The sequence below is a fragment of the Ketobacter sp. genome (assembly GCF_003671495.1).
Lineage (GTDB): Bacteria > Pseudomonadota > Gammaproteobacteria > Pseudomonadales > Ketobacteraceae > Ketobacter.
Window position 1 is genome coordinate 115344 of sequence record NZ_RCHN01000023.1, and the last position, 57671, is coordinate 173014.

Annotated in this window: 45 protein-coding genes and 1 pseudogene (2 of these 46 cut by a window edge); 23 read left to right on the forward strand and 23 right to left on the reverse strand. The window is 60.0% G+C overall.

What is annotated here, in order from left to right; all coding sequences use genetic code 11:
- The 3 genes from D9N14_RS12440 to D9N14_RS12450 all read left to right on the forward strand — a co-directional run.
- Nucleotides 1–1130 carry the 3' portion of a heavy metal translocating P-type ATPase gene (locus tag D9N14_RS12440; protein WP_290580106.1) on the forward strand. It extends 1162 nt beyond the left edge of the window, so the window shows 1130 of its 2292 coding nt (coding positions 1163–2292); its start codon lies off the left edge, out of view; the stop codon is at nucleotides 1128–1130.
- A 100-nt stretch (nucleotides 1131–1230) separates the two neighbouring features.
- Nucleotides 1231–2112 (forward strand): TIGR01777 family oxidoreductase, encoded by an 882-nt coding sequence (locus D9N14_RS12445; protein ID WP_290580108.1) that lies wholly within the window; start codon nucleotides 1231–1233, stop codon nucleotides 2110–2112.
- Nucleotides 2113–2261: 149 nt separating this feature from the next.
- A complete protein-coding gene (locus D9N14_RS12450; protein WP_290580110.1) occupies nucleotides 2262–3566 on the forward strand; it encodes a cytochrome c in 1305 nt (434 codons plus the stop codon).
- A 13-nt stretch (nucleotides 3567–3579) separates the two neighbouring features.
- Here D9N14_RS12450 and D9N14_RS12455 read toward each other — a convergent pair.
- Both D9N14_RS12455 and D9N14_RS12460 read right to left on the reverse strand, forming a co-directional pair.
- Nucleotides 3580–4080 (reverse strand): annotated as a pseudogene (locus D9N14_RS12455) (GNAT family N-acetyltransferase); the annotation flags it as partial.
- A gap of 65 nt (nucleotides 4081–4145) precedes the next feature.
- Nucleotides 4146–5060 carry a helix-turn-helix transcriptional regulator gene (locus D9N14_RS12460; protein ID WP_290580114.1) on the reverse strand — a complete coding sequence of 305 codons (915 nt, stop codon included), beginning with the start codon at nucleotides 5058–5060 and terminating at the stop codon, nucleotides 4146–4148.
- 153 nt (nucleotides 5061–5213) lie between these two features.
- On the opposite strand from D9N14_RS12460, the gene D9N14_RS12465 reads away from it, so the two are divergent.
- The 4 genes from D9N14_RS12465 to D9N14_RS12480 all read left to right on the forward strand — a co-directional run bounded on the left by D9N14_RS12465 (nucleotide 5214) and on the right by D9N14_RS12480 (nucleotide 10325).
- The gene (locus tag D9N14_RS12465; protein WP_290580116.1) at nucleotides 5214–7310 is read left to right on the forward strand and encodes a TonB-dependent receptor domain-containing protein; all 2097 of its coding nucleotides are present in this window, start codon (nucleotides 5214–5216) and stop codon (nucleotides 7308–7310) included.
- Between the two features lie 68 nt (nucleotides 7311–7378).
- Complete coding sequence (locus D9N14_RS12470; protein ID WP_290580118.1) at nucleotides 7379–8512, forward strand: ABC transporter substrate-binding protein; 1134 nt, start codon at nucleotides 7379–7381, stop codon at nucleotides 8510–8512.
- A complete protein-coding gene (locus D9N14_RS12475) occupies nucleotides 8512–9540 on the forward strand; it encodes a FecCD family ABC transporter permease (protein ID WP_290580120.1) in 1029 nt (342 codons plus the stop codon). Before D9N14_RS12470 ends, D9N14_RS12475 begins: the two co-directional genes overlap by 1 nt.
- Nucleotides 9537–10325: an ABC transporter ATP-binding protein gene (locus D9N14_RS12480; protein WP_290580122.1), complete on the forward strand. Its 789-nt coding sequence runs from the start codon at nucleotides 9537–9539 to the stop codon at nucleotides 10323–10325. Before D9N14_RS12475 ends, D9N14_RS12480 begins: the two co-directional genes overlap by 4 nt.
- Here D9N14_RS12480 and D9N14_RS12485 read toward each other — a convergent pair.
- The 6 genes from D9N14_RS12485 to D9N14_RS12510 all read right to left on the reverse strand — a co-directional run bounded on the left by D9N14_RS12485 (nucleotide 10309) and on the right by D9N14_RS12510 (nucleotide 19818).
- On the reverse strand, nucleotides 10309–11100 hold the full coding sequence (locus D9N14_RS12485) for a 2,3-dihydro-2,3-dihydroxybenzoate dehydrogenase (RefSeq protein ID WP_290580124.1): 792 nt from the start codon (nucleotides 11098–11100) through the stop codon (nucleotides 10309–10311). The genes D9N14_RS12480 and D9N14_RS12485 overlap by 17 nt on opposite strands.
- Entirely contained in the window at nucleotides 11090–11920 is an 831-nt protein-coding gene (locus D9N14_RS12490; RefSeq protein WP_290580126.1) for a siderophore-interacting protein, read from the reverse strand. The genes D9N14_RS12485 and D9N14_RS12490 overlap by 11 nt, the downstream gene beginning before the upstream one ends.
- Nucleotides 11917–16029 (reverse strand): amino acid adenylation domain-containing protein, encoded by a 4113-nt coding sequence (locus tag D9N14_RS12495; RefSeq protein ID WP_290580128.1) that lies wholly within the window; start codon nucleotides 16027–16029, stop codon nucleotides 11917–11919. Before D9N14_RS12495 ends, D9N14_RS12490 begins: the two co-directional genes overlap by 4 nt.
- Before the next feature lie 2 nt (nucleotides 16030–16031).
- Nucleotides 16032–16907, reverse strand: coding sequence for an isochorismatase family protein (locus tag D9N14_RS12500; RefSeq protein WP_290580130.1), 876 nt, complete (start codon nucleotides 16905–16907; stop codon nucleotides 16032–16034).
- Between the two features lie 62 nt (nucleotides 16908–16969).
- Complete coding sequence (locus D9N14_RS12505) at nucleotides 16970–18610, reverse strand: (2,3-dihydroxybenzoyl)adenylate synthase (RefSeq protein WP_290580523.1); 1641 nt, start codon at nucleotides 18608–18610, stop codon at nucleotides 16970–16972.
- On the reverse strand, nucleotides 18610–19818 hold the full coding sequence (locus D9N14_RS12510) for an isochorismate synthase (RefSeq protein WP_290580132.1): 1209 nt from the start codon (nucleotides 19816–19818) through the stop codon (nucleotides 18610–18612). The genes D9N14_RS12505 and D9N14_RS12510 overlap by 1 nt, the downstream gene beginning before the upstream one ends.
- 237 nt (nucleotides 19819–20055) lie before the next feature.
- Between D9N14_RS12510 and D9N14_RS12515 the strand changes: the two genes are divergently transcribed.
- Nucleotides 20056–21231, forward strand: a complete 1176-nt coding sequence (locus D9N14_RS12515; RefSeq protein ID WP_290580134.1) for an MFS transporter — start codon at nucleotides 20056–20058, stop codon at nucleotides 21229–21231.
- A 4-nt stretch (nucleotides 21232–21235) separates the two neighbouring features.
- Here the strand turns inward: D9N14_RS12515 and D9N14_RS12520 are convergent, their stop codons facing one another.
- Entirely contained in the window at nucleotides 21236–24736 is a 3501-nt protein-coding gene (locus D9N14_RS12520) for a PAS domain-containing hybrid sensor histidine kinase/response regulator (RefSeq protein WP_290580136.1), read from the reverse strand.
- 59 nt (nucleotides 24737–24795) lie between these two features.
- Nucleotides 24796–25395: a hypothetical protein gene (locus tag D9N14_RS12525; RefSeq protein WP_290580138.1), complete on the reverse strand. Its 600-nt coding sequence runs from the start codon at nucleotides 25393–25395 to the stop codon at nucleotides 24796–24798.
- A gap of 193 nt (nucleotides 25396–25588) precedes the next feature.
- Here D9N14_RS12525 and D9N14_RS12530 point away from each other — a divergent pair, with 193 nt between their 5' ends.
- Entirely contained in the window at nucleotides 25589–26416 is an 828-nt protein-coding gene (locus D9N14_RS12530) for a helix-turn-helix domain-containing protein (RefSeq protein WP_290580140.1), read from the forward strand.
- Here the strand turns inward: D9N14_RS12530 and D9N14_RS12535 are convergent.
- Nucleotides 26413–26904 (reverse strand): DUF1456 family protein, encoded by a 492-nt coding sequence (locus D9N14_RS12535; protein WP_290580142.1) that lies wholly within the window; start codon nucleotides 26902–26904, stop codon nucleotides 26413–26415. The genes D9N14_RS12530 and D9N14_RS12535 overlap by 4 nt on opposite strands.
- Nucleotides 26905–27084: 180 nt before the next feature.
- Here D9N14_RS12535 and D9N14_RS12540 point away from each other — a divergent pair, with 180 nt between their 5' ends.
- Complete coding sequence (locus D9N14_RS12540) at nucleotides 27085–28497, forward strand: glycoside hydrolase family 5 protein (protein ID WP_290580144.1); 1413 nt, start codon at nucleotides 27085–27087, stop codon at nucleotides 28495–28497.
- A 110-nt stretch (nucleotides 28498–28607) separates the two neighbouring features.
- A complete protein-coding gene (locus D9N14_RS12545) occupies nucleotides 28608–29234 on the forward strand; it encodes a 2OG-Fe(II) oxygenase (protein WP_290580146.1) in 627 nt (208 codons plus the stop codon).
- 3 nt (nucleotides 29235–29237) lie between these two features.
- Here the strand turns inward: D9N14_RS12545 and D9N14_RS12550 are convergent, their stop codons facing one another.
- Nucleotides 29238–30083 carry an LEA type 2 family protein gene (locus D9N14_RS12550; RefSeq protein WP_290580148.1) on the reverse strand — a complete coding sequence of 282 codons (846 nt, stop codon included), beginning with the start codon at nucleotides 30081–30083 and terminating at the stop codon, nucleotides 29238–29240.
- A 129-nt stretch (nucleotides 30084–30212) separates the two neighbouring features.
- Here D9N14_RS12550 and D9N14_RS12555 point away from each other — a divergent pair, with 129 nt between their 5' ends.
- Entirely contained in the window at nucleotides 30213–30611 is a 399-nt protein-coding gene (locus D9N14_RS12555; RefSeq protein ID WP_317622618.1) for an MmcQ/YjbR family DNA-binding protein, read from the forward strand.
- A 78-nt stretch (nucleotides 30612–30689) separates the two neighbouring features.
- The gene (locus tag D9N14_RS12560; RefSeq protein WP_290580150.1) at nucleotides 30690–33221 is read left to right on the forward strand and encodes an EAL domain-containing protein; all 2532 of its coding nucleotides are present in this window, start codon (nucleotides 30690–30692) and stop codon (nucleotides 33219–33221) included.
- On the opposite strand, the gene D9N14_RS12565 is transcribed toward D9N14_RS12560, so the two are convergent.
- The 3 genes from D9N14_RS12565 to D9N14_RS12575 form a co-directional block, all read right to left on the reverse strand.
- A complete protein-coding gene (locus D9N14_RS12565) occupies nucleotides 33218–33850 on the reverse strand; it encodes an exonuclease domain-containing protein (RefSeq protein ID WP_290580152.1) in 633 nt (210 codons plus the stop codon). The two genes, D9N14_RS12560 and D9N14_RS12565, sit on opposite strands and share 4 nt — an antisense overlap.
- Entirely contained in the window at nucleotides 33847–35700 is a 1854-nt protein-coding gene (locus D9N14_RS12570; protein ID WP_290580154.1) for a putative nucleotidyltransferase substrate binding domain-containing protein, read from the reverse strand. The genes D9N14_RS12565 and D9N14_RS12570 overlap by 4 nt, the downstream gene beginning before the upstream one ends.
- 179 nt (nucleotides 35701–35879) lie before the next feature.
- Nucleotides 35880–36845 (reverse strand): alpha/beta hydrolase, encoded by a 966-nt coding sequence (locus tag D9N14_RS12575; protein WP_290580157.1) that lies wholly within the window; start codon nucleotides 36843–36845, stop codon nucleotides 35880–35882.
- A 231-nt stretch (nucleotides 36846–37076) separates the two neighbouring features.
- Here D9N14_RS12575 and D9N14_RS12580 point away from each other — a divergent pair, with 231 nt between their 5' ends.
- The 4 genes from D9N14_RS12580 (at nucleotide 37077) to D9N14_RS12595 (ending at nucleotide 41615) form a co-directional block, all read left to right on the forward strand.
- Nucleotides 37077–38012, forward strand: a complete 936-nt coding sequence (locus D9N14_RS12580; protein WP_290580159.1) for an oxygenase MpaB family protein — start codon at nucleotides 37077–37079, stop codon at nucleotides 38010–38012.
- 186 nt (nucleotides 38013–38198) lie between these two features.
- Nucleotides 38199–39137 carry an ABC transporter ATP-binding protein gene (locus D9N14_RS12585; RefSeq protein ID WP_290580161.1) on the forward strand — a complete coding sequence of 313 codons (939 nt, stop codon included), beginning with the start codon at nucleotides 38199–38201 and terminating at the stop codon, nucleotides 39135–39137.
- Nucleotides 39134–39895 carry an ABC transporter permease gene (locus tag D9N14_RS12590; RefSeq protein ID WP_290580163.1) on the forward strand — a complete coding sequence of 254 codons (762 nt, stop codon included), beginning with the start codon at nucleotides 39134–39136 and terminating at the stop codon, nucleotides 39893–39895. The genes D9N14_RS12585 and D9N14_RS12590 overlap by 4 nt, the downstream gene beginning before the upstream one ends.
- A 145-nt stretch (nucleotides 39896–40040) precedes the next feature.
- Nucleotides 40041–41615 (forward strand): OmpP1/FadL family transporter, encoded by a 1575-nt coding sequence (locus D9N14_RS12595; RefSeq protein ID WP_290580165.1) that lies wholly within the window; start codon nucleotides 40041–40043, stop codon nucleotides 41613–41615.
- A 344-nt stretch (nucleotides 41616–41959) separates the two neighbouring features.
- On the opposite strand, the gene D9N14_RS12600 is transcribed toward D9N14_RS12595, so the two are convergent.
- The 3 genes from D9N14_RS12600 to D9N14_RS12610 all read right to left on the reverse strand — a co-directional run bounded on the left by D9N14_RS12600 (nucleotide 41960) and on the right by D9N14_RS12610 (nucleotide 44599).
- Nucleotides 41960–42457: a hypothetical protein gene (locus D9N14_RS12600; RefSeq protein WP_290580167.1), complete on the reverse strand. Its 498-nt coding sequence runs from the start codon at nucleotides 42455–42457 to the stop codon at nucleotides 41960–41962.
- Nucleotides 42458–42590: 133 nt separating this feature from the next.
- The gene (locus D9N14_RS12605; RefSeq protein ID WP_290580169.1) at nucleotides 42591–44321 is read right to left on the reverse strand and encodes a sodium:solute symporter family protein; all 1731 of its coding nucleotides are present in this window, start codon (nucleotides 44319–44321) and stop codon (nucleotides 42591–42593) included.
- Between the two features lie 11 nt (nucleotides 44322–44332).
- The gene (locus tag D9N14_RS12610; protein ID WP_290580171.1) at nucleotides 44333–44599 is read right to left on the reverse strand and encodes a DUF4212 domain-containing protein; all 267 of its coding nucleotides are present in this window, start codon (nucleotides 44597–44599) and stop codon (nucleotides 44333–44335) included.
- Between the two features lie 160 nt (nucleotides 44600–44759).
- Between D9N14_RS12610 and D9N14_RS12615 the strand changes: the two genes are divergently transcribed.
- Entirely contained in the window at nucleotides 44760–46376 is a 1617-nt protein-coding gene (locus D9N14_RS12615; RefSeq protein WP_290580173.1) for a methyl-accepting chemotaxis protein, read from the forward strand.
- A gap of 12 nt (nucleotides 46377–46388) precedes the next feature.
- On the opposite strand, the gene D9N14_RS12620 is transcribed toward D9N14_RS12615, so the two are convergent.
- Entirely contained in the window at nucleotides 46389–47129 is a 741-nt protein-coding gene (locus D9N14_RS12620) for a nitroreductase family protein (protein WP_290580175.1), read from the reverse strand.
- Between the two features lie 91 nt (nucleotides 47130–47220).
- On the opposite strand from D9N14_RS12620, the gene tssI reads away from it, so the two are divergent.
- From tssI to D9N14_RS12640, 4 genes are read left to right on the forward strand one after another with little or no spacing between them, the layout of a single operon-like run.
- Complete coding sequence (gene tssI, locus D9N14_RS12625) at nucleotides 47221–49512, forward strand: type VI secretion system Vgr family protein (RefSeq protein ID WP_290580177.1); 2292 nt, start codon at nucleotides 47221–47223, stop codon at nucleotides 49510–49512.
- Between the two features lie 22 nt (nucleotides 49513–49534).
- The gene (locus D9N14_RS12630) at nucleotides 49535–50191 is read left to right on the forward strand and encodes a peptidoglycan-binding protein (RefSeq protein ID WP_290580179.1); all 657 of its coding nucleotides are present in this window, start codon (nucleotides 49535–49537) and stop codon (nucleotides 50189–50191) included.
- A 30-nt stretch (nucleotides 50192–50221) separates the two neighbouring features.
- A complete protein-coding gene (locus tag D9N14_RS12635; RefSeq protein WP_290580181.1) occupies nucleotides 50222–53230 on the forward strand; it encodes a toxin VasX in 3009 nt (1002 codons plus the stop codon).
- Between the two features lie 9 nt (nucleotides 53231–53239).
- Nucleotides 53240–54148, forward strand: a complete 909-nt coding sequence (locus D9N14_RS12640; RefSeq protein WP_290580183.1) for a hypothetical protein — start codon at nucleotides 53240–53242, stop codon at nucleotides 54146–54148.
- Nucleotides 54149–54188: 40 nt separating this feature from the next.
- Here the strand turns inward: D9N14_RS12640 and D9N14_RS12645 are convergent, their stop codons facing one another.
- The 4 genes from D9N14_RS12645 to D9N14_RS12660 are packed head-to-tail and all read right to left on the reverse strand — an operon-like array spanning nucleotide 54189 to nucleotide 56996.
- Nucleotides 54189–54806, reverse strand: a complete 618-nt coding sequence (locus tag D9N14_RS12645; protein ID WP_290580185.1) for a TPM domain-containing protein — start codon at nucleotides 54804–54806, stop codon at nucleotides 54189–54191.
- Nucleotides 54806–55507: a TPM domain-containing protein gene (locus D9N14_RS12650; protein WP_290580187.1), complete on the reverse strand. Its 702-nt coding sequence runs from the start codon at nucleotides 55505–55507 to the stop codon at nucleotides 54806–54808. Before D9N14_RS12650 ends, D9N14_RS12645 begins: the two co-directional genes overlap by 1 nt.
- The gene (locus D9N14_RS12655; RefSeq protein WP_290580189.1) at nucleotides 55507–56112 is read right to left on the reverse strand and encodes a LemA family protein; all 606 of its coding nucleotides are present in this window, start codon (nucleotides 56110–56112) and stop codon (nucleotides 55507–55509) included. Before D9N14_RS12655 ends, D9N14_RS12650 begins: the two co-directional genes overlap by 1 nt.
- A 26-nt stretch (nucleotides 56113–56138) precedes the next feature.
- Nucleotides 56139–56996, reverse strand: coding sequence for an SDR family oxidoreductase (locus tag D9N14_RS12660; protein ID WP_290580191.1), 858 nt, complete (start codon nucleotides 56994–56996; stop codon nucleotides 56139–56141).
- Nucleotides 56997–57116: 120 nt separating this feature from the next.
- Between D9N14_RS12660 and D9N14_RS12665 the strand changes: the two genes are divergently transcribed.
- On the forward strand, nucleotides 57117–57671 hold the 5' portion of the coding sequence (locus D9N14_RS12665; RefSeq protein WP_290580193.1) for a hydrogen peroxide-inducible genes activator. It continues 357 nt past the right edge of the window; 555 of the gene's 912 nt are visible here — the first part of the coding sequence; the start codon lies at nucleotides 57117–57119; the stop codon falls past the right edge of the window.

Genomic DNA, 57671 nt, shown 5'->3' on the forward strand with positions numbered 1-57671 from the left:
CGGCGTTGGCTTTCGCCATGGTGTCTGCCACTACGGTGTTGATCATCGCCTGCCCCTGTGCGCTGGGATTGGCCACCCCCATGTCGGTGATGGTGGGGGTGGGCAAGGCGGCGGAAGCCGGTGTGCTGATCCGCAACGGCGAAGCCTTGCAGACTGCCTCCAAAATCACCGCCATGATTCTGGACAAAACCGGCACCATCACGGAAGGGGCTCCCAAAGTCACCGACATCCTGGTGACCGGTGACTACAGCGAGCGGCAAATACTGCAATGGGCGGCCAGCCTGGAAGCCGGTTCGGAACACCCGCTGGCCCTGGCCATTGTGGACTCCGCCCGCGCGCAGGGTGTGGACACACTGCGCGCGGAAGGCTTCAATGCCATCGCAGGTCAGGGCGTGGAGGCACAGGTGGAAGGCAAGCCATTGTTATTCGGCAATGAAAAGCTGATGCAGCAGCGGGCGGTTGCAATCGGCCCGTCACTGGCACAGGCGCAACAATGGGCCGCAGCGGCCAAGACCCCCATGTACTTTGCCGTGGATGGCAAGCTGGCGGCGATCATCGCCGTGGCGGACCCCATCAAGGCAGATTCCATTGCCGCCATTGAGCGTTTGCAGAATGACGGCATTCGGGTGGTGATGCTCACCGGCGACAATCGGGATACCGCGCAAGCGGTGGCGGAAAAAGCAGGCATCAAGGAGTTTTTTGCAGAGGTGCTGCCAGAGGATAAAGCCAACAAAGTGCGGGAACTGCAGCAGCAGGGTGAAGTGGTGGGCATGACCGGCGACGGTATCAACGATGCCCCGGCCCTGGCCCTGGCGGATGTGGGCTTTGCCATCGGCACCGGCACGGACGTGGCCATAGAAAGTGCGGATATCACCTTGATGCGGGGATCGTTGCACGGCCTGGCGGATGCCATCGCCGTGAGTCGGGCAACCCTGCGCAATATCAAACAGAATCTGTTGGGTGCCTTTATCTACAACGTTGCCGGAGTGCCGGTGGCAGCCGGCGTTTTGTACCCGGTGTTGGGCGTGCTGTTGAGCCCGGTGATTGCCGGTGCCGCCATGGCGTTGTCCTCGGTGACGGTGGTGACCAACGCCAATCGCTTGCGCCTGTTCAAAGCGCAGCAAGAATAAAGAGGTGATCGTATGTGGCTTATCAACTTAGCGGGCCTGGCCCTGATCGTCTTCATCGTGTGGTGGTTCTGGTTATATTGAAAACAGAAGGTGAAGCAACATGAATATTCTGATGACCGGCGGTACCGGGTTGATTGGCAGGGCGTTCATCGAACACCATGGCGATTACGCCTATACGGTGTTGACGCGCTCCCGCCAGCCGGCCCCAACCTCTGCCAACGTCTCCCTGATCCATTCCCTTGAGCATCTGCAGCATCTGGATGAATACGACGCGGTCATTAACCTGGCCGGAGAACCCATCCTGGGCAAGCGTTGGACAGCGCGACAGAAAGAGGTGATCCGCCAGAGCCGTTGGCACACCACGCAACGTCTGGTGGATCTGATTGCACAGAGCCAATCGCCCCCCAGGGTGTTCCTCAGTGGTTCGGCTATCGGTGTCTATGGTAATCGGGGTGACACCCTGTTGGATGAGTCCGCTGCGGTGGGGGGATCCGATTTTGCTTCCTCCTTGTGCGTGCGTTGGGAGGCGCTCGCCCGTGACGCGGAACCCTTTACCCGTGTGGTGTTGCTGCGAACCGGAATTGTATTGGACACCCGCGGCGGGGCGTTGCGTAAAATGCAGTTGCCGTTCAAGTTCGGTATGGGCGGGCGCATCGGTCATGGCCGGCAATACATGTCATGGATTCATTGGTTGGATCAGATCGAAGCCATGAATTTTTTGCTGACCCGGGAGGGATTGTCCGGGCCGGTGAACCTGGTGGCTCCCGGTGCCGTCACCAATGCCGACTACACCCTCGGCCTGGCCAAAGCATTGCATCGACCCGCAGTGTTGCCCATGCCGGAGCCACTGGTGAAAACCCTGTTCGGGGAAGCCGGCAGTCTGCTGCTGGATAGCCAGAGGGTGGTGCCGAAAAAACTGTTGGAGAGTGGCTTTCAGTTTGCGTTTGACCGTTTGCCAGCGGCACTGGAGGATCTGCTATAGCATCAAAAATTCTCTATATTGAACGCCTGCTTGTACTTGTCTGCACAAATTCCAGATAAGTTTTGTACTGCCCGGCACAGGCGTTGTTCGGCAGTTTAATATTCTTTAGACTCTTCTGCCTTTGGCGTTTCGATGGGGGGAGGGCCTTTATGAAATTCTCAGTGGTGCTGTTGGGTGTGTTGCCTGGCATCCTGTCTGTTGTGTTGTCCGGATCTGCCCTGGCGCAAAACGACAACGTGACACGGGGTGAATATCTGGCACGTCTGGGCAACTGTGTGGCCTGTCATACAGTGGAAGGCGGTGCGCCCTTCGCTGGCGGCCTGAAGATGCATGTACCCGGACTTGGCAATATTTACAGCACCAACATCACGCCAGACCCGGACACCGGCATTGGTGGTTACAGCCTGCAGGATTTTGATAACGCCATGCGTCTGGGTGTGGCAAAGGATGGACACCATCTTTATCCGGCCATGCCCTATCCCTCCTACGCCAAAATTACCAGCGACGACATGCAGGCGCTGTACGATTACTTCATGCAGGCCGTTGCACCGGTGCGACAACCCAATCGCGCCAATGAGATTCCCGCTCCGCAAAATGCCCGTTGGCCACTGGCGGTGTGGAATGCGTTGCAGCTGGATGAGGATCGTTTTCAACCCGAACCCACCCGCAGTGAGTCGTGGAACCGCGGTGCGTATCTGGTGCAGGGGTTGGGGCATTGCGGTGCCTGTCATACACCGCGGGGCTGGATGATGCAGGAGCTGGGCACGGATGAGAGCAGCCCGGCGTTTTTGTCCGGTGCGCAACTGGATCACTGGTACGCGTCGTCGTTGAACGGCGATCCCAATTCCGGACTGGGCCGCTGGTCGCAGGCGGACATCGTTGCGTTTTTAAAAACCGGCAAGAACCGGTTTGGTAAAGCCTTCGGCACCATGGTGGAAGTGGTGAACAACAGCACCGCCCACATGACCGACGCAGACCTGAATGCAATGGCGGAATATTTGAAATCCCTGCCGGCGCTGAATGAAATGGGTGTAACGGAATATCAGTACGATCCTGCCAGCACCGAGACATTGCTGCGCTTTGATTTTTCCGCTGCCGGGGCGCAAGAGTATTACCAGAACTGTATGCATTGCCACGGCGCAGATGGGATTGGGCAGGCCGCTTATATCCCACCGCTGGCGGGCAACCCGGTACTGATGGACCCCGATCCGGCCTCGCTGATCAACATCACCTTAAACGGCTCGTTGCGGGTGGTGTTGCACGGTCAGCCTGAGCCCTATGACATGCCGGCCTATCGCCTGTTGCTGGATGATCAGCAGACTGCCGCGGTGGTAACCTACATTCGTACAGCCTGGGGTAATCTTGGCACGCCGGTGACCGCCGCAGCCGTGGCCACCATTCGCGCCGCCACGGATACCGCAGCGGACGATGTGGTGGTATTGCGGATGAAGTGAAACTCCGGTTAGCTCAGTCTTGAGCTTCGAGTGCCCGAGTAAACAACACTCGATGTTGCCCCGGCCCGTCGTAATCCAACGCCGCGATGGGTTGCCCTTCGCCATCATAGGCAGACGCCCGAAACCCCAGCCGCTGGTGAAAGGCGATGGAGGTCAGGTTGGTTGGGGAAGTGACGCACTTCACCCGGCTGACGCCACGCTGTCGACAGTGGCGAAAAAAATGCTCGTACATGCTGCGGGCAATAGTGGAGCGCCGGTAATCGGGGTCCACCCCCACAAAATGCACGTATCCGGTGTCGGGACTGGATTCGGGCAGAAATCCCACCAGAAACCCGACGATGCGCGTTCCGTCCAGGCACACGAAACTGGAATGGTGGAAGTAAGTGAAGAACAGGCGGGGCAGCATATCGGTCATGGCGCGCCCACCCCACCAGGCATTCAGTCGTTGCATCAGGAACGGATAATCCGCTTCCTCAAGCGTGCGGTACTGCCAGTGAAATTCCTTGTTCACCCCTGTTGCCCTGCGCTGATCACGATGGCTTTTATTTCACTGCAGAGGCGGCGAGGCGTCAACCGGAATCAGTGGCTGCTGGCCCCCGGGGTGATACCGAACTCCCGTTTATAGGCGGTCACAAAGTTGGAAGGGTGACGATAGCCTGCCAGAAAGGCAGCCTCCCCAATGCTGATACGCTGTTGCTCCAGGGCGGTGCGGGCGTGGCGCAGCCGTTGTGAACGGATGAAATGCACCACGGTCTGGCCATAGGTGGCTTTGAACTGACGTTGCAGGGTGCTCACGCTCAGGCCCACCTGCCGGGCAATGTCATTCAGGCTCAGGCAGTTCTGCCAGTGCTGTTCAATGTAATGGCGGGCTTTGTCCAGGGGGTGGGTGGTGCCACCACCGGCGGTGGGGCGCTCGGGCTGCTGTGCCTGTGCGGCTGCCTGTAACAACTCCACCGCAAAATATTCCGTTTGCAGTTGCTGCAGATCCGGTGACGCCGCCGCCGGTTCCAGGATGCGTTGTGCCAGGTGGACAATGGTTTCATCTGCATCCCAGTGCCAGGCGCGATTGTCGCAGCCCAGCCAGTCAGAGAGGGTGCGGGTGAGGCTGGCGCAATACCCCCCTTGCTGCTCGATCCAGCCGGGTTCCAGCGACACCTGCACCTTGCGCAGGTTGCGACCCTGGCGCACATGGCGCAATAAGGTGGTGGGCTGCGGGGTGGCAATGACAAACACCCGGCAGCCGTGCCCGGCACCGGCTTGCAGATGATGGTGCGCGCCGGCCAGGCTGAATTCCAGCTCCCCTTCCAGCAATACGCCAATGGTCAGGCAGCGGGCGCGCCGCAGGGGCACATCCCGATCCTCGGTTTCCAGGCTGTCGGTGGTGTGCACGTAGATGCCGGTGCGGTAGCGTTCACAATGCAATCGGCCCCGGCTGATCCGGGTCAGATCCGGCAGCAGTTGGTAGGGATGGGGAAGGCGTCCATTGGCCTGCATTGGATATTCCTCATAACAGATTGACGATTTCGCATAACAGTTTGTGCAGCCGTCGTGGCGATGGTTGAGTATCATAAATGAAAAATACTCTCATTTACAGTTGGTAAGTGATGCTATTTACTTTGTGATGTCAGCCAGAGCGTAGAGGTTGTAATGAAACATTTGACGATTTATGTGGGGGTGGCCACGGCGGCCATGGGAACAATTGCGTTTGCGGATGAAGCGGAAACGCCCACTCTGGAGCCGGTGACGGTGTGGGCCACTGAGGTGCGGGCTTCGTCTGTGGATATGGATGAAGAGGCCATAGCCATCAAGCAGGCGGACCACATCAGTGATCTGCTGCGCCCGATTCCCGGGGTGGATGTGGGGGGCAGTCACTCCCTCAACCAGCGCATCACCATCCGCAGCATGGACGATAAAGACCTGCGGATCTATATCGACGGCGCCAACCAGAATACCTACATGTACCACCACATGGGCAACCTGCAGATCAATGCCAATATCCTGAAATCGGTGGACATCGAGGTGGGTAACAACTCCGTGGTGAACGGTGGCCTGGGGGGTACCGTGCGCTTCGAGACCAAGGAAGCCAAGGAGCTGCTGAAGCCCGGCCAGCAGGTGGGTGCCTTCGGCCAGTACACCTATAACGACAATGCCTCCCAGAGCACGGTGCTGTCGGCGTACGCCCAGTTGAATGACCAGTTCGACGTGTTGGCCTACTACAACCTGATCAACCGCGACAACTTTGAAGTGGGCGGTGGTGAGATCAAGGATGCCGATGGCAACAAGATTCCCGGAACCGACGGCACCGTTCGCGGCCTGGAAGGGGATCTGGACGATGCCCTGTTGAAGTTCGGCTGGGACATCTCCGCCACCCAGCGCCTGTCCCTGAGCTACGAAGCCTATTCCGACGAAGGGGATTACAGCTATCGCCCGGACATGGGTCTGGCTACCGACATCGCCATCGCCGACGGTACCAACACGCCGCTCACCTATCCCACGGAGTTCACCCGGGACACCCTTACCCTGAATCACGAGGTTGAGCTGGGCAATCAAACCTGGGTCAAAACCGCGCTCTATCAGAACACCAGTGAGTTCTGGCGGGATGAGACCGGTTTGAGCCAGGCGCTGCAGCCGTTCCTGCGGGCCGCCGCCGGGATCAAGGAGGCCACGGCAGAAAACACCGGCCTGAATATTCTGGCGGAGACGGTCCTGACTGCCGGCGTGGACCATGAGCTGACGTACGGGATCGACACCATTCGCTACAAGACCGATTATGAAGAGACACTGGTGTCCGGCAGTTCCCTGCAGGCAGGGGAAGAAGCCACCGACGGTGCCCTTTTCCTGCAGGACCGGATCAGTCTGGGTGGCGGTGTGGCGTTGATCCCCGGCATCCGTTATGCCTATTACGACATTGACTCCCATGTGGTGGACGACAGCTATGATGACCTGCTGGGGGCGTTCGCCGCCGAACTGGAACTGGACAATCGCTGGTTGTTCCGGGTCAGTACCACGCAACTGTTCAAGGGCCCGGAGCTGGGTGAGGCTTATATTCGGGCGGGCAGTGGGGACACACCCAATCAAAGCATCAAAGCGGAAACCGGCACTAACAATGAGTTCTCCCTGGCGTTCCAGGACAGACTCCTGAACCTGGATCGTTTCCACGCCGGCTTTACCCTGTTCCAGACCACCATCGACGATTACATCTATGACTACGCGGAAACCGCCACCTTCGAAGGCAAGGATAACGTGGGCACCATGGAGATCGAAGGTTATGAAGCCTACGCCGGCCTGGAAGTGGGTGGCCTGAGTGTGCTGCTGAGCTACGCCAGTGCTGAAAGTGATCTGGATGCCGATGACGAATACGCGGATCTGGATGGCGCCCGTATCGACCGGGAGCAGGGCGATTCTGTGAGCCTGCTGTTCGACTACTTCGTTGCCTCCATTGATCTGAGCCTGCATTGGGATGTGCAGTGGGTGGATGACCTGGACGACGACATCGACCTGGATGGCGCCGGTAACGACCGTTTCAAAGAGGGCTACACCGTGCACAATATCTCCGCCCGCTGGACACCGGCGGCGGTGGATGGGTTGGCCTTGACCGTGGGCGTGGATAACCTGTTTGACGAGTACTATGCGTCCCAGTCTTCCCGCACCGGGGTCACCGGGCATCCCGTGTTCGGCGATCTGTTCCTGCTGGATTACGAGCCCGGTCGTAACGTGAAGGCCACCATCGCCTACCAGTTCTGAGTTCTTTATTTTTGGCTATCCCATACGGGCCCGTTTTCTGGGCCCGTTTTGCGTGAGAGGGGGCAAACATGCGTACGACTATCTGGAGTTTGATGGCCTGGCTGTGGCTGGCGCCGATGTGGGCGGTGGCGGCACCGGTGGAAATCACCGATCTGGCAGGGCGCTCGGTCTCGCTGCCGCAACCGGCCCAGCGTTTTGTGATCAGCGAGGGGCGTTATGTGCTGGCGCTCAGCCTGCTGCGGCCGCAGCAGCCGGTGGCCGGCCTGGTGGGGATGATGCAGCCGGTGAGCTGGACCTATCCGGATCTGGAACAGCAGTTATTCACCCGCTTTCCGGAAGCCCGCGACATTGCCCTCTTCGGTCATCAGGACCGCAGCAGTGTGTCGGTGGAAAAACTCATCGACCTGAAGCCGGAGGTGGCCATTTTCGGACTGCACGACCATGGCCCGGGCACGGAAAACGCCGAACTGCTGCAACAACTGGAAAGCGCCGGCATCACCCCGGTGTTCATCGATTTCCGGCTCGATCCGCTGCACAACACCGTGCCGTCCATGCGCATCCTGGGACAGGTCCTGGGTGCGGAGGCGCAGGCGGAGCAATACATCGCGTTCTACCAACAGCGGCAGCAGGCGATTGCCAGCGGGCTCAAAGATCTGGATTCACGCCCCACCGTGTTCCTGCAGGCCCATGCGGGGCGCTTTGATTGTTGTATCGGTATGGCGGACGGCATGCTGGGGCCCTTTGTGGAGGCCGCCGGCGGCCAGAATATCGCTGACGCCGTGGCACCGGGCCCCACCTCCAAGCACACCCTGGAGTTTTTGCTGGTGGAGAATCCGGACGTGTGGATCGGTACCGCGTCCGGCACGGCAGCGGATCGTGCGGCGGGTAAATCCTGGGTGGCTCTGGGCCCGGGCATGACCGCGACCACCGCCACGGCCAGCCTGCAGGCCTATCTTGCCAGCCCGGAGTTCCAGGCCCTGGATGCGGTACGCACCGGCCGCGCCCACGCCATCTGGCATGACTTCTACAATTCACCCCTCAACATTGTGGCGTTGGAAGCCTTCGCCCAATGGCTTCACCCGGAGCGCTTTCCAACGCTGGACCCGGAACAGACCCAGCGTCTGATCTTTGAAACCTTCACCCCGTTTCACTGGGATGGGGTGGCGACGTCCACGGTGCCTGCAGCCTCCGGAGCCCGCTGATGGAGGCCTCGTTTCGTCAACTGGGCTGGCGTCGGCTGGTGATGCTGGGGGGGCTGCTGCTGGCGTTGCTGGCGTCGTTGTTGCTGGATCTGCAGGCGGGGCCGGCGGATCTGTCGTTAGGCCAGATCCTGGCAGCCCTGTGGGACAGTGAGCAGCTGGATCTGCGGCACCGCATTATTCTGTTCGACGTGCGGCTGCCGGATGCCCTGATTGCCTTGGCGGTGGGGGCGGCACTGGGCCTGTCGGGCCTGGAAACCCAGACCGTACTGAATAATCCCCTGGCCAGTCCCTACACGTTGGGGGTGTCGGCGTTTGCCGCCTTCGGGGCCGGTCTGGCCATCGTCTTCATGCCCACTCTGCCGGGAATCGGCCATACCCTGATGCTGCCGTTGCTGGCTCTGCTGTTTGCCCTGTTGTGCGGTGGCCTGGTGTTATTGTTCTCGCGGCTCACCGGGGGCGCTCGGGAATCCGTGGTGCTGTTCGGCATGGCGCTGTTTTTTCTGGGTACTGCCCTGACCTCGGCCCTGCAATACGTGGGGGATACCGAGGCGGTGGACCAGATTGTGTTCTGGACTATCGGCGATCTGACCAAGGCCGGTTGGCCGGAAGTGATCGCGGTGAGCCTGTGCTTTGCCCTGGTGTTGCCGTTCAGTCTGCGTCACGTCTGGGTCTTAACCCTGCTGCGGGCCGGTGAGGCCCAGGCCCAAAGCCTGGGGCTGGATCTGAATCGGATTCGCCTGTGGGTGTTGCTGCGGGTGTCGGTGCTCTGTGCTTTTGCCGTGTGCTTTGTGGGGGCCATCGGCTTTGTGGGACTGATTGGCCCCCACATCGCCCGTATATTGCTGGGGGAGGATCATCGTTACCTGGTGCCGGGGGCAGCGCTCTGTGGAGCCCTGATTTTGTCCCTGGCGTCGTTCCTGTCCAAGGCGCTGCTGCCGGGGGTCATCATTCCGGTGGGGATCATTACCTCCCTGGTGGGGGTGCCGATTTTTCTGGCATTGATCGTGGGGCAGAAGCGACGGGTATGAGTGTGTTCGAAGTCAACAATATCAACGTCTTCTATGGCCGCACCCAACGGTTGTTCGGGGTGGATCTGCCGCCATTGCAGTCAGGGGATGTGCTGGGTTTATTGGGTGCCAATGCCGCCGGCAAGTCCACCCTGATGCGCACCCTGGCAGGCCAGCAGGATTTTCGCGGTGGCACAATCCGGTTTGCCGGCCAGGAGCTGCAACGCCACCGCGCCCGCCACTGGCTGGCCGGGGTGGGTTTCATGCCACAGACACCGCCCCAGGAATCCGCTCTGCGCCCCTTTGAGCTGTTGTGGAGCGCGGCCCGTGCGTTGGGCGTCACCCTCAGTGATCAGGCGCTCACCCAGCGCATCGAAGCCCTGCTGGCGCGCCTGGGGCTGGCGGAACGGGCCATGGCGCCTTTGTACTCCCTGTCCGGGGGCAAGCGGCAACTGGTGGGCCTGGCGCTGGCGCTGATCCGTGATCCGCAACTGATGCTGCTGGATGAGCCCACTTCGGCGCTGGATCTGCACTGGCGCATGGTGGTTCTGGATCTGGTGCAGGAGCGGGTGCAGGCGCAGCAGGGCATTGCCATTGCCGCGTTACACGATCTGGATCTGGCCGCCCGTTACTGTACCCAGCTGGTGATGCTGGAACAGGGCCGGGTGGTGGCCGCCGGGCCGGTGGCCGAGGTGCTGAACCCCGCCAACATCGCCCGGGTGTTCAAGGTGGAAGCCCAGGTGGAGATCGGCCCCATGGGCTATCCCCGGGTGCAGGTGCTGAATGCCATCAGGCATCCAGGGTAGCACCGCCGTCCACCCTTAGATCATGCAGGGTGATATGGCGGGCCTCGTCGCTGGCCAGAAAGCGCACGGCGTTGGCGATGTCCTCGGGGGACGCGATGCGCTGCAGGGGAATCCCCAGGCGAAACTGCTCCGGGGAACCCTGCAATACCCCGGCGGGCACTTCATCGGAGGTCCACAATTGCCGTTGCATGTCGGTGTCGGTGGAACCCGGTGAGACGATGTTGCAGCGGATTCCGTAGGGTGCCAGCTCCAGGCCCAGGCAGCGGGTGAACTGGTGGCTGGCGGCTTTGGAGGCGGCGTAGGCACCCATCTGGGTCCGGGCCGTGGTGGCGGCGTTGGAGCCGACGGTGATGATGCAGCCCCGGCGCCGGGTCACCAGGCGCCGCGCCACGCTGGTACTGAGGTTGAACACGCCGGTGCTGTTGACCGCCAGGGTGCGGTCCCAGTCCTCGGCGGCCATCTCCAGCAGGGGGACCAGGCGCAGAATACCGGCCACGTTCACCAGGGTATGCAGCTCTCCCAGTTGATCTTCCACCCGGGTGACGGCCTGTTCCACGGCGCTCCGGTCGCTGACGTCCAATATCAAACCGAGGGTCTTCACGGAATAAGTGGCCGCCAGTTCGCGGGCCAGTTCGGTGACGTCCGGCTGGCAGTCCAGCAAGGCCAGGGGATGTCCCAGGGCGGCGAAGGTGCGGGCCACCGCCGCGCCGATGCCGCGGGCGGCACCACTGATCATGACCACCTGAGTTTTCGATTCCACGGAGCTACTGCTCATCCAGTTCATCCATGATGCGGTGGCGTTCGGCGTGATAGCTTTCCTCGTCGTGCTGGTCTTTCCAGTAGGGCACGGCATAGAGCATTTTTTTGGGCAGTTGTTTTTCCTGCAACACGTAGTCGCGAATGGCCACCACCTGGCTGTTTTCCCCGGCCACCATCACCGACGGGGTACCCGGCAGCCAGGGCAGCGATACCACTTTGTCCAGCAGCAAGGTGCTGACACCGGGCAGCTTGGAGCCCCGCATCAACCAGTGTACCGTCACCCCAGGTGGAGCCTGCAGGGGCACAATCTCGTCGGCGCTGGCCACTTCCATCAGGGCATAGCCGCGGGCGTTGTCCGGCAGCGCGCTGAGGGCGGCGGCCAGGGCGGCGTAGGCGCTGGGGTCCGCCACCAGCAGGTACCAGTCGGCGGCGGGTTTGACCCGGTCCGGGCCGCCGGGGCCGGCAACACCAATGGCGTCACCGGGTTGGGCGCGCTGGGCCCAGCTGGAACCGGGGCCGTTATCTCCGTGCAGCACAAAATCCACCTCCAGCTCACCGGCGTCCGCGTGGTAACGGCTGACACTGTAGGTGCGCACAATGGGGCGTTCGTGATCCGGTGGCCACACGGGGCCGCTGGGGCCCAGGGTGGGCAACACCGGATCGGTCTGGTGTGGCTGGGGGAACATCAGTTTGATGTGGGCACCGTCGCTGTCGGATGGAAACCCGGCCAGGGCGTCCCCGGCCAGGGTCACGCGCTTGAGGCCGGGGCTCAGCAGGCGGGTGTGTTTGACCCTGAGCAGGCGCGGTGGCGTGCGGCGGGGTGTGGTGTTACTCATGCTATAGGTTCCGGTTCGCTGTGCAGTTGCAGGCGGCGGGCGATGGTCTGGCCTACGGTGGCCAAAGGGCCCTGCCGATGCATTTGAAAGTGATTACAATCCAGGTTCACCCGCTCGATCCTGCCCTGAATGTAGGCATTCCACAAGATCCAATCCGGCTCATCCGGCCGCCGTTGGCTGGCGCGGAACAGCAATACATCGCCACAGAAGAGGGGGTGCTCCGCCTGGCGGTATTGCAGCATATTCTGTACGGCGGTATCTGCCAGGCGCAGTAACAGATCGGCGTTGTATTGAGCCAGGGGGCTGCCCGGCGCCTGCAGTACGTTGAGCAGGTCGGTTTCGGAGCGGGGCTCACCCTGGGCATCGTTGGCGTCGGTGATGTCGTCCAGCAGCATCAGCAGGCCGTCCCGGCGTTGGGGCGGCTCCGCATTGCGCCAGTGGTCGGCGGGGTAGGCATCCAGCAGAAACAGGTGCTCCACCGTTTCCCCCAGTTGTTGCAGCCGGGCCGCCAAGGTCTGGGCGATGCCACCCCCCATGGACCAGCCCAGCAGGCGATAGGGCCCCTGCCAACGGGACCGGATCAGCGCCAGGTACTGGTCGATCATGTGGTTCCAGGTCGCGGGCTGTTGCTGCAGCATGCCGGGGGACTGAATACCGATCAACGGCACCCCAGGCAGGTGGCGTGCCAGCCCGGCGTAACTCCAGCTCATGCCGTCCGCCGGGTGGATGCAGAAAATCGGTGTGCCGGAACCGGGTTGCAGTTCCAGCTCCATGGCCAGCTCGGGGTATTCCGCGGTCGGCGGTGAGGGCGGCGCTGTGCCTGTGGTGCCTGCCACGGATGCGGCCGGTTGCCCCAGGGCCTGGGCCAGTTCACCCAGTTGTGGGTGGCGGAACAGAATGGCAGCGGCCACCGGCTGTTGCAGGCGCTGGCTGAGGCGGTTGGCCACCTGGATGGCCTGCAGGGATTTGCCCCCCAGGGCAAAGAACTCCGCATTACGGTCACGGGGGGCAATCCCCAGGATGCGTTGCCATACGTCGGCTATGACCGCCTCCATTGCGCTGAACTGGTGCCCTGCCATCGAATTCAACACCGCTTCCTGCACCGGGTTCTGGTCCAGCCATGCCTGGCGCAGGCGGCGGCGGTCGATCTTGTTATTGGCGTTGCGGGGCAGCTCCCTGCGCCAGTGCAGCTGGGTGGGCATGGCGGCAGCCAGCAGTTGCGGCTGCAGCCAGTCCTCGAATCCGGCAATGGGTTGCGCATTGCCATTGGAATTGGCACCGGCGTTGGCATCAGCATTGACGGTGGTCAGGAACGCCACCAGGATCACCCGGGCCGGGGTCTCCACTGCCAACACCGCGCATTCCCGCACCTGCGGGTGGGCACTGATGACGTTTTCAATGGCGGTGGGGGAAATGCGCTGGCCGCTGATCTTCAGTTCGTCGTCCTGGCGCCCCAGGTAAAGCAGGGTGCCATCCGCCTGCTGCAGCACCCGGTCGCCGGTGCGATAGGCCCGGGGGCATTCCGGCAGCCAGTCCAGCTGAATAAAACGCTGGGCGGTAAGGGCGGGATTCTGCCAGTAGCCGTTGGCCAGGGTAGGGCCCAGCACACAGAGCTCGCCGGAATCCCCGGGCAATACCGGCAGTGCGTCGGCGTCCACCACGGCCGTCTGCAGGCCGGGCAGGGGAGTACCGATGCTGATGCTGGAACCCGCGCGATGGGCGCTTGTGAGATGGGCACTGGTGCACACCACCGTGGTTTCAGTGGGGCCGTAGGTGTTGATCAGCTGCACCTGGGGCGAGACCTGTTGCTGCCACAGGGCCAGTTGGGCCGGCAAGGCCGCCTCGCCGCCGATGATGACGATGCGCACGCAGGGGGGCAGGGAAAGCCCGGTGTGGGCGATGGCAAACACCAGCTCGTGCCAGAAGGCGGTGGGCAGATCCAGCACACTGATGGCGTGGGCAGCGCACTGATCCAGAAAGGCTGCCATGGAGTCCAGGCTGTTGTCCGCGCGCAACACCAGGGTGGCCCCCTGGGTGAGGGCCAGGAAAATTTCTTCCACGCTGGCGTCGAAATGCAGGGGTGCGAATTGCAGGAGGGTGTCATCAGCGTGGATGCCGTAGCGCTGGCTGGCGGCCACGCAGAAATGATCCAGGGCCCCACGGCCGATCACCACCCCGTTGGGGGTGCCGGTGGAGCCAGAGGTGTAGAGCAGATACGCGGGCTGGTCGGCGGTTACCGGCACTGGGTTGAGCATTGGCAGTGGCTGTGGCACCTCGCTTCCGGCCTGATCCAGATCCAGGCGCCGGCGCGGTTCCAGCCAGGGCTCTCGGCGCCAATCCTGCGGCAGGCTGGCATCGACCAGGGTCAGGTGTGGGTCGGCGTGCTCAACAATCCGTTGTGCCCGCTGCCGCGGTCCAGCGGGGTCCAGGGGGATGTAGCTTGCCCCCACCCACAGGCAGGCCAGCATGGCCACCAGGGTCTGGCTGCGGCGCGGCAGCAACAGGGCAATGCGGTCGCCGGGCTCTATACCCTGTTCCGCCAGAATACCCGCCAGGGATTGCACCTCCGGCAACAGCTGACCGTAACTCAGCCGTTGGCCGTTGGGGCTGATGATGGCGGTGTGCCGGGGGCGCTGGCGGGCGTGTTGCAACAGGGCTTGTGTGATGCTTTGGCCGCTGGCATCGTTGCTTAACGCCGAAGTTGCCGCAGGCAAAAGGCCATTCAACAGAGTGTGGCCACGATGCTGCTGATGGATGCGTTGGTAAAGGGGCTGGTGGTTTGGCGCTGCCAGGGCATCCAGCAGTGTCAGCAGTTGTTGGCCGTGCTGTTCCAGTTGCGCCAGGGTATAGGCGTCGGCGTTGGCCTCGATGCTGATCACACACTGCTCCCGTTGCGGCAGGATATTCAGCGCCAGGTCTTCCACCGGTCCGGCGGACAGTGGGTGGGAGCTGGCCTGTACCGCACCGAACGGCAGGGGGCGGTCGAAGGGCATCAGGTTCAGCACCGGACCGAACAGACGGCGGCCGCTGCCCAGGGCCAGATCCTGCTTCATGGACTCATAGCGATAGCGCAAGTGGGGGCGACAGGCTTGCCAGTCGCGCTGGATCTGTTGCACCAGCTGGCGCAGGTTGCTGTGAAGGTCCACGGTGATTGGCAGCGGCACGATGTTCATGTGCATGCAGGGTACTTTGAGGGCAGGAGACCCCAGCCGGTTCATGACCGGGACCCCCAGGGTGAGCTGGTTGCGTCCGGTCTGATCGTACAACCACAGGGCCACCCCGGCCGCCAGCCAGCAGAACCAGTCGGCCTGCAGGCGCTGGGCGGATTGCTGCCAGCGCTGCAGACGGGCCGCGGGCAGGGTCAGGCGATGCCGTAATACCTCCCGGCTCACCGGCTGCATGGGGGTCAGGCGGGCTGGTGCCGGCTGGGCCTGCAGCCGATCCCGCCAGAAGGCCTGGTCCCGGTGGTAATCCGGGCTGTCGGGGTAGGCGCATTCGGCATCCAGCACCGGCTGCAGGGGCGCCAAGGGGAGTTCGGAAGCAGCTGGACGCGCAGTGTCACCGGCAGCGTTGTAGAGCGCGGCGATGCGGCGTAGCAGCAGGGCGAAGCCGAAGCCGTCCAGCAGAATATGATGGGCCTGCAACAGCAACAGGTGGTGCCCGGGGGATAACTGCAGCAGGTGACAGTGCCAGAGCGGGCCCTGTTCCAGATCCACCGGGATACGCAATTGGGCCTGCATCCAGGCCTCCGCTGCCGCCCGCCGTTGGGACGGGTCTACGGAATCGAATGCGCGCAGCGTACAGCAGGCTTCCGGCACGGGGCCGGGCTGCTGCCAGACCGTGCCGTCCCGCTCCACGAAACGCATGTGCAAGGCTTCGCATTCCAGCACCGCCGCCCGCACCGCCTGCTGCAGCCGTTCGCAATCCAGCTCAGTGTCCTGTAACTGGGAGTCCTGTAACTGAGAGCCCCGTAACTGAGAGCCCAGCAGTTCCAGATATTCGGCGGTCCAATAGGCGGGGTTTTCCGGGTCCAGTTGTTGGCCTAGCCAGATGCCCATCTGGGCGGGGGTGATCGGCAGAGGCGGTGACCGTAGTGTCGAGCGCAACATGATTATCCCCGCAGGGTCTGCAGCAGATCCCACCATTCCGCCAGGGTGGGGCGTTCCGCCAGGTCGTTGAATTCCAGGGGTAGCCCCAGGTAGCGCCAACCGGCCACCAGGTTCATCAGGCGGATGGAGTCCAGCCCCATCAGCAGCAGGTCATCATCCGCCTGCAGGTCACCCGGTGCCAGGCCCAGCAGTTGGCTGATGGAGTCCAGCAGGGCCTGTTCACTTTCCGGTATCGGCAACGGTGGGCTGATCTGGCGGATCACCTGATTGGTGTCCAGCACCACACCGCAGCGTTGCGCCACCCAATTCAGCGCCATCTGATGCTCGGCCTGGGAAAAATCCGCCAGCGCATCGGCCACGAAAAACGGCTGGATGTCCTGCATGAAGGCGTCCACGGCAGTGGTCATGCAACCGATGTGGGCGTAAATGCCGCCGATGATCAGTTGATCCCGCTGCTGCTCCTGCATGATCTGCCGCAGGGGGGATTGCTGGAACGCGCTGTAGCGCCATTTGGTGAGCACGATGTCCTGTTGCTCCGGCGCCAGGGCTGCCACGATGCCGGCCTGCTCCGGCTTGGCGGTGAGCCCGGGGCCCCACCAGTCCTGCAGCAGGCCCCGTTGCTCTGCCGTCTGCTGCGGCGGCTGGGCGGTGTACACCACTGGCACGCCGGCGCTGGCGCAGAAGTGGCGCAGGGTGATCAGGTTATCCAGCATCTGGGGAATCGGCGCGGCGTTCTGATCATAGAAATCCAGGAAGTAATCCTGCATGTCGTGGATCAGCAGCACCGCGCGGGCGGGATCCGGTTGCCAGTCCACCCGGTTGGGGGTGATCCCCTCCAGTTCAGGCAGGTCATAGGCGGCAATTTTTGGAATACTCATGACAATCTCCGGCAGAAATCATAAAAGCTCAGGCAATACACCAGGCCAACACAACGCAAAGATCAGGACAGCGCCGTAGCCAGTTTTTCTGTGATGCGTTCGCGCAGGGCCCGCTTGTTCACCTTGCCCACACTGGTCTTGGGAAAGGCATCAATCAGTTCGATGCGATCGGGAATCTTGTACTGGGCCACCCCGCGCCGTTGCAGAAAACGCAGCAGCTCAATGGGCCGCAGGCTGGGGTCGCGGCTGATGATGAAGGCGCAGGCTTTCTCCCCCAGGTAGGCATCGGGCATGGCCACCAGGGCGGCGTCGTGCACCGCCGGGTGGGCCAGCAGATAGTTTTCCACCTCTTCCGCCGCGATCTTGTCACCGCCGCGGTTGATCTGGTCCTTGGCCCGGCCTTCCACCATCAGGTGGCCGCTGGGCAGTTGGCGCACGATGTCGCCGGTGCGGTAGAAACCATCGGCGGTGAATGCCCGCAGGTTGTGCTCCCGGGCCCGGTAATAGCCGCGAATGGTGTAGGGCCCCCGGGTCAGCAGGTGGCCGGGTTCACCACAGCGCACCGGCCGGTCTTCATCATCCACCACGCGGATTTCGTCGGCCTCCGACATGGGGCGGCCCTGGGTGTGGTGCAGCAGGTTGTCGTCATCCTCCGGCCGGGTGTAGTTCACCAGGCCTTCCGCCATGCCGAACACCTGCTGCAGGCGGCAGCGCAGAATGGGTTTGACCCGGGCGGCAGCCTCGGCGCTGAAGCGGGCGCCCCCCACCTGCAGCAATTGCAGGCTGGACAGATCCTCCCGCCGTTTGCGGGCGGCATCCAGCCACAGCATGGCCAGGGGCGGCACCAGGGCGGTGAGGGTCACGCCTTCCCGCTCGATGAGGGGAAAACAGTCGTCCGGTGCCGGACGTCGGGCCAGCACCACACAGCCGCCGGCATAGAACGTGCCCAGCGTGCCGGGGGAACTGAGGGGAAAATTGTGGGCCACCGGCAGGGCGCACAGGTACACCGAAGCCGGGGCCAGTTCGCAGATCTCCGCACTGGTGCGCACGCTGTACAGGTAGTCGTCGTGGGTGCGGGGGATCAGCTTGGGCAGCCCGGTGCTGCCGCCGGACAATTGCAGAAAGGCCACTTCGCCGGCTTCCGGTGAGGGGGGCAGCTCAGTGGACCCGGTATCGGCGTTGATGATCCCGTCCCAGGACGTGAACTCCTCCGCCTCACCCACCACGATGACATCCTGCAGCGCCGGCGCCTGGGGCAGCAGGTTTCGCACCATGGCCCGGTAATCGAAGCCGTTGTCGCGATCCACGATGATGCAGGCGATGGCGTCGGTGAGCTGGCAGAAATGGGTCAGTTCCGTGGCGCGGTGGGCTGGCAGTGCAAACACCGGGATCGCCCCCAATCGAAACAGGGCAAAGCTGGCAATGAAAAACTCGGCGATGTTGGGCAGTTGCAACACCACCCGGTCCTGGTGGCCAATACCCCGTTGCTGCAGGCCGGCGGCGGCCGTCAACACCTGCTGGTGCAGTTGCAGATAGGTCAGGCGCCGCTGCCCGCACACCAGGGCGATACGGTCCGGATGCTTGCGCGCGGATGCCGCCAGCATCTGTTCCAGGGTTTCGCCACGCCAATAACCGGCGCGGCGGTATTGTTGAGCCAGATCGTCGGGCCAGGGCACCCAGCCCTGGGCGTGAGTGGAGCGCATCACAGGCTGGCCTCCATCAACGATTCCAGGCCCATGGCCGCCAGCATGGTGCCCATCTTGGCGCTGGTTTCCGTGAGTTCCTTATCCGGTTGGGAGCCTTCCACGATGCCCGCCCCGGCGTACAGGGTGGCGTCGTCGTCCCCCACATCGGCACAGCGGATGGTGACCGCCCATTCGCCGTTACCGTCCTGGCCACACCAGCCCACCAGGCCGGTGAACAGGCTGCGGTCAAAGCCTTCCTGTTGCTGGATGAAGTGATGGGCCGGCTGGCGTGGATGGCCGCACACGGCGGGTGTGGGGTGCAGGGCCAGGGCGAGGGCCAGGGACGAGGTGTCCGCCCCATGCAGTTCACCACTGATGGCGGTGGACAGGTGCAGCATGGTGGGGGTTTCCAGTACCGAGGGTTCCGGTGGCACCGACAACTGTTTGCAGAACGGCGCCAGGGCGGTGGCCACGGCGTCCACCACCAGGGCGTGCTCGTAGCGGTCTTTCTCGGAATGCATCAGCTCGTTGGCCCGGCGCTGGTTTTCTGCCACGCTGTGGCTACGGGGCAGGGAACCGGCCAGGGGATTGGATAGAATGTGCGGGCCGCACTTGGACAGCAGCAGTTCGGGACTGGCGCCCACCAGGGTGCGCTGTTGCCCCTGGTGCTGGCGGTCAAAGGCAAAGGTATAACCGGCCGGGTTGCGCTGGGCCAGGGTGGCCAGCAGGGCCGCCAGGTCGATGCGGGCCTGCACGCTGAGGGAGCGGGACAGAACCACTTTTTCGAATTCCCCCTCCCGGATGCTGCGCACCGCTTTGCTGACCAGATCCTGGTAGGCCTGGGGCGTGGGGGTCATGGCAGTGAGCTGTGCCGGCTGGTCGCGGCGTACGCTGCTCACCGGCGCCGAGGGGATGGCACTGTGATCCAGCTGGGGCATGGCTTCCACGTAGCGCGGAATCACCAGCCGGCTGGGGGCGCTCACATCAAAGCCGATGGCGCTCATCAGCAGGGCCCGGCGCCAGCCCTGTTCCCGGGCCCGGGCCAGCAACTGGTCAGCCCGCTCCAGAATCTCAGCATGGCCCCCGGCCCAGTCTTCCAGGGCAATGCCGCTGGCCATAATCGACTGGCGGGGGGAAGAGAACACAAAGTCACCACGGTGGTAGCGCAACAGGTGATCATAGAGTGTGGCGGCAAAATACAGGTGAGACGGCAAATGACTGGTCATGTGGGGTCCCTCGTCGATGACTGGCATTTCAGGCTGGCAAAAGATTGTCAGGGGCTGACTTGGTGTGTACAATAATCTAAATGATAATGGTTCGCAATACTATTTGAATTAAATTAGGGTGTGGCGGAAGCGCTGCAGTTCCAGAAAAGCCTGTATTTTTGAGCTTAGTTTTTCGAACGCACGGGGCACTCGAATGGGGGTTGCCGCTGGCGTGCGACAGTGTCCCGGATATTCGCCATGTCTTCACAAAACCGTATCATCGCGCTGATCGGCGCGGTCAAGTTTGTCTTCATTCTGGATTTTATGATGTTGATGCCCCTGGGCCCGGATGTGGCCGGGGCATTGTCGTTCAGTGCGGAACGGCTGGGGTGGTTGTCGGCCTCCTATACCGTGGCCTCCATGCTGGCCGGGCTGCTCGCAGTGCGCTGGCTGGACCGGTTTTCCCGCAAGCCTGCCTTCCTGTTGTGTTTCGGTGCCCTGGTGCTGTTCACGGTGCTCACCCCCCTGGTGAACAGCCTGAGTGGCCTGATGACGGTGCGCGCGCTCACCGGACTGGCGGGCAGCCCGGCGGTGGCCCTGGGCATGGCGATCCTGATTGACGCCATTCCTCCCCAGAGCCGGGGGCGGGCCATCGGCCGGGTCATGATTGCCTTCTCCCTGGCGGCCATTGCCGGTATTCCGGCGGCGTTGGAATTGTCCCGTTGGGGCGGCTGGACCACGCCGTTTCTGGTGGTGGCGGCCCTGGGGGCGCTGGTGTGGTTGGCGGCCTGGCGTTGGTTGCCCGCCACTTCGGTGCCGGACGCGGCGGCCGACCGGGTGTCCCCGTTCTCGCTACTGCGTCAACCGGCCATTGCCAAGGCCTGCCTGATCCAGGCCGGCAGTCAGTTCACCGCGTTCCTGGTGGTGCCGCACTTCTCGGCGTTTTTCCTGCTGAATCTGGGTTTCCCTCGGGAGTACCTGGGCCTGCTCTACCTGGCCGGGGGCATCAGTGCCATGGTGTTGATGCAGGTGCTGGGGCACATTACCGACCGTGCTGGCCCGGCGCGCTCGGTGCTGATTGCCAGTGCCGGAACCGGCCTGGGCTTGACCCCGTTTCTGGGGTTGGAGTGGGGGCTGTTGGTGGTGCCGTTCATTCTGTTCATGGCCGGCAATGCGGGCCGTAATGTGAGCATTGCTGCCCTCACCAGCCAGGCTCCGGAGCCCCGTGAGCGGGCCGGCTATCTGGCCCTGGAAGGCATCGTGCAGGATCTGTCGGTGACCCTGGCGGCGGTCTGCGCCAGCGTGATTCTGATGACCGGCGCTGCCGGCGAGCTGCTCAATACCCATTGGCTGGGGGCGTTGGCGCTGCTGTTGCTGGCGGCCACCAGTCTGGCGGTGGTGCGCTGGCAGGGCGAGGTGGCCCGGGGTCATTAGGTCTTCAGGCCAGCACCGCTTCCAGGGCCGCCTGCAAGGCTTCCGGGGTGATGGGTTTCTGTAGAAAGTAGTAGCCCCGTTCCCAGGCCCGTTGCTGCACTTGCTCGGAATGATCTGCCGTCATCAGGATCACCGGCACCACATCCTCCCAGCACTCGTCCAGGGCTTCAATCACCTCGAAACCGGTCTCGTCATCCAGTTGGTAATCCACCAGCAGGGCGTCCGGAGCCGACGTCAGCTGCCGGGCGGTGGTGACCGCGGTGGCCAGGGAGCTGGCGGTATGGATACTGCACTGCCAGTGTTGCAGCAGGGATTCGATGCCGGTGAGGATCATGGGCTCGTTGTCCACACACAGCAGGGTCAAATTGTGCAGCTGGGGCAGCGTGGTGGCGGCCGGCGGATGGCTGGCGGGTGCTGCGGCCGTCAGGGCCTGAGTCACCGGCACCTGCACAGAAAACAGGGTGCCTTTACCCACTTCGGAGCGTACCCGGATGGGGTGCTGCAGCAGGTCACTGATGCGCTGGGCAATGGCCAGCCCCAAACCCAGGCCTTTGGCGTTCAGCATCTGGTCGTGGTTGCTGTGCCGGAGGCGGTGGAACTCCTTGAAGATGTCCTGGATCTGATCCTGGGGAATGCCCACCCCGGTGTCCCAGATCTGGATTTCCACCTGGCCCGGATGACGCCGGCAACCCAACAGAATGCGGCCCTGGGGCGTATACCGCACGGCGTTTAGCAGCAGGTTCTGCAACACCCGGCGCAGCAGCTTGTCGTCACTGCGAATCCAGCACCGGCAATCCACCCAGCGAAAGTTCAGCCCCTGTTCCCCGGCGATGGCGTCGAACTCGTGGGCCAGGCTGGCCAGCAGGGTGTGCAGGCTGAAGTCTTTGACGTTGGGTTTGATGGTGCCGGTGTCCAGGCGGCTGATGTCCAGCAGGGTGTTGATGAGGTGCTCCGCCACGTGCAGGGAGTTGTCGATGTTCTGCAGGATCTCCAGTTCTTCCCGCCACTGCTGGTTGCGGTTCTTCAGTTGCAGCCGTTGTTGCAGGGACGACGTGAACAGGTGCGCGGCATTCAGCGGTTGCATCAGGTCATGCCCGGCGGCGGCCAGGAAGCGGGTCTTGCCTTCGTTGGCCTTGTGCAATGCCTCGTTCAGCTGGGACAGTTTGCGTGTGCGGTCCTGCACCATCATTTCCAGGCTTTCGTTCATTTGCCGCAGGGCGCGCTCGTCCATTTTGCTTTCGGTAATGTCGAGGAAAGTGGTGACAAAGCCACCGTCAGGCATGGGATTGCCCCGCACCTCGATGATGATGCCGTTGGGCAACTCCCGTTCAAAACGATGGGGGCCACCCTGCTTCAGCAGATTCACCCGGCGCTGAACCTGGGTTTCCTCATCCTCCTCCGGATAAAAGTGACGGTGGGCGTTGAAACGATAGACGTCGGCGATGGGGCGGCCCAGCTGGATCAGCCCGTCCGGATATTCGAACAGGTTAATGTAGGTGCGGTTCCAGGCCACGATATTGAGGTTTTTGTCCACCACACAGATGCCGTGGGAAATGGTTTCGATGGTGGTCTGCAGCAGCTGGTGGTTGAACTGGATCAGCTCGGCGGCCTCATCGATCATGGCCACCGCTTCCGAGGAGTCCTCCGTATGGCGGCTGAGCATGGACCCCAGCAGCACCCGCGCCGAGCTGGCCCCCATCACCCGGGCCAGCATTTTCTCGGTAAAGCGGAACAGGTCCACGGTGGCGGGCAGTTGCGGTGCCAGTTCCACCTGATTGACCGCGGCGTACTGGGCAAACGCCATTTCACTGGGGTATTTGCCCAGGCAGCGGGCAGCGATGTCCTGCAGATCCTGCACCCGGATGTGACCGGCGTGATAGCGGCCCAGCAGGCTCTCGTAATGGGTGGGCACATCCACAAACAGGATGGCCTGGTTGCGATCGATGGTCTCCTGTTTGGCGGTTTTGGAAAAGTACACGTAGCAGAAGATGTTCACCGCCAGGCTCCAGAACACGCCGTGGCTGAGCGGGTCCAGACCCTCCAGGCCGAACAGCGCATAGGGTCGCAGCAAACCAAAGCCCAGCAACCCCTGTTGCTGCAGATGCTGTGCCGTCTCCGCTGGCAGCAGCACCGGCAGCAACAGGCAATAGCACCAGACACTGAAGCCGGAGACGATGCCTAGGGCCGCGCCGGTTTTGTGGCCCTGCTTCCAGTACAGGCCACCCACCAGGGCCGGGGCGAACTGGGCCACGGCAGCAAACGACAGCAGGCCGATGCTGGCCAGGGCGTCGAAGCGCGCAAACAGGTCGTTGAGCAGATAGGCCAGCAGCAGGATCACAAAAATGGAAATGCGGCGAATCTTGCGCACCAGCGGCGTGATCTGGCGCGGCAACTCACCGGCCCGGCGCGCCCGGTTCAGGTACACCGGAATCACCAGCTCATTACACACCATGATGCTTAAGGCTACGCTGGACACAATCACCATGCCGGTGGCGGCGGACACTCCGCCGAGAAAGCTCAGCAGGGCCAACCCCGGCTGGTCAAAATGCATGGGCAGGGTGAGGATGTAGCGGTCGGCGGTGTCCGCCTGTTCCGGCAGGTACACCAGACCGGCCATGGCGATGGGCACCACGAACAGGGTGAACAACAGCAGGTAACCGGGGAACAGCCAGCGCGCTTTGCTCAGGTCGGTGCTGCGACGGTTTTCCACCACCGTGGTGTGGAACTGGCGCGGCAGGCAGACGATGGCGGCCATGGCCAGCAGGGTCTGGGTAAAGAAGCCCTGGTCAAAGAAATCACTGGAAAACCGCTCCTGCAGCAGCGGGTTGTGCTCCACCTGGCTCAACAGCCCACCCACACCGCCGAACACCTGCCACACCACAAACACGCCCACCACCACAAAGGCGAACAGCTTTACCAGGCTCTCAAAGCCGATGGCCAGCATCAACCCGTTCTGGTGCTCACTGGCGTCGATATGCCGGGTGCCGAACAACACCGCAAACATGGCCATCAGCAGCGCCACCGCCAGGGCACTGTTAATGGGCCAGTGGCCTTCCATGCTGGGGGTCAGGCTGTCGAAGGCCATGGTCACCGCTTTCAGTTGCAGGGTGATGTAGGGAATGGTGCCGGCAATGGCCACCAGGGTGATCAGCACTGCCAAAGGCTGGGATTTGCCGTAACGGGAGGCAATAAAGTCGGCAATGGAGGTAATGCCCTGCTGCTTGCCGATGGCCAGGATCTTGAACAGCATGGGGGTGCCCAGGATAAAGACGATGATGGGCCCCAGGTAAATGGGCAGAAAATCCCAGCCGTAGTTGGCGGCCTGCCCCACGGCGCCGAAAAAGGTCCACGAGGTGCAGTACACCGCCAGGGTGAGGCTGTACAGCCAGGGGCTGTTCAGGGCCTGTTCGGAGCGCGCAGTACGGCGGTCACCGTACCAGGCGATCAGAAAAAGCAGACAGGTGTAAGCCAGTGCGAAACCGGCCAGGGTCCAGACGGAAAACATAGCGGCGCCTTTTTTATCTTAAAGATATATCAAAAGCCGCCGCCGTCGACCATGCGACTTTAGTGTTTGATGTTGCGGATCATCTGCTTGGCCAGGCTGTCGGCCACGTCCGATACCGATCCCACTTCAAAGGTCTTGCTGCGACCCACCCACGACAGGGTGCCGGTGGGCAGGGTGTAGATGGAGGTGGTGAGCAGCACATTGGTCTGGGTGTCGGTGTAGGCTTCCCGGGTCATGGTGACGGTGTTGCCGCCGCCCCAGTATCCACCCCAGTGGGGGTAATAGGGGCCGGTGTAATAGCTGCGCACCCGTTCCGGCACATAGTCGGTTTCGATGTCCACGCCTCCCAGGGCGGTGACGATGATGTGGTCGTACTGGGTCTTATCCAGGTGCGCCTGCACCCCTTCCTTGGTGGGCATCTCATCCCCCAGCACGGTGAAGCTGGCGGTGGCGTTGATGCCATGCTGAACGAGGGCGTTGATGAAGCCGGTCTCGAACAGAAAACGGTTGGTGGTGTTGGACGCCACGGCCACCACCAGGACGTTTTTCATGTCGCTGCGATGAAATTCCGGTTCCTGCCAGGTGTCGGTCATTTGGGTGGTGGAACAGGCGGCAAGCAGGCAGAACAAAATCGGAAGAATGGAGTACTGAAGTCGCATAAATAGGTCCATCAAATAGGTCTTTAAAGTAGGCTGATCAGGCCAAATTGTTGGATGGTTCGGCTGTTTTGCGGGTTTAGTGACAGGTTCTGACCCCTAAGTCATTCGCATTAGCCGCCGTTTTTAGTATCGTGGTTCGCTAGGCTACCCAATTAGACACTGATTTCATAATAAAAAAATCAATAACGAAGTTATGACCATTCAGAGCATCAAACAACAGATCCTGTCCGGGTTTGAAGGCGTGGTTTACTACCGGGCCCGCAGCATTCTTCTGTTGGCGCCGACCCTGTGCATCGGCCCCGGCGACAAAACCCACAAACGTAAATGCATCCGCTTGCTGATCGGTTGCCGTGGCCCGGTGAAGGTGGGCTTTGGCGAGGGTCAGACCCTGGAAGGGCGTGTGCTGCTGCTGGGGGATGACATCAGCCTGTGTGAAATTGAGGGCATCGCGGCGGATGTGGCGTTGCTGGATTTCTCCCCGGCCACGGCGGAATACCAGGCGTTGTATGAATACCTGGCCGGACGCCCCTGCGTGACCCTGGCCATGGACCCGTTTGAGCATTTGGTGCCCCGCCTGCAGGCCGGTCAGGACGGCTCACTGCAGTGTCGCCAGTTGGGGGAGCTGCAGCATGAGGCGGTGATGCGGGTGACCGGGGTGGAGGTGGCACCGCTGGAATACGATGCCCGCATCGTTAAAGCCCTGCGTATGATTGATGAGATGCCCCTGGGGGATATTTCCCTCGGCGTGTTGTCCCAGGCGGTGAATTTGTCGGCGGATCGCTTTCGCCACCTGTTCAAGGAAACGACCGGTTGTACGGTTTCCCAATACGCCCGGCAAACGGCGCTGTGGCGGGCCTTGAACCTGATCACCCAGCAGGGTTACACCATTACCGCCGCCTCCCATGCCCTGGGCTTTCATGATGTGTCGCACTTTTACCGGGTCTATTCCGACCTGTTCGGCATCAGCCTGTCGGAGCGCAGCAACCCGCGCAAATTCCGCCGGGTGCGCTGTTTTGATTAAGTTCGGTTGTGTTCTGAGCCTGTCTGCTGCGCCCGGGCCTCGTTGACCAGGCTCTTCAGAAAGATCCGCAGCAGCTTATCGGAACAGGGCAGATAGTTTTTGTTGTCTTCCTTGCGGAACAGGGATTTCAGTTGCTGTTTCCCCAGCTCCGTGCCTTCCGCCGCGAACAGGCGGTGCATGTCCTCATCCTTCAGATCGTAGGCGATCCTCAGTTTTTTCAGAACGTGGTTGTTGCTCAGGGGCAACTGGGGTTGGGGCGTTGGCGCGCCCTCTTTGGCGCCCCGCAGGTGAATGATCAGGGCCTCCAGCAGGCGCGCGGCGGTGATCTCCTCGCATTCCACATAGCCTGATTCGTTGGACTGCTTGAGGCGGTTCTTCAACCCTTCCGCATCCATGCGGTCACCGGACAGGGCATAGATCTCCGCCAGGCCGTGTTCGTTCACCGCCAGTGCCCTACGCAGGTTTCGCATCAGTTCGTTGTGGTTCATATGGGGCTTCCTGTGAATCTGGTGGGCGAGGTTACAAGTCTGCCGGGGCAATGTAAATGACGTGATGTGGATTGGCTTTTCTGGCACTATGGTACAGTTTGGTGCCGGCGCCACTGGATGTGCAGGCAATGCAGTCCAAACCTCTGATGACCAATATCAATAAGAAACAAGAGGTTGGGTATGATTCGTGAATGCTATGCCGGGCTCTTTGGCCTGTGGTTGATGGTCTGCTCCGGACCGGGTTTCAGCGCCGATTGTGCGCCCCCGGCACCCTCGGCGGCGGTACGGACGCCCCCGGTTCAGGTGCAGGGGCGTCACTTTGTGGACCCGCAGGGGCGCGTGCGGTTACTGCGGGGTATCAACGTCAGCGGGGATGCCAAGGTGCCGCCGTTTTACGGGGTGACCGCCGCCCAGCAGCTGGACCCTTTGCCGCGCTGGGGCTTCAACACCCTGCGCCTGCTGTTCACCTGGGAGGCCTTTGAACCGGCCCCCTGCGATTACGACGAATCCTATCTGCAGTACTACGAGCAGGTGACCCGCTGGGCGGCCGAACGCGACCTGTATGTGATCGTGGATTTCCACCAGGATGCGTTTTCCCGCTTCTCCAATGGGGGCTGTGGTGAAGGCTTTCCCGCCTGGGCCGTGCATTCCTCCATCGCCCTGCAAACGCCCCGCAATCACGAGGCGGTGTGCGAATCCTGGGGCACCCGCATGCTGCTGGACCTGTCCCATCATCGCACCTGGTATCACTTTCATCGGGACAGCGAAGGGGCCCGCAGCCGGTTTCTGGCCATGGTGGAACGGGTGGCCGCCCGTATGGCCAGCCACGATAACGTGATCGGCTACGATGTTCTTAATGAACCCTGGGGCACCAACCGGGAATTGCTGAGCCTGTACGAGGATGCCGGGCGCGCCATCCGGCGCCAGGACCCGGAGGCCATGCTGTTCATCCCCCCCCATGCGTTTTTGTCCTCCGGCCTGGTGGGCAACGGCATTCCCCGCCCTGAGCTGGAGAACTTTGCCTATGCGCCCCATTTCTACGATCCCATCATGATCACCTTCAAGTGGTGGTTGGGCAACTCCTCCGCCCCGGCGCTGAACGTCATGGCCCGCCAGGCCGAGGAGTGGGATGTGCCGCTGTTGCTGGGGGAATTCGGGGCGCCGGCGGCCACCCGTGGCGGTGCAGCCTACATCCGCCAGCTCTACGATTGGCTGGACAGCCGCTTTGCCTCCAGTGCCCATTGGAACTACACCCCGAACTGGAACGACCAGACCCTGGACGGCTGGAATCTGGAGGATCTGAGCATCACCGCCGGCAGCAATGCCCTGCGGCAGAACTACGCGGTGCGCCCCTATCCGCTGGCGAGTGCGGGCCTGCCCCTGCACTTGGCGGTCAGTGAGCAGCAGTTGCACTATCGCTGGCAGCACGACCCCAGGCAGGGCAGCACCGAGCTGTTTGTGCCCGAGGACTGGTGGCAGGAGGGCCTGACCTGGCAGGCGCCGGGCCCATGCCGGCAGCGTGGGCTGATTTTGCAGTGCTGGCATACTGCCCCCGGCGCCGTGGAGGTGGTGCTGACACGGGGCGCACGCTGAGCCCGGCAACAAAAATTCTGTGCGTCACGAATAAAAAACATCGCTTTCACCGGGCACGGCTTTCCCCCATAACGTGCGCCTCGCAGTCGTCGCAGTGGATGGGAAGTTGGATGGACAGTTCGGAGTTTGAGTTTGCCCCGGTTGAAGGTGCCTGGGGTGCGCTTGATCTGGTGGTGGCGGATGCCCTGGCGGCAGAAGGCTGGTGTGTGACGGATCAGTTGCTGGACCCGCTGCTGATCACCGAGTTGTATGAGGAGGTCCTGGGTCGTGACGATCTGATGGCCGCCAAAGTGGGGCGTCATCACCAGCAGCGCGCCCAGGACGACGTGCGCCGCGACAAAACCGGCTGGTTGCAGGGGGAGAGCCCGGCCCAGGCCCGCTACATTGAGCGCATGGAGTCGTTGCGAATGCTAATGAATCGGCGCCTGTTTTTGGGCTTGCAGGAATACGAGGCCCACTTTGCCCGCTTTGATTCCGGGGATTTTTATCGCACCCATGTGGATGCCCTCAAAGGCCAGCGCAACCGCATGGTGACCTGCGTTACCTACCTGAATCCCCATTGGCGCCCGGAGTGGGGCGGCCAATTGGTGCTGTACGATGGGCAGGGCGCCGAGCTGACCCGGGTGCAGCCCAAGGGCGGGGTCAGCGTGCTGTTCCTGAGTGAGGAGTTTCCCCATCAGGTGTTGCCCGCCCGCACCAGCCGCTACAGCATTGCCGGCTGGTTCCGGGTGCGGTAAAGGCTAGGGCTTGTAGTGCAGGGGAATCTGCAGGTTTTTCAGGGCCGGATAGGTGCTGTCCAGGGTGAAGTTGGCGTCCAGTGAGTAATCCGTGAAATTGCCCTTCTGAATGGCACTGAAGGCGCCGCTGCCCAGCTTCAGCAGGCTGACACTGACCGGGATCTTCACGGTGGTGGTTTGCTTCTCGCCGATTTTCACGGTCTGGTCAATGCGGCCGTCAAACCATTTTTCACCGCCCACGCTGAACTGGTAGTCCAGGTCTTTCAGGTCCAGTCCGAACTGATTGGGGTTGGTGATCTGCATGGCCAGTTCAAAGCTCGCCTCGGTAAAATTGAAACTTTTCACCTTGAGGTCGCCAAAGGATACCTGGGGTAACTGGGGAATGGTGATGTCGCCTTTTTTGTGGCTCTTGATGTTGAACAGGTTCAGTACCGGCGCATCCAGGCGCATGTCGGCGTCCACTTCATAATGCAGGGTGTTGGAATCCCCCATGGAATCCAGCAGCTTCATCACATCCTTGAACCCCACCTTGAACGGCACCCGAATCTGGTTGGAGGCATTGGCCGCCACCCGGAAGCCTTCATCGGTGCTGCCCTCCACCAATTGGTGATCATTGAAGCGGATGCGATAATCGTAGCCCGCCAGGGCCAGGGTATAGGCATTGGGATTGGTGACCTGCATCACCAGGTCCAGCCCCACGGAATCCAGATTCACCTCCCGCACGGTAATGTTCTGCACCTGCACGCTGGGTTCTTTCACCACGCTGTTCAGGTTCATCTGGCTGCAGCCGGCCAGCAGTGACAGCAAAACCCACAAAAAACCGCAGCCGCGGCGGGAGTAAATGATCATGGAGCCTTCTCCTGTTATATAAAGAACATGGCCATTAAGTCATCTTGGTGATTCAGGTAACATCGCCGGGGGATTGTAGCAAATTCGATGCGCCGTAAGGCACAGTCTTGATTCAGAAAAAGGCATGCAATGATGATGACGGAACAGACCCTGAAACAGTATTTGCTGAGCAAGCCGGAAGCGGTGGAGGATTTTCCCTTTGGGCCGGACGCGGCGGTCTACAAAATCCTGGGCAAGATGTTCGCCCTGGTGTTCCGGCAACAGGGGGAATGGCGGGTGAACCTGAAGTGTGATCCACAGGAAGCGCTTGAGCTGCGCCATGTTTTTGCGGCCGTGCTACCGGGTTACCACATGAACAAAACCCACTGGAATACGGTGCGCCTGGATGGCAGCCTGCCTGCGGGAGAAATTGAGCGCATGGTCGATAACTCCTATCGCCTGGTGGTGAAGGGGTTGCGCAAAGCGGAGCGGCGGGGCTTGGAGCTGCGCAGCAGCGCCGATGCAAAAGACGGCAACTCCGGGAATTAGCTTCTATACTTGCAGTAATTTTGACGATCTGTCTATTAGCAACTGCAGATATGCAGCTCAAGGAAGCGCTGTTCCGCCATGACCTGGAATGTTTTGTACGCCGAAGATGACCGCACCCAATCTGCGATCGTGTCGTCCCTCCTGCGGCAGGAAGGGTTTGCCGTCACCCATGTGGAGAACGGTGAAGCCGCCCTCTCTGCGCTCGCCCACCACCCATTCGATGTCATCCTGACCGACCAATATATGCCGCAGATGAGCGGGGTTGAGTTATTGTCGGAAGTGCGTAACCGCCAGCTGGACATCCCCCTGATCCTGATGACTTCCACCCGGGACATGCAGCTGGTGTTTGCGGCGGTGCGGGCGGGGGCTGCTGATTTTATTTCGAAGGATCTGAACGGTCAGTATCTGGATATGATTGCGCCGGTGCTGGAGCAGGCCTGCGAGCGGCATCAGCTGCAGGCCCGGTTGCGGCAACACGCCGAACGGCTGGAGCGGGAGAAAAACCTCTGTTACATGACGTTGGATGCTATGGAGGAAGGCGTCATCGTGCTCAATGAGGATCTCTGCATCCACTATCAAAACAGTTTTTTCAGCGCCTTGTTCCCATCCGGGGCGGAGGGCTGCCTGCTGGGAAAGCGGGTAGGGGCGTTGATTGCCCTGTTCCGTCGTCAAGTGGATCGCGATCAGACCGACGCCGCACTGTTGGATGAGGCGACATTCTGCAACTGGCTGCGGGCTGGCGAGGGCAGCTGGGAAATGGTGGTGGGCGCGCGCATTCTGGATGTAAAAAAAGTGGAAGTGGCCGGCACCGGCTATGCGGTGGCGTTGGTGGATATCAGCCAGCGCAAGGCGGCGGAACAGGCCCTGATCCAGGCCAATCAACTGACCCGGTCCATCATCGATCACTCCCCTTTCAGCATTGTGGCCACCGACCTGAATGGCATCATCGTGGCGGTGAGTCCGGCATTGGAGCGCATGTTGTATTACGCCAAGGACGAGCTGGTGCAGCAACGCTCGGTGCTGATGTTTCATGATGAAGCGGAGATGCACCGCCATGCCCAGGCCCTGTCGGATGAGCTGGGCCGCGAAGTTGATCCCAATTTTGACATGCTGGTGCTGCAGGCCCGCAACCGGGTGGTGCAGGGACAGGATTGGACCTATACCCGCAAGGACGGCAGCCGGGTGGCGGTGAATGTGACGGTGACCGCCCTGCGTGCCCACGATGACAGCATCACCGGCTACCTGCTGGTGGCTTACGACATTACTGCGCAAAAACAGGCGGCGGAACATATCCAGTATGTGGCCCATCATGATGCGCTCACCGGGCTGCCCAACCGGACCTTGCTGCAGGACCGGGTGGAGACTGCACTGCGCAGGGTGCGCCGCACCGGGCGTAAAATGGGCGTACTGGTGCTGGATCTGGATCACTTCAAACGCATCAATGATTCCCTTGGCCATGTGGTGGGTGACCAACTGTTGCAGACGGTGGCCACCCGCCTGGTGGCGGCGGTGCGGGATTCCGATACGGTGTGCCGCATGGGGGGGGACGAGTTTGTGGTGATTCTGCCGGATGTGAATGGGCGTCGGGACGTGGAGCGCATCTGCTTAAAAATACTGGAGGCGGTGGCGCAACCGATTCAGCTGGGTTTAAACACGCTGACGGTGACGCCCAGTATCGGGCTGAGCATGGCGCCGGATGACGGCGACAACCAGGCCGACCTGCTCAAGCACGCGGACATTGCCATGTATCGGGCCAAGCAAACCGGACGCAACGGATACTATGTGTTTTCCCAGGAAATGGCCCAGGCCAACCACAATGAAATGATGATAGAGCAGGCCTTGCATCAGGCGTTCCTCAGCAATCGCCTGCAGCTCTATTACCAGCCGCAAGTGGATGTGGACACCCACACGGTGAATGGCTTCGAGGCATTGATTCGCTGGCACGACCCGGTGCATGGCACCATCGCGCCGGACCGTTTTATTCCCATGGCGGAAACCACCGGCTATATCCTGAGCCTGGGGCAATGGGTGCTGGCCCGGGCCTGCCGCGACATATGCACTTTGCGGCAACAACATGGGGTGGCGTTCCGGGTGTCGGTGAATGTGTCGCCCCGCCAGTTGGAGCAGCCGGATTTTGTGGACACGGTGCGCCATGCCCTGCAGGAATCCGGTCTGCCGCCGCAGGCACTGGAGCTGGAAATCAGCGAAGGTGTGTTGGGGGCGGAATCCGGAACGGTGCTCTCCATGCTGAATGGATTACACGAGCTGGGAGTATTGCTGGCCATCGACGACTTTGGCACCGGCTGTTGCAGCCTGGCGTACCTGGCCCAGTACCCCATTGACGTCATCAAGATTGATCGCTGCTTTCTGGATGCGGACCAAAAGTCCTGTGGCGCCATGGTGGGAGCCATTACCACCATGGCCGAAGGGTTAGGGTTGGACGTGGTGGCCGAAGGAGTGGAAACCCGGGAGCAGATTGAACTGGTGCGGGCGCGGGGTTGTCACGTGGTGCAGGGCTATTATTTCTATGAGGCCATGGCGCTGGAGGATCTGATGCCGTTACTGCCGGATGTGGGCCTGGCAGTGGCACGCAAACTGGCCACCCATTAATGCTGCATGGCCAGCCACAGTTCCGCCGTGGCCAGGGCATCCCCCAGGGCATCGTGCAGCGGCACATCCGGCAAGCCGTAACGCTGGCGACACTGGAACAAGCGCAGGTCGCCGGCGGAAATGGCTTCGGTGCGTTGCTGCAGGCGTTTGCGCTCCACCTGCAGGGTATCCACCACCGGCAGCAGTAACGGTGCGCCCCACAGCGCGCGCAGGGCCTTGTTGAGAAACCCCATGTCCAGATGGGCGTTGTGGAACACCAGGGTGCTGTGGGACAACACCGGCAACAGGGCTGCCAACGCTTCCTTGATGTGTACGCCCTGCTCCAGGTCGGAATCGGTGAGCTGGTGAAACACCGCACTTTGCCCCACTTCTTTTTCCAGCCGCACATGATAGTGGGCCGCCTGGTTCAGGCAGATGGTGGCCTGTTCGATCACCACCCAGGCTATGCTGGCGATTTCCCCCTGCTCCGGGTCCAGCGCCGTGGTCTCCAGGTCGATCACCACATAACGGGTCTGCTGGAACGGTTGGCTTTGCAGCGGTTCCGACAACAGTGCCTGCAGGGTGGGGTGGGTGGCCTTGTGGCGCCACCACATTCGTTGCAGATTGATTCCCAACGCGGACGACATCATAGTCCCTGCCGATAACGGTTGCGCAACGCTTCCTGGGAATCGTGCACAATGGTGAAGGCGTCCTTCAGGTGTTTACGTTCCAGCTCCGGCAGATCTTTCGGGTTCAGATAATTACTGGCGGGGTGGCCGGCGGCGATCTGGCGGCTCTGGTTTTCCACCCGCAGTTGCTGAATGGTGTCGTAGGCGTCCAGCAGGTTGCGACCATCGCCAATGGTGAACACTTTTTTCTGTTTCAGCTGTTGAACCCGCTCCCGGGTATTCACTGCAGCCACTCCATGGGCCAGGGCATGAATCCGCACCAGGTCCACAATGGGCATGACCCCCCGCTTCTTGATGTCGAACTCATCCCGGTGCTCGCCGTTGCGCTCCACCACAAAGCGCCGAAAGATGCCCAGGGGCGGCGTTTGTTCCAACACATTGGCCGCCAGTGCGGCCAGAAAGATGGTGTCCTTTTGTGTGCGCAACAGCATGTGTTGTTGCAAACGCTGGCACAGCGACGGGTCACCGTACACCGCCCGCAGATCAAAAAAGATCGACACCCGCATCACCGCATCCGGGGTGGGGGTTCGGGTCCATTGGTCCACGGTGGTTTTCCAACCCTGCAGGGGTTGCCGCCATTCATCGGTGGTGGCCATCACCTTGCCGTTGCAATAGGGGTAACCGCAGGCATTGAGCCCGTCGCAGACCCGTTGCGCCAGCTGCGTGAACCAGGCGCGGTCCTGCTCGGTGGCCCGATCATCCAGCAGCAGGCCGTTGTCCTGGTCGGCCCCGATCAACTGTTCCCCCCGGGCCTGGGACCCGAACCCCAGCCAACAGAACGGCACCGGAGGCGGCCCCAGCTCTTCGATGGCCAGCTCGATCAGGCGACTGGTCACGGTGTCGCTGATGGCGGTCAACACCCGGCTGATCTGGTGGGCGCGCATGCCCCCCTTGATCACTTCCACCAGCAGGTTGGGCAGGGTCTCGATGATGGCCCGCATGCCGTCGGTGGTGGTTTGCCGCGACAGGTGCTGCACCAGGTACACCGGATCATCCTTGCGCGCCAGCATCAGGTCGGAGGAGGTGATGATGCCGAACACCCGGCCTTCCTGCAGCACCGGCAGATGGTGGATGCCCTGTTGTGTCATCAGCAGGATGGCATCGAACAGGCTGGCGCTGGATTCAATGTGCTGCGGCTGCGGGGTCATGATGGCGCGGATGGGGGTGTCCAGGGGCAGGCCTTTGGCCAGGGCGCGGCTGCGCAGGTCGCGGTCGGTGACTATGCCGCACAGGGTGCTGTCTTCCATCACCAGCACCGACGATACCCGGCGCCCGGTCATGGCCAGGGCGGCCTCCTGCAATGAGGCGTCCGGGGACAGGGTGAGGGGGTTGCGGCTCACCAGGCTGTCGATGGGCAGCATCATCATGTTGGTGTTGGGTTGATAACGGGCGGCGCGGCGCAGGCGCCGGCTGCGCTGGCTGTGGAAGTGGCGGTCAAAATCCCGGAAACGGGCGCGCAGGGATTCGTAGTGCACCTGGGGCAATTGATAGATCAGGCTGTCTTCGATCACCTGGGCGTGGACCCCTTCCTCGCCCATCTCCAGGCCGTGGATGTTAAAGCTTTCCCCTTCCCCCAGCCGGTCCATTAACTGGTTGCGGCTGCTACGGATTTCCACCGCCCCGGAACGCACGATGCGCAGGCAGTACTCATCTTTGGCGGCGCTGAAAGGGTGGCCCTCGCGCACGTAGACAATGCGAATCTGACGGGCGGTCTCCTGCAGCGCGGCCTCCGGCAGCTCATTGAAGGGCAGGCACTGACGCAAAAAGTCCGCAACAGCCTGTATTTCCGGGTGGTTGGGATCGCTGGTCATGGGGTTCATCCGCTGGGATTTGGTTTATGGTAGCGGATGTGCAGGCTGTGGGCGATTAGACTTTGGTTGTGGGGTAGGCAGTACCGCAGGGTGGAAATATTCGGTGACCTGGAATCTGCAGTGGATTGGCTGTTGATACCGTCCTGAGCGTTACATAACGCTTCAATCTGCACAAATGCTCACCCAACGTCAGACTCAGTGTCAGCCACAGAAACCGGCACATGCTTGCGCAAAAACGCCAGCTGATCCGCAATGGCGTGCTTGAAGGCGTCACCCAGATAGATGTCGAAATGCTTGATGGGGTAGCGGATAACCTCTCCCCTGGGGGCCTGTCGGGCGTAGCGCAGAGTGGGGCCAGCGGGTGCCACGCTGTCCTGATCACACACCGCAAACAGGATGGGGCACTGCACCTGGCGGGCGTAACGTCCGGGAAAATGCCGGCTGATGGCCAGACCCACCCGGGCCGCCACTTTCTCTTCGTGGTGGATGCCTTCCGGTAACAGGGCATGGTAACCAGAGACCACGTCCGCGGCGTTCATCAGAGCGGCGGAATGGGGCGCACCCGCCAGGTTGATCATTTTCGGTTTCCGTTTCAGCACGCCGGCGGCGGTGTCCAGCGCCGAGATTGCACTGACCTTCACCAGACCCAAAGGCCCCAGGCAGAGGGCCGAGGCGATGCCGTGGGTGAAGGGGCACTGGGCGATGGCCGCCGCGACCCGTGTATCTCGCGCCGCGGTGATGATGGCATGCCCGCCGCCAAATGAGCTGCCAAAGATGGCCACCCGCTCCGGGTCCACCGGGTCCAGGCTGCGCACATAGGTGAGCGCCGCTGCCCAGTCATCCAGTTGCCGCTGAATGTCCAGCAACTGACGGGGTTCACCGCCGCTCTCGCCAAAGTGTCGATAATCGAATACCAGCACCACATAACCCGCATCGGCGAAGGCTTCTGCGTAAGGCTGCAATCCCATCTCTTTAATGGCGCCCAGACCGTGGCCGAGCACGATGGCAGGGCCTGGCTTGGCGTGGGCGCTTTGCGCGCTGGGCAGGTACAGCCAGGCGGAGCAGTGGGTATCGGTGCTGGTGAAACGCACGTCCTGGCGCGTCCATGGGAAGCTCTGGGTCACTGTGGGGCTGGCTTGGGTCATAACCTTCCTCTTTGATGGTGCATGTCGGGCTAAGGGCCAGACGGACTATACCACGATTTAAGTCATGCGGCTTAAAGTGGCGCGGCCTGAATATGGCCGAACCCTGTAACCAGCGGCTGACTTTGTCCACTTAGTTTAGAAAATATGTAACCGGCTCTTGCCTTTTGCCAACATGAGACATATTGTTCCTCATGTCTCATGTTGGTGAATGGATATACAGGAGAATCCATAATGTCTACATCCCACTCGATCACCGCAGACAGCGTGGTTGAAATCAAATCGGTGAAAGCCAGCAACCTGGATGCCGAAAACGCTATCCGCAAGCTGGGCCCGGACTCGCTTATGTGGCGGGATTTTGGAACCTATCTGTATCAGTTCATTCTGCCCCAGGCATTTATCCTGCAGTCAGCCCATCCCATGGTGGATCGCGCTGTGAGCGTGGACAAAAAGTACAAGCTCAATCCCTGGGGTCGGGCCAAGGATTCCCTCAAGCTGCTGTGGCCGGTGGTGTATTCCAAGCCCCAGGATGCCATTGATATGGGGGTGCGCCTGCGGGAGCTGCATCGCTCCATCAAAGGAACCGACAGCAACGGCAAGAAGTACCATGCCCTGGACCCGGAAGCCTACGCCTTTGTGCATATGACCGGTTACGATGCCCTGCTGCGCCTGTATCGCTATTTCAGCAATCATCGTTTGACCCCCAAAGAGCGGGCGATGCTGTTTGAAGAATGGAAAGCCATGGGCACCATGCTGGGCATCATCGACCGCAGCCTGCCGCAGACCGAAGCGGAGTACTGGGAGCGTTATAACCACATTCTGGACAACGTTTTGGAAAAGGGGCCGGTGCTGGATGACCTGCTGGACCCGCTGTTCATCTACAAGAATTACCCGCGTCCGCCCAAGTCGAAAATGCCCATGCCGGTGTGGAAAGCCATTGCCCTGGTGTGGGGATATACCCAGCACAAGGTGATCGTCGGCACGTTGCCTGAACAGTTCCGCACACGCATCGGCCTGCGTTACAACAAGCTGGACCAGTTGTTATTCAATTCCTTCGCCTGGACCGTGCGTACCTTCTATCCCATGTTGCCCGAAGAGAAGCAGTACCTGCCTTCCATCTGGCGCATTGTGCGGGATGCCCGCGAACATCCCCAGGCCTATCAACTCTAAGCCTCTAGCGCCGGTTCCGTTTTAGCCGGCGCTTTTTTTCCTGCCGTTATCAACATCGTTCCCCGCTTGCCTCTGTTTCGGGTTGGCACGAATGCACCTGTCGGTTTGCACAGGGCTCTGTTAGTCTTTGCTCTCCCCATGTTTGGCCAAACACACGATCCAAACCTTCAATAAAAGGAATTCTGCGTGCAGCCGGTTATTTCCGTTCGGAATCTGTCCAAGGTCTATGAGGGCGGCTTCCAGGCTCTGAACAATATCAATCTGGACATTCAGCGTGGTGAAATATTTGCGTTACTGGGCCCCAACGGCGCCGGCAAAACCACGTTGATCAGTATTATTTGCGGCATTGTGAATCCCAGCGCGGGCCAGGTGTTGGCGGATGGCTTTGATGTGGTGAAAGACTACCGCGCTGCCCGCTCCATCATCGGCTTGGTGCCCCAGGAGTTGTCCACGGATTCTTTTGAAAGCGTCTGGAGCACGGTGGCGTTCAGCCGCGGCCTGTTTGGCAAGCCGCGCAACGATGCCCACATTGAAAAAGTGTTGCGGGATCTGTCCCTGTGGGACAAACGTCATAACCGCATCATGGAGCTGTCCGGGGGCATGAAACGCCGGGTGTTGATCGCCAAGGCCCTCTCCCATGAGCCCGGAATTCTGTTCCTGGATGAACCCACCGCCGGAGTGGATGTGGAACTGCGGCGGGATATGTGGGAGATGGTGCGGGAACTGCGTCAACAGGGTGTGACCATCATCCTGACCACCCATTACATCGAAGAAGCCGAAGAGATGGCAGACCGCATCGGCGTCATCAACAAAGGTGAAATCGTGGTGGTGGACGAGAAGAAAGCGTTGATGCAGAAACTGGGCAAGAAGCAGTTAACCCTCTACCTGCAACAACCGTTAACGGCGATCCCCGCGCCCTTGCAAAGCTATCCCCTCAGCCTGTCGGAGGATGGCAATACCCTCACCTTCACCTTTGATGTGCAGAGTGAAACCACCGGTATTGCTCAGGTGTTGCGGGAGCTCAACAACAACGGCATTGATTTTCGGGATCTGCATTCCAGCGAGAGTTCCCTGGAGGAAATATTTGTGAATCTGGTCCGTGGCAATCGGGAGGCGCGCCCATGAACTTCTACGCTGTTCGCGCCATCTATAAATTTGAAATGGCCCGCACCTGGCGTACGTTGATGCAGAGCATTGCGTCGCCGGTGTTGTCCACATCCCTCTACTTTATTGTGTTTGGTTCGGCCATCGGCTCCCGCATGGTGGCCATTGATGGTGTGGAATACGGCGCCTTTATCATTCCCGGACTGGTGATGTTCACCCTGCTGACCCAGAGTATTTCCAACGCGTCTTTTGGTATTTATTTTCCCCGCTTTGCCGGCACCATTTATGAACTTCTGTCGGCGCCGGTCTCCTTCGTGGAGATCCTGATGGGCTACGTGGGGGCGGCGGCCACCAAATCCATTATTGTGGGTGCCCTGATCCTGGTAACGGCGCGTTTCTTTGTGGACTATCACATCGAGCACCCGATCTGGATGTTGAGCTTTCTGGTGCTGACCTCCATCACCTTCAGCCTGTTCGGTTTTATCATCGGCATCTGGGCCGATGGTTTTGAAAAACTGCAGCTGATTCCGCTGATGGTGGTGACCCCACTGGCGTTTCTGGGCGGCAGTTTCTATTCCATCAACATGCTGCCGCCCCTGTGGCAGACCATCACCCTGTTCAATCCGGTGGTGTATCTGATCAGCGGTTTTCGCTGGAGTTTTTACGGGGTGGCGGACGTGAACGTGGCGGTGAGCCTGGCCATGACGGCGCTGTTCCTGATCCTGTGCCTGTTGGGGGTGTGGTGGATCTTCAAAACCGGCTATCGACTGAAAACCTGATGTTGCGCATCCATTAAAGAGAACTCATCAGTCACAAATAGTGCCAAAAACCCTTCATTCGGACTAGGCAGCACCCGCGTCAACCCAATAGCATTAAAAGAAAAATGCTGCGGAGTTGACCGGAGAGGTTGCTGTATCCGGACCTATGAAGAAATCACTACTGGGATGCATTCTGTTGTGTCTCGCCAGCCCAGGCCACGCACAGTTGGCTCAGAATCTGACGGTGGGGAGTGCCAAGGCCCTGTCATTAGCGAATGCAGTGACCGCTGATACACCGGGGATCGATTCCATTCATTACAACCCTGCCGGGCTGTACAAAATCAAAGGCCGTCAGTATCAGCTGAAAGTGATCGCCGGCCAGTTCACCATCAGCGGTACGGTGGAGCGCTCGGATCGCTACCGGCAGTTGATGGATCAGTTCGGGTACGACGACGCTGCGGATCCCGTGCAGGAGGGCGAGAGCGCCACCTCGGATGTGTCGGTCATGCTGCCCTTTTTTGGCCTCACCGAAATTCCGGTGCTGGTGGCGCCCCTGGGGGGGGCGGCCGTGGAATGGAACGGCGGCCAGTTCGTCATGGGCACTTCGGTGTTTGCGCCCATGATTGTGGGTTACAAGCGCTCCGAGAACGGCCCCCTGCGGTATCAGGGGAACGAACTGGGGCTGACCCATCTTACGTATTTTTCCCCCACGGTGGCCTTTCCCATCAACGACCAGTTGACCTTTGGCATGGGCCTGCATTTCAACTATACCGGGGTTGGCATCGACCTGGATTTTCGGCTGCCCAACGCCATCCTGGTGGGGGTGGACAGTCTGAGCGGTGTGTTGTGTCAGTTGCCGGAACTCAGCGAAGTGGTCAATCTGTGTGAAGGTGATCTGGGCCCGTTCACCGACATCGGCAACATCCAGGTGGAGGTGGAAAACTATCTGAATCCCGCGTTCAACCTGGGCTTGCTGTGGGAGCCCAACGACTGGTTGGCTGTGGGCATGGTCTACCAAAGCGGAGCCAGCAAGAAATTGCAGGGGGATTTCAAAATCACTTACGGCGAGGACTGGCTGGGATTCTTTGGCGGTTTGAATGGCACGGTGATCGGCGATGCCACCACCGGTCTGTTGGCATTACCCAAGGGGGTGGCGGTGGAGGAGGGTGAAGCCTCCCTGGAGTTTACCGTGCCGCAGCATGTTGCCTTGGGTGTAAGCGTGGCGCTGACCCCGGATTGGAAACTCAACACCGACCTCAAGTGGACCGACACCGCCCAGTGGGACCAGTTCAAGCTGGAATTCGACACCGCCCCGGAGTTCTTACCGGTGCTGAGTTTTCTAGCGCCGGAGCAGGTGAGCCGTTCCTCCCTCGCGTTTCCCCGCGGCTACGAGAGTGTCTGGAGTTGGGCCCTGGGCGTGGAGCACCGTTACAACGATCGGCTGGCGTTGCGCTTTGGCTATGAGGATCGGGGCAACTCCATTCCGACCGACAAAGCGGATTACCTGGCGCCCTTCGGCGAAGCCTATCTGGTGGGGGCCGGGTTTGCCTATGCGCCGGGCAGCAACAGTCTGCTGGAAGTGGGCGTCGGCATGCTGGTGTCGGAAAACAGCGCCGCGGACAATACCAGCAGCAATGCCAACGATTACCACCAGCTGATCTACAACCCCTATGCCGGTGTCAACCTCAAGACCGACGTGCGCGCCTACCTGATTGAACTCAGTTACCAGGCGCGCTTCTGACGGGTGCTCAATCAGGTTGCCGCTATTGCGCCGCCAGCTCCACGGCTTCCGGCATCTGGGCCAGGATAAAGGCATCGGCCACGTTGATGGCGGCCAACAGCGTGACGGAACACATCAGAAACAACTTGAACAATGGAGTCATGCAACTCACCCCCCAATTGGATGAATACAAATCAATAAACACAAAAAAGAAAAATGTTTGCAACTGGCCGAATGAAACCATCCGGCACGGGAGGGAATTTGCATATTACGGGCCGCTTTTCGAAACCGTTTAAATTACAACCAATTAACGGCCCTGGCCCGGGAATGGTGACAGCTTGGTGAAAAGTTTTTCGACACCGGAACTACTCGTGCCGGAAATCCTTGCCAAAACTGGTTTGGTAGTCGATGAAGGTGAGCCCGGTTTCCCCGAAATAGATGGCGTCCGCAGCGGCCACCACCAGGCGTAATGTGCTCAGCTCGGTGTGGTCGCCACTGAGGTCCACAGTCCAGTGTTGGGCACTGTTGTCGGTGGCGGTCAGGTCCACCGGATCACCGGGTTGCTGGGCATTCTCCACCAGGGCCGCCTTGGCGCCCTGCAGCGGATGCTTTGCGGTCAGGCTCAGGGTCATGCGGTTGACACCGGCCTGGTCCACGCTGACATCCACCTGGAACTCTGCGTTCTTCAGGGTGCAATGTCCGCTGGGGTAGCGGCAGTTGGGCAGTGCCACCAGGGAATAGGATTGCCCGGCTTCTGCCTTGTGGGGTTTCTCACCCACCAAGGCATCGGTGGCGAGGTAACCGATCACCGCCAGGATGGGGGCTACGATCAGGGCGACAATAATGTGTTTGTTGCGAAACATGTGCGACTCGTATGGTTGCTGGCTGTCGACTGTGTATTGGCGTCAGTATAGTACCCAAAAAAAAGCCCCCAGTACTTGTGGTGACGGAGGCTTGGGGTCTGGCCCGGATTGTGTCCGGGCCGTGGGTTACAGATCAGTGGGCTTGGGCATCCCCGGCGCCGGCCGGCATACGGATGCTTTCCACCATTTCCTGCACGTGCTCTGGCGGTTCCTGGGTCACCCGGGAGACCAGGAAGGCCACCGCAAAGTTCACCACCGCACCAATGGCACCGAAGGCGTTGGGTTCAATCCCGAAGAACCAGTTGGGCTTGAGATCACCCAGGAAGGCCGTGCTGGCCACGAACATGATGCCCTGATGCTGGAACACATACAGCAGGGTCACGGTGATCCCGGCCACCATACCGGCAATGGCCCCTTCCTTGTTGATACGCTTGTTGAAGATACCCATCATCAACGCCGGGAAGATCGAGGACGCCGCCAAACCAAACGCCAGCGCCACCGTCCCGGCGGCAAAGTCCGGCGGATTGAAGCCCAGGTAGCCGGCCACGGCGATGGCCCCGGCCATGGCGACCCGACTGGCCATCAACTCGTTCTTCTCGTCGATGTCCGGCATGAACACCCCTTTCAACAAATCGTGGGAGATGGCAGACGAGATGGCCAGTAACAACCCGGCGGCTGTGGACAAAGCCGCGGCCAGGCCACCGGCGGCCACCAGCGCGATCACCCAGTTGGGCAGGCGGGCGATTTCCGGGTTGGCCAGTACCATGATGTCACGGTCCACGGTCACCATTTCGTTGACCTCCGGGTTGGCGCTGTACTGCACCTTTCCGTCACCGTTCTTGTCCTTGAACTCCAGTAAACCGGTGGTTTCCCAGTTCTTGAACCAGTTGGGGCGCTCATCATAGGTCATGTAATTGCCCTTGGTGGGTTCAATGGTGTTCATGAAGTTCATGCGCGCCATGGCGGCAACTGCAGGCGCAGTGGTGTACAGAATGGCAATGAACACCAGGGCCCAGCCGGCGGAAGTGCGGGCGTCCGCCACCTTGGGTACAGTGAAGAAACGGATGATGACGTGGGGCAGACCGGCTGTACCGATCATCAGGGACATGGTGTACACGAACATATTGAGCTGACTAAGCCTCGATTGCGTCGTGTACTCATGGAACCCCAACTCGGTCACCACTTGGTCCAGCCTGTCCAATAGAAACGTATCCGTCCCCGCCATGGTGGAGCCCAGGCCCAGCTGCGGAATCGGGTTGCCGGTGAGGTTCAGGGAGATAAAAATCGCCGGAATGGTGTAGGCAAAAATCAGCACACAGTACTGGGCGATCTGGGTATAGGTGATGCCTTTCATGCCACCCAGTACTGCATAGACAAACACGATGCCCATGCCCACCAGCAAGCCGGTGCCGTAATCCACCTGCAGGAAGCGGGAGAACGCCACCCCGATGCCTTTCATCTGGCCGATAACATAAGTCACCGAGGCGATGATCAAACACACCACCGCCACGATGCGGGCGGCTTTGGAGTAGTAACGATCACCGATGAATTCCGGCACCGTGAACTTGCCGAATTTACGCAGGTAGGGTGCCAGCAGCATGGCCAACAGCACAAAGCCACCGGTCCAGCCCATCAGGAACACCGAACCGCCGTAGCCCATGAACGCAATCATGCCGGCCATGGAAATGAAGGACGCCGCTGACATCCAGTCTGCCGCCGTGGCCATGCCGTTGGAAATGGGGTGAACCCCGCCACCGGCTACGTAAAAGTCTTTGGTGGAGCCGGCCCGGGCCCAGATGGCGATGCCGATGTACAGGGCAAAGGTAAAGCCCACCACGATATAGGTTAAGGTTTGCAGATCCATGGTGTTTTACCTCACTTCTCGTCCACGCCGTACTTACGGTCCAACTGCCCCATCTTTTTCGCATAGACGAAAATCAACACCACAAAGGTGTAGATGGAACCTTGTTGCGCGAACCAGAAGCCGAGCTTGTAACCACCCAGCTGTATTTGATTCAACACATCCACCAGAATCACTCCGAAACCAAAAGACACCACGAACCACACCACCAACAGCGTCAGCATCAACTTGACGTTGGCGGCCCAGTAAGCGGTCGCGTCTTCCTTGCTCTTGAACGCCATACACGAACCCTCCGAATGCTTGTTTTATTGTCGTTGTACATAAAACGTTTTAAACCAGCCCATATAGGTTGGGTATTAGACGTTGGTCGAGCGGTTAGCGAATCCGCCGAAATTGCATAGACTCTATAAAGGAATGGTTTCGGTTGAGATCGAGTGTGGTATGGGAAAGTTAAATATAAAACAATCAGTTACGGCAATTGGTCTGGTGCTGGTGGTGGCAGTGGCAGGGCTGTCACTGCTGATCTGGCAGGATGTTCAAAGCCTGCGTCAGGCATTGCGCCACAATGAAACGGTGATGCTTCCCATCATCCAGCAGGGCTATGAAGCCCGCATCAATACAATTCAAGTCCAGCAGTGGCTCACCGACATCAGTGCCACCCGGGGCCAGGATGGATTGGACGACGGCTTTGACGAGGCCAGGGCCGCCCATGACCAGTTCCGGCAAAACCTGAATCAGCTGATGAAACTGGATCAGGAGAATCAGAAGTTCTATCGGGATATGGAACCGGTTTTTACCAAATATTACGAGGTGGGGCAGAACATGGCCCAGGCCTATATAGAGGGCGGTCCCGAGTCCGGTAACCGCATAATGGCCCAGTTTGATGGTGCGGCGGAAGCCATCAACGACCGGATAGCGGCGGTACAATCCCGTATTGCCGACTATGCCCGGGCCGATCTGGCCAACGCGCAGCAGACGCTGGACAGTCATGTGCGCCTGGTGATTGTCAGCCTGTTGGTATTGCTGGGCCTGATGCTCGGCCTGTTCCTGTTCATCGCTGCCCGGGTGGCGCGGCCGGCGCGTTTGATTGCTGACAAGTTGTCCGGTATCGCAGCGGGGGATCTGACGCGCACTCTGGATTACGAAAGCCACGATGAACTGGGGGTGATTGCGGATTGCTCCCGCAAGATCGTCCGCACCTACCAGCGCTTTATCTCCCAGATCATCGGGGCCTCCAACATGAACTCCGGTTATTCCTACGCGTTGCTGTTCTCGGTGCAGGATGCCGTGAAATTTGTGGAACGCCAAACAGAAGAGAGCGTGCTGGTGATTCGGGAGGTGGAGCAGCTGTGCAATAACTCTGACACCATGCAGCAGGCCCTGGTGGAAGCAGAGTTCGCCACCGAAGGCGCCCGCAACCAGGTTAGCCAGAGCCGTTCCACCCTGGGTGAGGCCAATACCATTGTGCGGGAACTGGGGGAGCAATTGGCCCAGGCGGAAGCCGCCATTGCCTCCCTGGCGCGACAGACCCAGTCCATCAACACGGTGGTCTCCACCATCAGCGCCATTGCCGAGCAAACCAACCTGTTGGCCCTGAATGCTGCCATTGAGGCCGCCCGGGCCGGCGAGCAGGGGCGTGGCTTTGCGGTGGTGGCCGACGAGGTTCGCGCCCTGGCCCAGCGCACCCAGGAATCCACCGGCGAAATCCGCAAAACCGTCGATGCCCTGCAAACCCAGGCCGATAACGCGGTGGCGGTGATTGTGGAAAGCAGAAAAGTGGCGGAGCGCAATTCCGAGATGAGTACGGAAGTCATCTCTTCGCTCCAGACCATTTTTGATTTTGTGGAATCCCTCTACAGCCTGAACCGGTCCGTGCATGAACTGGCGGAAACCCAGATCCAGGAGATCCGCGCCATCAGCGACCGGGCCCATCTGATCGATGAGCTGTCGGTGAATGTCAGCAACCGCATACAGCGGGCCGATCGCTTCAGCATCCAAATGCGGGAGAGCATCAAATCCTTCACTGAGGTCAGCCGCCAGGTGAAGATCGAGGAGTAGACGCCCCCCGGCCTAGATACGGTGAATAAACTCCTCCCGCGGAAAACGGTAGCGGCGGTGATAGATGCCGTCTTCGGCCCGTTTGCCCACACCCAATATCATGGTGACGATGGCGTCTGAGGGCAGGTCCAGGATCTTGTGCACCCGGTGTTCGTCAAACCCCTCCATGGGGCAGGTGTCATAGCCATGGGCGCGGAACGCCAGCATCATATTCTCCGCCGCCAGTGCGGTTGACTTCACCGCCCAGGTCTTCATCTCATTGATGCCGTAGGGCCCCCGCGGCACCGCCCGTTTCAGGCCCGCCACCAGACCCATGGCTTTCTTGGCCAGGCCAAAGGAACCCAGCGGGCCCGGGTTGTAATGAATCAGGGCCAGCTTGGAATAGTAGTTCTTGATGATCCTGGGCATGGTCTCTTCCGGCCAGAACTCCAGGTTGCGCAGACTGTTCTGTTTCCAGGTGTCCGGGCGGGCAATGATGGGAATCAGCACCTGGGCCGTGGTGGCAGCGTTCTGGCCCAGGCAGGCTTCCGCCAGTTTGGCGCGCACGGCCGGGTCCCGCACCACGTAGAACTCCCAGGGCTGCAGGTTGGAGGAATTGGGGGCCAGCATGGCCAGATCCAGACAGTCCTCCACCACCTCATCCGGCACCGGATCGGCGGTAAAACGGCGCACGGAGCGTCGGCTTTCCACGATCTTGCGGAACTCCTCAATATTGGTCTTGGGGGCGGTGGCTTCGTCACGGTAGTCGGTCATTAGGGCCTCGATCTTTGTTAGGGCGCTGTCTTTATTCAGAGCGCGGATATTCCGTATGACGCTAGGCTAACAAAACCCAAGTGCTGACCCCATGACCGTACCTGCCAATGTGACTCGCTTTTTATTCCAGATTCCCAGCCTGCCGGACACCCTGCGGGTGGTGGGATTTGACATAAAGGCGGCGGTTTCCGACCTGTTTCGCTGTGAAGTGGAGCTGGCCTGCGAAAACAGTGCCCTGGCGCTGGAAAAGCTGGTTGGCAAAAATGGCCTCCTGACCCTGTTTGATGAGCGCCATCCGCACTATTTCCATGGTGAGATCCTGCAAATCCGGCAGGGGGAAAGCGGCCATCCGTTCACCCTCTATACCGTCACTTTGGTGCCGAAGCTGGCGTTTCTGCTTTACCGCAGCAACCTGCGCATCTTCCAGCAAAAAACCGTCCCGGAGATCATCCGCCAGGTGTTGAAGGAAGCCAATATCCAGGGCCAGGATGTGAGCCTGGATCTTACCGGGCGGTATCCGGTGCGGGAGTACTGCACCCAGTATGGCGAAACGGATTTCCACTTCATCAGCCGGCTGCTGGAGGAAGAGGGGCTCTTCTACTTTTTTGAACACCACGCGGATCGTCATACCCTGGTGATCTGTGATCACAACGGGCGCTTCCAGCCCATTGCCGGTGCCCGTGCTGTGCGCTACAGGGAACGCACGGGCATGGTGTCGGATCAGGAGTCCATCTACCGGTTGCACGCCCGTGCCGCCATCCGGCCGGGCAAGGTCACCCTGCGGGATTACTTCTTTGAGAAGAGCCAGCTGCGGCTGGACAAGAGCGGGCAGGCCGGCCCTTATCAGGGTCTGGAACAATACCACTATCGCGGGGATTTCAATGATCCCGCCCAGGGTGAGCGCTACGCCAGGCTGCAATTGGAAGCCCACCAGGCCCAACGCCAGAACATCGAAGGCGAATCGGATTGCCCGCGGCTGTGGCCGGGCTACCGCTTCTCGGTGAAAGACCACCCGCGCCAGGACCTGAATGCCGAGGCGATTCTGCTGTCGGTGCGGGTGCAGGGGCGCCAGCCCCAATCCCTGGGGCAGGGCGCCAGCAGTGAGGGCAGCCGCTTCAGTTGTGAATTCGGTGCCATGCCCGCGTCCCTGCCGTTTCGTGCCCCGGCCATCACGCCGCCGCCCCGGGTGGAAGGCACCCAGACTGCCTTCGTTACCGGTCCGGCGGGGGAGGAAATCTACACCGACCAGTTTGGGCGGGTGAAGGTCCAGTTCCACTGGGACCGGGAAGGCCAGTATGACGAGGCCAGCAGTTGCTGGCTGCGGGTCAGCCAGGGCCTGGCGGGCAACCAATGGGGCGCCATGGCGATCCCCCGCATCGGCCAGGAGGTCATCGTCTCATTTCTGGAAGGCAATCCGGACCGCCCCCTGGTCACAGGCACCCTCTACAACGGCACCAACGCCTTGCCCTATCCCTTGCCCGCCCACAAAACCCGCACCGCGTTCAAAAGTATCAGCAGCCCCGGCGGAGGCGGTTTCAACGAACTGCGCATCGAAGACAAAAAAGGCCAGGAGCAGATCTACCTGCACAGCGAAAAGGATCTGGATCTGTATACCCAAAACGATTGGAAGGAGTGGGTGGGCAACGAACAGCACACCACCGTGGGCAATCACCTGAATCAGGCTGTGGGTGCCGACCAGCACACCACCATTAAACAAAACCATCATCAGAAGATCGGCCAGAACCTGTCGCAGAACGTCGGGCAGGCGGCGCAGATTAAAATCTCCGGCTCCTATGTAGAGCAGGCCGGTCAGGACATTGTGCTAAAAGCCGGCATGTCGCTGGTGATCCAGGCCGGAGTGGAGCTGACCCTGAAGGCCGGTGGCGGCCTGGTGAAACTGGACCCCAGCGGCGTCACCATCAAAGGCCCTATGGTCCGCATCAACACCGGCGGCGCGGCCACCCCGGGCCGACCCGCCGTGATCACGCCCCCCCGTCAACCCAAACCCGCCGATCAGGGCGACAAACCCGGCAGCGCCAGCGCACCGGCCATGCCCAACACCGCCCCGGTGGCCAGCAAGGTGGTCAGCACCCAGTCGGTCACCGGTGGGCAGGCGAATCCGGATGAGGCGGTGACGAGGGTGGCAGTGGCGAGTCGAGATACCAGCATCACCCGCGAACAGATTGAAGCGCTTCCGGATAACGTAAGCCTGGAGATGTGCGATACCCAGGGCAACCCCATTGCCAACACCCGGTATGTGGTGACGGACAAAAACGGCAAGCAATACACGGGTGTCACCGACGCAAACGGTGTGGCCCGTATTCAGGGGCTACCCAAGGGGGATTGCAAAGTCAGCTTTCCGGACAGCGAGCCCTGGAAATAAATTCATTTGAAGACCTGAAACCATGCCAACCACTCATATCGTTCAGCAAGGCGAAAACCTCTTCACCATCGCCCGCCAGCATAAGATCGCAAATTGGCGGGATATTTACTTTCATGACGCCAATGCTGCGTTTCGAAAAAAGCGACCCAACCCCAATATCATTTGTGCCGGTGATGAAATCCAGATCCCGCAAACTGAAAGCAAAAGTGTCACGGTTCGAACCGGTGCTCATCATGTTTTTTATGTGGATCGGGAAACGCAGAAGCTCACGCTACGCCTGTTGGATGAAAGTGGACGACCCAAAAGCAAAGTCCCTGCTGAGCTTTCCATCAATGGAAACAAGAAGCCGGTGGTCAGCGGTACAGACGGCACGCTCAAACTCGAAGTGGATGATCCCAATGTCAAAGTCATGCACCTGGACGTGTTCGCAGATCCAGACATGACAGAACCCAGCCATCGGTTCGAGCTGCAATTGGCGCACCTTGATCCTGCGGATACGCTCGCCGGTTTGCAAGCCAGGCTCAACAGCCTTGGGCATGATTGTGGCGTAGTCGATGGCATTTATGGCAGGCGTACCAAAGAAGGAATAATGTCGTATCAGGCCGCCTGCAATATGACCGTCGATGGACAACCATCACCCGACATCTATCATGCTGCCCAAAAAGATTTTGGGTGTTGATTAAACGCATCATCCGCACTGGAACCCAACATGACCACTAATCAAACCCCGCCCGCTGCCGGTGTAGAGCCCAGGCCCGTTGCATTGAACGAAGTCAATACCCTGGTTGTGGGTACGATCGTTACTCCGATCTATCCGGTGCGCTACGCCTATGCAAACTTCTTTGAGGAATCGTTGCTCGCACCAACGGAACCGCCTCCACTCTCGGCCATGCTGGATGCGGCAGACCTGAATAGTACCAACGGCTATGTGCCACGATTGCTGCGACCTGGCTGGATCTACATACGGGAAGAGGATGGCCCGAACGGCGGCCACTTCCAGATATTCAAATATGCACCGGTGGAGAACAACGGGCAGCTGGAAGAGCGATTTCCAAAATACCAGTTCGCTAATGGAGTGAACGCACAGGGGGGGCTTAAAGAAGATACATCAGGAGGCATCAAAGGAGGCTATCCCTTCGTTTTTGTGCGCAAAGAGGTCACTGAAATCAGTATTGCGTACAGTGAGCACGAGTGGCACCCCAACATCATCGATAAAATGAACGGAGATGCGGGTGAGCGGGCTGCGTCCATGCAAAGGATCAAGCTTAAGAGTGATGATCCGGCGGCGGTGCCGGCCACTGCGGATAATCTGGCGCGCTTGGTTGAGGATTATCGGGAACAGAAGGCGCGCCTGTTACGGATAAAAAACAGCAGTACAGATCCCAGTGTGAAAGACCTGGCGCTCGACGTGCTGACGACTCAGTCCAGCTACGACATGGATGCGGACCAGATTGCACTAGCGCTGAGACGCAAAACCAAACCGGGTGAAACCGCCCGCGTGGTGGCATTGCATGATCCGGTCGGCAGACAAAGAGACATCGCTGAGGTGCACGCCAAGTTGGCGCTGTGGGAGAAGGCCTATGCATCGCAGAACCTTTATCCATTCACCATTGGGCAGCTAGTGGGGCAGCTGAAACAATCCAACGATGAAGCGTTGCAGGATGTATTGAAGGAATCGATAAACTGGGGGGAATACGACCAGTATTGGACCCGGATTGAACAGGAGTTCAAGGGCTTCGCCACCCGGCAGGAGCAGTTCGCGGAACTCTATCGGGGATTCATGCACGGTTCGGGGGTGACCGGTAAGGTCGGTTCACTGGATAACTATTTCCAGAAATTTTTCTGCCAGAATGCAACGAAAGGGGACGAAGCAACCGCAGAGTTGACCAAATTGTGCGAGATCGGTGCGGGTATTTTTAATGGAATACTATCCTCTGATCGGGGAAATTCTGCGCTCGAGAAAATTCTAGAAGACTTCAACAACGAAAAGAATGCCTATGTGGCATTTTTTGATGTGTTCAAAGGCATAGTGACTGCCCCGCAGAACAAGCTGGACTGGGCGGCCAAGGTGGGCGCCGGCATGGATAAACTGCTGCAGCAACTGGGCCCACTGTGGGCCAAAATTGCAGTGTTCTCCATTTATGAGGCCCAGGTGTCGGTACGAGCCAAGAATCGCTTTCTGGCCAATGTTTACAAGTACACCGTCAATCAGGTGATTCCTTATGTCCACCAAGCTATGGGGATGACGGTGGATAACGCCAACCGGGTGCGGTATACCCCAGAGAAGCTGGGGCAGATTCTGGCAGAGCAGATTGAAGCGTCCGCCCGGTCTTACCCTGGTACAGCGGGGGATGATGTACTGAAGGCGGCAGAAAAGGCCTTATCCCGAGCCCAAAAAATGTTCGATTGGGGGCAAAAAACTCAAAAGACCACCATACCCCGCTATGTGGAGCTGTCGGAAATTGAAATTACCCGCCTGCCTGGAAAACGATTCTCTTTCGTTGTGCCGAAAAGTGTGGGTGAGGGTATTGGGGTGGCGGCAGAGTCCGGCTTTGCGGGTTTATCTGCCTATGCTAACTGCCATGCCATCTATGACTTGTATTTCCAGGCTGAGTATTATGATAATGATCCCTTGCAGCGTGGCCATACGGTGCATGGCCTGATTCAATTCGCATCCGCTGTGACGTCGTTGACGGTGGATGTGTTGACCATCAGCCGAGCCGCGGTGGGCGTTTCGGCGAAAGTAACATCCAATGCATCGAATCAGGTGATCGCCTCGCTGGCACCGAAGCTGAGTGAACGGGCTTCGGCGCTGGGGACTTTGCTGGGGTCACAGATGCTATCCCGCGTCATCGTGGTAGCAAACTTTGCCTCGGCCACGGCTTCGGTCTGGAACGGCATCAACTCCTGGCAGGGCGACAATCGAGGTGAAGCGGCTGGCCACTTCACCCTGGCATTGGGTTCGGTTGTTATTGCGGCGGCCACCATTTATGGTGTGGGAGCTGCAGCCACTACTGCGGGTGGGGGTGCCACCGCCACCGGTGTGGGGGCGGTGCCTGGGTTGATTGCCGTTGGGGTCGGGTTATTGTGTCTGGGGGCTGGTGCCACATTGTTGTGGGTGTATGGGAAATCGGATTTTCAGCGGCTACTGGAGAATTGTTTCTGGGGTGTGAGTAGTCGTTATGGGTTTTGGGAATTTGTTGAAGAAAGGCCTGGCATTGATAGACGAATTGATAATGCCAAAGAAATGAAGAGCAATTCAAAGATGCTGTCCGCGTACAAGATTGAATTGCAGGAGTTTATGAACTACCTGAACATGCCGGCATTGGAACTTTCGGATACGGAAGGTTGGTTTGATACCTCCGGAGACACGCGAACGTTCTCTTTAAAATTCTCATTGCCGAGATTTCAGATTGGTGTGTCCGATATTTTGTTTGAGTTGCGCACTCGTCATATTGATTTTGATGTTTTCAGTGCCGGTGTATGGCGGGAGAATAAGGCGTTGACTGAAAAGCTAGGCAAAGCCATGGAATCCGCCAGGTTTGAGGAGCGGGATGGCTTTACGAACGTAGAGGTGGAGTTCGAAACCCAGGAGGATATTGAATTGTTCTGGGCCTATAAACCCACCCCCAACACGGTCGTTCCGATGCGCTATCTGACCGACGACGGACTGATTGAGAGTCCTGTGGTGGGTATGATCAATGAAGAAGTTGCCTGAAAGGTCTGAATGTTGCGAATAGTAAAGAGCCTGCCTGTCGCCAAACCGCTCGCTGACGAATCAGCACAGTTACTGAGCCGCGAGTTGCCGCGTTTCAAAAAGCCGACGCCCCCGGTTCTGGGGATTGATCGAATAACACTGGCGTTTAAAGACAATTATGTGGCCCTGCGTAATATGTTCTTTATTCCCTGGATGCTGGGTATGGTGGCGGTGCTGTGTCTTCAAGGAGAGGATGTCTATCGCTCCTGGAAAGGCGCGGAGAAAAGCGGGTTGTGGCGCATCGATCTGGAAATCGAAAAGCATGGAGATGATTATATTACCGCTTCAGACAGTACCTCATTGCCGAAATATCTCTCAGTCTTCGAAGGCCGAACCCTCCCCTTCATGACCTATATGACTCAAATGCGTTACAGTCATGATTTTTACGCCTATCCGGATCGAACCCGCCAAACCGACATCCTGATGACGTCCATACCCATTACCATCCTGCTCTTTCTGGGTACTTGGTCTGTGTCGATGCGGCGCCATGCACCGCTATTTTTCGACCGGGAGAGGCGTATTGTTTATACATGGCGATTTGGTGAGGTCTGGGCACAGCGCTATGATAGATTGTCCTATGCCAGCAATTTTCAGTCACTGTTTATGTATCTACGGCGCTTGGACCCCAAAGACGAAAACGAACGCCCCTGGCTGGTATCCTACCCACTGCAACCCTCCGGCAACCCGCTGGTGAACGCCCGAATCCTGCAGGACAATGTGCTGATTGCCATAGTGAAGTTCATGGAACAGGGGCGTGATGCCGTCTGGTCGGAGGATTGGCATGGGCGCCCTCCATTTTATTTTCGAATCGACCCCAAGCCCCAGGACTTTGACCAGCAATTGGAAACGCTCCTCAGGAAAATCGACATGGGTGAATGATCGGGGTGGCTACTGTGGTGATCAGCACCACAGCTCGTCACTACCCCAGCACCACCAAATGATTTGGCAACTCATTCTTGCTTTCCGTGGCCGGGGCGTGCTGCTTTAACTTTTCACCACAGGCCTCGATGCATTTCAGCATACCCGCCAGGGTGTCTTTGCGTTTAATGCTGGCCACCAAATCATCCACGATGCCCTGCCACTGGTCATTGGCCACATGCTGACTGATGCCGCGGTCGGCGATGATCTCCACGTAATGCTCGGCTTCGGCGATGAATATCAGCACCCCGGTTTCACCCTTGGTATGGTGCAGGTTGTTGTCCAGGAACTGGCGTCGGGCCAGGTTGGCGGCGCGCCAGCGTTTTACGGATTTGGGCACCAGGCTCATCATGATGGGGGGCACGCGGAACAGCAGCGCCAGGGCAATAAAGTTAAACCACTGCAGCATCAGCAGCTCGTCGCCATTGAGCCAGAAGGGGGTGAATTTCAGCAGCAGGGGCAGCAGCAAGGCGATGATGGCCGCCCACAGTGTAGGGATGTAAACGTAATCGTCGGACTGACGGGCCAGCACCGTCACCAGCTCTGCATCCGTATGCTGCTCTACGTTGTTGATGGCATCCGCCACCTGTTTCAATTCGGATTCCGTGAATAAAGCCATTACCACCCCCCCGAGGCGCCGCCGCCTCCAAAACTGCCACCGCCGCCGGAAAATCCGCCACCGGAACCTCCGCGAAAGCCGCCACCACCATAGTAGATCCCACCCCGTCTGCCGCCGAAGCCGCCGCGGCCACCAAAGCCACGAAAGATGAGGAACAGGATAATGGGGATGATGATCCAGTTACTGAGCTTGCTTTTGGATTGGGCTTTGCGCATTTGGTACTGGCCACCCAGTGCCTGGATGATGGCGCTGGTGCCGGCTTCGATGCCCTGTTCAAACTGGCCCCGTTTAAAGGCCGGTCGCACGATGGTTTGAATGATGTTGGCGCTGATGGCGTCGGTGAGGGTGCCTTCCAGTCCATAGCCCACTTCGATGCGCATGCGGCGCTCCTTTTCCGCCACGATGAACAGCACGCCGTTGTTCTTGCCTTGCTGGCCGATGCCCCAGTGGCGCCCCAGTTGATAGCCGAAGGTCTCAATGTCGTAACCCTGAAGGTTGGGCAGAGTGACCACCACCAGCTGATTGCCGGTGGCGTTTTCGTGGGCCTGCAATTGCTGGCTAAGGCGGCGTTCGGTGCTGCTTGCCAGCATATTGGCCTGGTCCACCACGCGCCCGCTGAGGGCCGGAAAACTGGGGGCTGCGCCCGCACTGCCAAGCGTGGTCAGGCACAGCAGCAGTGGCAACAGCGTTGCGCGCAGCATCAGAACTCCACCTTGGGCGCTTCTTCGGCACCGCTGGTGGTGGCTTCATAGGTTTCGCGCAGGGGCATGTCGCTGTACAGCAGACTGTGCCAGATGCGACCGGGGAAGGTGCGGATCTCGGTGTTATACGCGCTCACCGACTGGATGAAATCACGGCGCGCTACCGAGATGCGGTTTTCGGTGCCCTCCAGTTGGGATTGCAGGGCCAGAAAGTTCTGGTTGGCTTTCAGGTCAGGGTAGCGTTCCACCACCACCATCAGGCGGCTTAAGGCGCTGCTGAGCTGACCTTGCGCCGCTTCAAACTGCTGCAGCTGTTCCGGGTTGTTGAGAATGCTGCTGTCCACCTGCATGGAGCCCACCTTGGCGCGGGCTTCCACCACCGCCTGCAGGGTTTCCTGCTCGTGGGCGGCATAGCCTTTGACGGTGGACACCAGATTGGGGATCAGGTCGGCGCGCCGCTGGTACTGGTTCTGCACCTGGGCCCAATCGGCCTTCACCTGTTCGTCCAGCGTGGGGATGTTGTTGATGCCGCAGCCGCTGAGGGTCAACAGGCTGCCCAGCAACACGCTGATCAGGGCAAATCGTCGAAACAGTGTGTGGAACATGGATGGTTTCCTTTCTATCAATTTATTCAGTGCGTAGATTCAGCTTGGCCGCGCAGAACATCCTGATAGCCTTCCCGAAAGGAAGGATACTGAAATGCATAGCCGCTGTTGCGCAAGCGTTGATTGCGGCAGCGTTTGTTCTGCGACGGCGATGTGTCTGTCAGCTTTTTAATGGGGGTGGGCTGCGGTGCTTTCAATTGTTGCGCCAACCAGCTGCAGACGCTGGCTTCATCCGCCGGGTCATCGTCCACGCCCACATAGCACTCGGCCAGTGCCGTGCCCTGTTCTGCCAACTGCACAAGATGAGCAAGCACGCCGACACAGTCATCCTGATGGATGCGGTTGGTGTATTTGGGTGGCTCTACCTGAACGTCGGCGCCCCCCTGGACCCGACGCAGCAACCAATTGCGCCCGGGGCCATAAATGCCGCCAAAGCGCACACAGGTGGCCGGTTGGGCCGAAGCCTGCACCAGCCGTTCGGCTTCCAACACCCGCCGGCCATTATAAGCCTGGGGTTCGGTGGCGCTGGTCTCATCTACCCAGCTGCCGTCATCCTGGGCATACACCGCGGTGCTGGAGACAAAAAAGAACCGCTGCAAGCGCTGCTCCCCCAGGGCATCCAGCAGGTGCTGCACTGCCAGGGGGTAGCCGGCGCGATAACCTGCGTCGCTGCGCTCGGCGGGGGTGCCAGTGTGAATCACGTAGTCCAGTGCGGGGGGCAGCAGCGTACTGGCCAAAGGTTGACCCAGATCCCCCTGCAAGCCCGGGAATGGCAGGGTGGCGGGGGAGCGTTTCAGCCCCCACACCTGATGCCCGGCGTTCTGCAATTGCAGCCCCAGTTGGGTGCCGATTGAGCCGCATCCCGCCAACAATATTCGCGCCATGTGCCGGTGTCTTCCCCTGATAGTTAAATTTATTCAATTCTTATGGTTGCAATCGCCATATGCTATCGTGTAAAACTCATCGTGACCAGCCATATCATTACCCAATCGAACGGATATTCCATGACACTGACCGAATTGAGATACATCGTGACCCTGGCCCAGGAACGCCATTTCCGCCGCGCCGCTGAACGGTGTTTCGTCAGCCAGCCCACCCTGAGTGTGGCCATTAAAAAGCTCGAAGATGAACTGGATGTGACCATCTTCGAGCGCAATCGTTCCGACGTGCGGGTGACCATGGCCGGCGAGCGCATCGTGGCCCAGGCCCGCAAAGTGCTGGAAGAGGCTGAGCTGGTCAAGCAGATCGCCCAGGAAGGCAAAGGCCAGATCAACCTGCCCCTGCGCATCGGGGCGATTTTCACTGTTGGCCCGTATCTATTCCCCCACCTGATTCGCAACATCAAACCCATTGCCCCGGAAATGCCGCTGATTCTGGAAGAAAACTACACCGCGGTGCTGCGCCAGAAACTGCGTAACGGCGAGCTGGACGCCATCATCATCTCACTGCCGTTTGAAGAACCGGATGTGGAAATCCAGGATCTTTACGACGAGCCGTTCGAAGTGCTGATTCCGGCGGGGCACCCCCTGGCCAAGCAGGAAAAGGTCACCCGCAAGCAG

What these genes read in the sequence shown, in the direction of transcription:
- D9N14_RS12565 (WP_290580152.1), bottom strand. Translation starts at nt 33,850, where the DNA reads ATGATGTCGTCCGCGTTGGGAATCAATCTGCAACGAATGTGGTGGCGC.
- D9N14_RS12480 (WP_290580122.1), top strand. Translation starts at nt 9,537, where the DNA reads ATGAGTGTGTTCGAAGTCAACAATATCAACGTCTTCTATGGCCGCACC.
- D9N14_RS12545 (WP_290580146.1), top strand. Translation starts at nt 28,608, where the DNA reads ATGGACAGTTCGGAGTTTGAGTTTGCCCCGGTTGAAGGTGCCTGGGGT.
- D9N14_RS12460 (WP_290580114.1), bottom strand. Translation starts at nt 5,060, where the DNA reads ATGCAGGCCAATGGACGCCTTCCCCATCCCTACCAACTGCTGCCGGAT.
- D9N14_RS12535 (WP_290580142.1), bottom strand. Translation starts at nt 26,904, where the DNA reads ATGAACCACAACGAACTGATGCGAAACCTGCGTAGGGCACTGGCGGTG.
- D9N14_RS12550 (WP_290580148.1), bottom strand. Translation starts at nt 30,083, where the DNA reads ATGATCATTTACTCCCGCCGCGGCTGCGGTTTTTTGTGGGTTTTGCTG.
- D9N14_RS12465 (WP_290580116.1), top strand. Translation starts at nt 5,214, where the DNA reads ATGAAACATTTGACGATTTATGTGGGGGTGGCCACGGCGGCCATGGGA.
- D9N14_RS12530 (WP_290580140.1), top strand. Translation starts at nt 25,589, where the DNA reads ATGACCATTCAGAGCATCAAACAACAGATCCTGTCCGGGTTTGAAGGC.
- D9N14_RS12570 (WP_290580154.1), bottom strand. Translation starts at nt 35,700, where the DNA reads ATGACCAGCGATCCCAACCACCCGGAAATACAGGCTGTTGCGGACTTT.
- D9N14_RS12660 (WP_290580191.1), bottom strand. Translation starts at nt 56,996, where the DNA reads ATGGCGCGAATATTGTTGGCGGGATGCGGCTCAATCGGCACCCAACTG.
- D9N14_RS12475 (WP_290580120.1), top strand. Translation starts at nt 8,512, where the DNA reads ATGGAGGCCTCGTTTCGTCAACTGGGCTGGCGTCGGCTGGTGATGCTG.
- D9N14_RS12500 (WP_290580130.1), bottom strand. Translation starts at nt 16,907, where the DNA reads ATGAGTATTCCAAAAATTGCCGCCTATGACCTGCCTGAACTGGAGGGG.
- D9N14_RS12525 (WP_290580138.1), bottom strand. Translation starts at nt 25,395, where the DNA reads ATGCGACTTCAGTACTCCATTCTTCCGATTTTGTTCTGCCTGCTTGCC.
- D9N14_RS12645 (WP_290580185.1), bottom strand. Translation starts at nt 54,806, where the DNA reads ATGGCTTTATTCACGGAATCCGAATTGAAACAGGTGGCGGATGCCATC.
- D9N14_RS12595 (WP_290580165.1), top strand. Translation starts at nt 40,041, where the DNA reads ATGAAGAAATCACTACTGGGATGCATTCTGTTGTGTCTCGCCAGCCCA.
- D9N14_RS12575 (WP_290580157.1), bottom strand. Translation starts at nt 36,845, where the DNA reads ATGACCCAAGCCAGCCCCACAGTGACCCAGAGCTTCCCATGGACGCGC.
- D9N14_RS12495 (WP_290580128.1), bottom strand. Translation starts at nt 16,029, where the DNA reads ATGTTGCGCTCGACACTACGGTCACCGCCTCTGCCGATCACCCCCGCC.
- D9N14_RS12490 (WP_290580126.1), bottom strand. Translation starts at nt 11,920, where the DNA reads ATGAGTAACACCACACCCCGCCGCACGCCACCGCGCCTGCTCAGGGTC.
- D9N14_RS12600 (WP_290580167.1), bottom strand. Translation starts at nt 42,457, where the DNA reads ATGTTTCGCAACAAACACATTATTGTCGCCCTGATCGTAGCCCCCATC.
- D9N14_RS12520 (WP_290580136.1), bottom strand. Translation starts at nt 24,736, where the DNA reads ATGTTTTCCGTCTGGACCCTGGCCGGTTTCGCACTGGCTTACACCTGT.
- D9N14_RS12555 (WP_317622618.1), top strand. Translation starts at nt 30,213, where the DNA reads ATGATGATGACGGAACAGACCCTGAAACAGTATTTGCTGAGCAAGCCG.
- D9N14_RS12445 (WP_290580108.1), top strand. Translation starts at nt 1,231, where the DNA reads ATGAATATTCTGATGACCGGCGGTACCGGGTTGATTGGCAGGGCGTTC.
- D9N14_RS12580 (WP_290580159.1), top strand. Translation starts at nt 37,077, where the DNA reads ATGTCTACATCCCACTCGATCACCGCAGACAGCGTGGTTGAAATCAAA.
- D9N14_RS12540 (WP_290580144.1), top strand. Translation starts at nt 27,085, where the DNA reads ATGATTCGTGAATGCTATGCCGGGCTCTTTGGCCTGTGGTTGATGGTC.
- D9N14_RS12620 (WP_290580175.1), bottom strand. Translation starts at nt 47,129, where the DNA reads ATGACCGACTACCGTGACGAAGCCACCGCCCCCAAGACCAATATTGAG.
- D9N14_RS12470 (WP_290580118.1), top strand. Translation starts at nt 7,379, where the DNA reads ATGCGTACGACTATCTGGAGTTTGATGGCCTGGCTGTGGCTGGCGCCG.
- D9N14_RS12610 (WP_290580171.1), bottom strand. Translation starts at nt 44,599, where the DNA reads ATGGCGTTCAAGAGCAAGGAAGACGCGACCGCTTACTGGGCCGCCAAC.
- D9N14_RS12560 (WP_290580150.1), top strand. Translation starts at nt 30,690, where the DNA reads ATGACCTGGAATGTTTTGTACGCCGAAGATGACCGCACCCAATCTGCG.
- D9N14_RS12630 (WP_290580179.1), top strand. Translation starts at nt 49,535, where the DNA reads ATGCCAACCACTCATATCGTTCAGCAAGGCGAAAACCTCTTCACCATC.
- D9N14_RS12640 (WP_290580183.1), top strand. Translation starts at nt 53,240, where the DNA reads ATGTTGCGAATAGTAAAGAGCCTGCCTGTCGCCAAACCGCTCGCTGAC.
- D9N14_RS12605 (WP_290580169.1), bottom strand. Translation starts at nt 44,321, where the DNA reads ATGGATCTGCAAACCTTAACCTATATCGTGGTGGGCTTTACCTTTGCC.
- D9N14_RS12515 (WP_290580134.1), top strand. Translation starts at nt 20,056, where the DNA reads ATGTCTTCACAAAACCGTATCATCGCGCTGATCGGCGCGGTCAAGTTT.
- D9N14_RS12655 (WP_290580189.1), bottom strand. Translation starts at nt 56,112, where the DNA reads ATGTTCCACACACTGTTTCGACGATTTGCCCTGATCAGCGTGTTGCTG.
- D9N14_RS12450 (WP_290580110.1), top strand. Translation starts at nt 2,262, where the DNA reads ATGAAATTCTCAGTGGTGCTGTTGGGTGTGTTGCCTGGCATCCTGTCT.
- D9N14_RS12505 (WP_290580523.1), bottom strand. Translation starts at nt 18,610, where the DNA reads ATGCGCTCCACTCACGCCCAGGGCTGGGTGCCCTGGCCCGACGATCTG.
- D9N14_RS12485 (WP_290580124.1), bottom strand. Translation starts at nt 11,100, where the DNA reads ATGAGCAGTAGCTCCGTGGAATCGAAAACTCAGGTGGTCATGATCAGT.
- D9N14_RS12590 (WP_290580163.1), top strand. Translation starts at nt 39,134, where the DNA reads ATGAACTTCTACGCTGTTCGCGCCATCTATAAATTTGAAATGGCCCGC.
- D9N14_RS12650 (WP_290580187.1), bottom strand. Translation starts at nt 55,507, where the DNA reads ATGCTGCGCGCAACGCTGTTGCCACTGCTGCTGTGCCTGACCACGCTT.
- D9N14_RS12615 (WP_290580173.1), top strand. Translation starts at nt 44,760, where the DNA reads ATGGGAAAGTTAAATATAAAACAATCAGTTACGGCAATTGGTCTGGTG.
- D9N14_RS12635 (WP_290580181.1), top strand. Translation starts at nt 50,222, where the DNA reads ATGACCACTAATCAAACCCCGCCCGCTGCCGGTGTAGAGCCCAGGCCC.
- tssI (WP_290580177.1), top strand. Translation starts at nt 47,221, where the DNA reads ATGACCGTACCTGCCAATGTGACTCGCTTTTTATTCCAGATTCCCAGC.
- D9N14_RS12510 (WP_290580132.1), bottom strand. Translation starts at nt 19,818, where the DNA reads ATGACCAGTCATTTGCCGTCTCACCTGTATTTTGCCGCCACACTCTAT.